This is a genomic window from Blastomonas aquatica (assembly GCF_014639875.1).
GTDB classification, from domain to species: Bacteria; Pseudomonadota; Alphaproteobacteria; order Sphingomonadales; family Sphingomonadaceae; genus Blastomonas; species Blastomonas aquatica.
In genome coordinates, this window is sequence record NZ_BMGD01000006.1 from 226,032 (window position 1) to 271,865 (window position 45,834).

The window sequence follows — 45,834 nt, forward strand, 5'->3', positions numbered from 1 at the left end:
ACGCAAATCGGGCGATCACTCGCAGCGCCCGGGCCGGCTGGGCGAAGCATCGGGAGGCACGATCTTCCTGCGCGGGGTCGAGACGCTGCCCCCGGCGCTGCAGGCCCGCCTGCTCGACGCACTGCAGACCAGCGCGATCTGCGGAATGGGAACGCACGCCGATGCCAGCACAGCTGCTCGGCTGATCACCAGCGCGAACGACATCACTGCAGCCTTGGTCGAACGGGGGCAGTTCCGCGCCGATCTGCTCGCCAGGCTCAGCCTCGCCAAGATCAACCTGCCGCCCCTGCGCGAGCGCAACGCGGACATCGATGCTCTCTCATGGTGCTTTGCCCAGCGCTTTGCGGCTTTGTACGACTTGCCCGTGCGTCCCTATGACGATGAGGCAGCTGCCATCCTCCACAGCTATCCTTGGCCGGGTAACGTCCGCGAGCTCGAGGAAACCGTGCACCGCGCCACCCTGCTCTCACGCACGCCGCGCATCGGCGCCGACGCGCTGGTGCATGCCAACGGCGCACGGCTCGATCGGGCGCATTGCAAGCCAAGCGACGAGATCTTGGTCGACAGGCTCGTCGGCCACACTGTGGCGGAAGTGGAACGCGAACTCATCCTCCAGACACTCGAAAGCTGCGGCGGCAACCGCACCTCGGCCTCGTCTGTTCTCGGCATCTCGGTGCGCACGCTGCGCAACAAGCTCAAAACCTTCGTGCAGGCGGGGATTTCCGTATCCCCGTCGCATTGATGCGCTGATCGGATATTCCGCATGCAGCCAATGATCGCCTCGTTCCTCCAGCGCATCGGTGCCAATCGCGATCTAGCGCTTGGTATCGGCGTGCTCGCGATCATCGCGATGCTCATCCTGCCGCTGCCCGGCTGGTTGCTGGATCTGGGCCTGGCGCTATCGATCACCTTGTCGGTGATGATCCTGATGACCGCGCTTTTCATCGAAAAGCCGCTGGAACTCTCGGCTTTTCCCACGATCCTGTTGATCGCCACGATGCTGCGATTGGGCCTGAACATGGCCTCTACCCGCCTGATCCTGGGACATGGCCATGAAGGCCCGCATGCCGCAGGCGGCGTGATCGAAGCCTTCGGAGAATTCCTGATCGGCGGTCAGACACTGATCGGCCTGACGATTTTTATCATTCTGGTGCTCATCAACTTCGTCGTGATCACCAAGGGCGCGGGCCGCATTGCCGAGGTCGCCGCGCGATTCAGCCTCGACGCGATGCCGGGCAAGCAGATGGCGATCGACGCCGATCTGGGCGCGGGCATGATCACCGAGGAACAGGCCCGTTCGCGGCGCAAGGAACTCGAAGCCGAAAGCAGCTTCTTCGGTGCAATGGACGGTGCGTCCAAGTTCGTGAAAGGCGATGCGATCGCCGGGCTCCTGATCACCGCAGTCAACGTGGTGGTTGGCCTGATCTTGGGCATTGCAATTCACGGGGTGCCCTTCGGCGAGGCGGTCACCACCTATACGCTTCTGACGGTCGGCGACGGGTTGGTCAGCCAAATTCCGGCGTTGATCGTCTCGACCGCCGCCGGATTGCTGGTGTCCAAGGGCGGCATGGCCGGGAAGACCGGCGCCGCCTTGAGCGAACAGCTCGGGCGCTATCCCAAAGCGTTTGGCATGGCTTCCGTGCTGATGGGTGCGTTCGCGCTGCTGCCCGGCTTTCCCTTCATCCCGTTTGCCCTGGTCTCTGCCGCTTGCGGCTACGGCGCATGGTCGATGAGCCGCAAGCTGGCTGCCGAGGAAGCACGCGGCAAGGCGGAGCAGCAATCGGCCGATGCGGTCACTGCATCTGCGGAGGAACCGATCGCGCACGTTCTTGCGATCGATGCTGTGCGGGTCGAACTCGGGTATGGCCTGCTGCCAATCATCAACGGCTCGATGACCGAACCCCGGCTCGACGATCAGGTCCGCGCGCTGCGGCGACAAATGGCGACCGACTTCGGCTTCGTATTGCCCGCGGTTCGCATCATCGACAACATGGCGCTGGGCGCGAACGATTACCGCGTCTTCATCCGCGAGACCGAGGCAGCCGCGGGCGAGATACGCCTCGACAGGCTGATGGTGATAAATCCGGGAGGCGGCGATGTCGGACTGCCCGGTGATCCGGCGCGCGAGCCGGTGTTTGGCCTTGATGCTTTGTGGATCGACCGGTCGCTGCGCGACGAGGCCGGCCTGCGCAACCTGACGGTGGTTGATTGCGGCACGATCATCACCACCCACCTGGCCGAGCTGGTGAAGGACAACATCGCCGATCTGCTCTCGTATACCGAAACCCAGAAGCTGCTCACCGAGGTGCACAAGGACGCCGAGAAACTCGTCACCGATCTCGTGCCGGCGAAGATCACCGTTTCGAGCATCCAGCGCATTTTGCAGAACCTGTTGTCCGAAGGCGTTTCGATCCGCGACATGGCGACGATCCTGGAAGGGATCGCCGAGACGGTATCGCTGACCCAGAACCTCACCCAGATCACCGAGCATGTCCGTGCGCGGCTGGCTCGGCAGATATCCGCCCAGCAAACCCGCAACGGTGCCATCCCCATCCTGACCTTGTCCCCCGACTGGGACCGGATGTTCGCCGAAAGTATCATCGGCGATGGCGACGAGCGCCATCTCGCGATGGCACCTTCACACCTGCAGAGCTTCATCGGCCAGGTGCGCGAACTGTACGACCGGCTTGCTGCAGACAATGAAATCCCGTGCATTCTGGTCAGCCCGATGATCCGCCCCTTTGTCCGCTCGATCATCGAACGCATCCGCCCGGCGACCGTCGTTCTCTCGCAGAACGAGGTACATCCGCGCACCCGGATCCGTTCGCTGGGCAGCATCGGCAAACAAATCGCGCTCGACGCACCTTGACCGGCACGCGCCGTCTATAACGTATACAACCGCCTTCCAGGCGAAAGGACCGCATGACCAACATCCTGTCGCTGGCGATGGATCGCAGCTTTTCCCAAAGTCCGTCCGGTGGCATCAGCCAGCCGGCCTCGACGACCACTGCGTTTGCCACCCTCTTGGCCGCATCGACCGCCAGCACCGCTGCGCCTGCCGGGCGAACCGCCAGCAGCGCGGCGCCTGTGGCGTCAACCGCCAGCTATACAGCCGCTTCCGCATCGGCGGGGCCGACTCTTGCCAGCAACTCCGGTTCGCCGGCATGGCCGCCGATGATGGGCCGCGCGCACGACGCCGCACCGCGAACAGACACTGCACTGGCAACCGTCTGGCAAGCGTCCGGCCCGGTTTTCGTAGATGCGGTCGTCCCACCTGAGGCGCCGACACCCCCGGGCCAGGCGCAGAACCTGTCCCTGGCACCGGTTGCACCCGGCCTGAACCCAGACGCCGCAGGCGATATCGCCTTATCCGAGCGTACCGTTACGATGGCCGATGTCCAAACCATGTCGGCCCGGGCCGATGTGCCCATCAATGGTCCTGCCGTCTCAGCGCCATCTCGCGCCTTGACGCCTGCCGACGACGAGCCTCTGACCGGCAATGACACCGACGCGCGCGCAGCGGTCCAGGCGACCGATCGGAACGATTCCGCCGAAAGGCTCCGTTCGCCGGAGCTCCACGGCAATTTGACCGCCACACCTGCAATTGCGGTCATGCTTGCCCCCGCCCCTTCCCCTGCTCCCTCGCCCATGAGCGCGCCAGTGGCCGGAGTTGCCGACAGCACAGGCGTGCAATCACAACAGATGCCGCTTTCCTCAGGTGACACGGGCACCGGGCAACGACACTCGCCCAAGGTGCACGATACCCCTGCTGCCGAACCCGCGTCTCCGGCCGAGCCGGCTACCGCCCCGGCAACAGGTCCCACCGCTGCGGAACGGTCCGCACAGCGTCCGCTGCGAACGCCAGTTGATGCCACCACGGTCGCTCCGGCGACCTCGGTCCAACCCGACGCTGCTGTCGCGCCAGCCCCCGAACTGGCCGCTACCGACGAGACGCCAGCGCCTCCGACTTTGGGCATGACATCCAGCGCCGAACCAGCCTCTCCCGCGTTGCCGGCCGCCGCCTCCGCACCAGCACCAGCACCAGCACCTCAGGCTTTCGATGGAACCACGCCGCAAATGTCGCCGACATTGCGCGAAACGACCGCCGGTAGGCCCGCCGCTTCCTACAACACCCTCCCGGTCGCAGGTTCGGAGACCCGTGTCGAGGCAACGGGGGCTGCTGATACCTTTCGTTCAGGGCCAGTGACGATGAAGGCGGCAGATCCAGCGAAACCAGCTCAGGCAATGACAGAGGCGACACCGTCTGCCCCGGCGCAGGTTCCGCTTTTGGCGAGCGAGCTGTTGTCGCTACCAATAGAAGCCGCGAGCGGCCCGTCGGTACCTTCGCCGCTGCCCGCCGCATCAGCGACGCCGGCTGCATCACTGTCTTCGCCTGCGGCACCGGCAACACCGGTATCAGCGGAGACCGTGTCAGCCCGTCCAGGCGAGATCGGCCACCAGCTGGGCATCGAAATCGCCCGGCGCAGCCAGGATGGGCGCGACAATCTGACCGTCCGGCTTGACCCTGTGGAGCTCGGCAAGATCCAGATCCGCATCCAGTTCGATGATCAGGGCAGCCTGCGCGCGCAGGTCTCGGCTGAAAGCGCGGTCGCGCTCGAAATGCTGCGGCGCGACAGCGGTGACCTCGTTCGCGCGCTGAACGACGCAGGGATTCGCACCGATGCGCAATCCTTTCAGTTCGACGCGCGCGGGCAGAACCGTGAACAGAACGGGCAGCGCCCTCAGCCCCAGGAATTTCGCCGCCAGGATACCTTGTTTGACGAAGACCAGGCACGCGACAACCCCCAGCAGCGCAGATCGACCACTGCGAGCAGCCTAGACCTTTTTGCGTGAGGACCTTAATATGACCCCGATTTCAAGCAGCATCACTCCCGCTACGGGAGCCCAGAACGCGAACGGAGCCAACGCCGCGCTCAACGCCAATTTCGATATGTTTCTGAAGTTGCTGACCACGCAGATGCAGAACCAGGACCCGCTCGATCCGATGGAAACATCCGAGTACACGCAGCAGCTCGTGCAGTACTCTGCGGTCGAACAATCGATCCAGCAGACCTCGACGCTCAAGGATATTCTCGCGAGCCTGTCTACGCAGGATCTGGCACAGTCCGCCAACTTCCTGGGCACCTACGCGATGTTCGACAGCGCGACGGCCGGTATGTCCGCAACGACCCCGGCAGACTGGAGCTGGGAGGCGAGCCGTGCGGTCGAAACGCTTTCGGCCACGATTACCAATGCAAGCGGCCAGGTGGTCGAAACCCGGGTGCTCGACGCGGCCCGGGCTGGCAATTTCCGCTGGGACGGATCGCTCAGCAATGGCCGGACCGCGCCGGATGGCAGCTACACTCTGGCGCTGACGGCACGCGCGGCCGATGGTGCGAACGTTCCCGTAGCTATCCGGAGTAAGGGGTTGATCGACCAGGTCGAAACAGTCGGGGGCGTTGTCCGCCTGGGGATCAACGGTGCCGATTTCGGCGTACCTGACCTCATCCGCGTAAGATCACGCGCCGACGATTAATTCTGGAGGGATGACACCTTCAACAGCCGAATGTTGCTATAATAAAATCAAGCCTGGCAGCTAAATGTCCCCCGTTTCTGCCAGGCTCTGACTTCCGGGGTACTTGCTGCTAGTCCGTTGCGCGGCGATCGGTTCCTGTTCGAGCTTCGCCTCAAGGACCCCGGAAGTCCCCCTTTTGCAGATAACTGCCATCTGGCACGCCCCCATGTCGATAGTGCCACTGGTTCGATGGCGCTTCCGGTTGAGGTCACATCCTCCCGCACGCCTCCTCCCCCAAAAACAACCGTTACACCCGTGCCAAAGCGGCGCAGCTGGGCTTCCTGTTCCAGCCTTGCCGCAAGCCGGCAAGGTGGTGGCGGGTCGCCGACAGCCTCGGCGACCCCGGCATCGGTCAGTGAATATAGGCGTGTTTGCGCCGCTCGATCTCGCGGGCATGGGCACAGACCAGACACAGCTCGGCATACACCCGGTCCCACAAGGGCGCAGCCAGGCGAAACGGCTTTTCGTCGTTGATCTGGTCGATGATCACGGCCGCCGCCGGAATGATATCGAGCTGAAACCGCGTGGGAAAAGTCCCGCCGATCTCTTCTTCCGGCATCTCACCTGGCACCGCCAGGCGGGCGGACATAATGAAGCCGACCAGAATATCCGCGCCATAGCCATCCAGCATGACCTTGCCAGCGCCGGGCACCTCGGGATGTTCCAGCGTGACGAGAGCGCCAGCGGGGTGCGGCTCGACGGTAATGCGCACGACATCGCCGAATGGATCGACGATTTCCCGAACTCTCGGAAACATATTCACCACCTTGTGCGCGCTTGTTTAATTGCAGGCCCTGCCAAGGACCACGAATGCCTGGACGAGCGCCCATGTTACATCGCTGAGGCCCAAAATAAATGGGGCCGGGCTTGCGCCCGGCCCCAAGTAGCTCGTTCGGTCGAACCGACCAAGCCTCGTTGCCGATTAACGGAACAGCGAAGTGATGGTCTGAGGCGCCTGGTTTGCAATCGAGAGCGCCTGAACGCCCAGCTGCTGCTTGACCTGCAGCGCCTGCAGCTTGGCCGATTCCTTGGCCAGATCGGCATCGACGAGATTGCCGATACCGCTTTCGATCACGTCCGACAGCTTGCCGTTGAACGCCAGCTGACCTTCGATCTTGCGCGACGCCGAGCCCAAAGTGCTCAGTGTCGTGGTCACCGCAGTAGCCACGGTTTCGATCTCGGTCAGCGCCGTATCGGCATTGGCCTTGGTATCAAGACCAGCAGCCAAAGCGGCAGTGACGTCAGTGTCGAAGGTCTGGTTTTCCACCTCGAGCACGCTCGTGGTGTCGAGCGACTGCAGCGCGGAAACCGCACCCGTTGCAGTAGCGTCGTCCTTCAGCAGGTTGGTGCCATTGAACTCGGAAGAAGCGATGATCGTGGTGATCTGCTCCTTCAGAGCCGTATAGTCGGCATCGATTGCGGTGCGGCTATCGTCATCGATGCCTTCATCCGATGCCTGGATGGCCTTGGCCTTCATCTGGTTGAGGATGTCGGAGATCTGCTCCGAACCTGCAACCGCCACATCGACAGCGCTCTTCGCCCGGCTGAGCGAGGAGTTAACTGCCGAAAGACCGCCGACGTCACCGCGGAGCTTCTGCGCGATCGTAAACGATGCAGAATCGTCCTTGGTGCTTGCGACGTTCAAGCCGGTGTTGATGCGGCTCTGAACCTGCGCCAGGCCCTTGTTGGTCTGGTTCAGGCTCTGCAGAGCCGCCATGGCACCGATGTTGGTGTTGACTGAAAACGACATGGGTATTTTCCTTCTGGGATGAACGGGTAGCATTCTGCTGCCCGGGCCAGAAACGCTGGCCCTCGACGAACCGCAAAAAACGCGGCCCGCTCTTCATTTTGGGAAGGAATGACAAGCTAGCCCAAATGGGTTGGCGAATTTAAATTCTATCGCTGGAAAGAGAATTGCGCGGACTGCGTCACGCCCCGGGGAGCATGCCCCCCGCGCACCCGAACCAGCAGATCAGAACGGGAACAACGCCTCATAGATCTGCTGGCCCCAACGGGCCTGCTGCAGATCGCTGAGCTGCCCGCGGCCACCATAGCTGATCCGCGCTTCAGCGATCTGGCTGTGCGCGATGGTGTTGGTGCGCCCGACATCCTGCGGTCGTACGATGCCCGTCACAATCAGCTCGCGCAGATCATAATTGACCCGCATCTCCTGCCGCCCCCGGATGACCAGATTGCCGTTGGGGAGCACCTCGGTGACGATCGCTGCCATCGTCATGTCGATGGTCTCGCTTCGTGTCGTCGAGCCCTGTCCACCCGACCGCGAAGTCGAGGTTGCATCGATCGCGCCACCGGGTGCACCGGGAATACGCGTTTCAAGTCCAAGCAGCGCGCCGATTCCGACGCTCTCCGATCCATTGCGCGAGCGCGCAGTCGTGTTGCTGAAATCGGCCTTGTCGGCGATGTTGATCATGATCGTCAGAATATCGCCCACCCGCGAGGCGCGTTGATCGTGGAACAGCGTACCTGCTCCGGCGCGAAACAGCGAGGCGCTGGGCGGCGCGGCCGCCAGCGGCGCTGCCGTCGATCCCGTCCGACGATCGCTCGGCCCTTCCGAAGCGATCGAGCGCTCGAAAGCTGGCACCACGAATTCATCCATCGGCGTCAACGCGGGCGCGCGGCCCACGTTCTTGAGGCGGTCAACGGTTCCGCAAGCGGACAGAATTGTTGTTGCCGCAGCCAACAGCAAAATATTGTTCTTCATGTCTATCTCCGAAAATTGAAAGGCTCAGCGTGCTGTCACGCGGACGACGCCTGGCTCTTCGGCGATGGCGTCAAGCGTCTGGTTGGTCGCTTCGTTGAACACCCGCAGTGGCTTGCCACGCGCAGCATCGGCCAATGCGCGGCCATTGGCGCTGATCGTCAGCGCGCCGCTGCGCAGCCTGATCGTGACCGGATCACCGCGCAGGATGACGCGAGGGTCGCCAAGGTCGCCGGCGCGCACCGGCAAACCGCCGCGCAAGGTGCGCCGCGCCTCGCGACCCGCAGCCTGTTGCGCCGACATCGCGTCGCGCGCCTGTGCAACGGGGATCTCGGTGCTCGTAAAGTCGCCGGCAGCCAGCACCTCGCCGCGCTGGACAGTGCGGGCGAGGACGTCGGTCGACGCCATCGGCGCGGCTGCCTGCGCCAGCAAGGGTGCGACGGGTAACAGCGCCGACGCCAGCGCTGCGAGGACGATCGGGCGCACCATCATCAGCGCAACTGACTGGTGGTGCCGAGCATTTCGTCGGCGGTCTTCACGACACGGCTGTTCATCTCATAGGCGCGCTGCGCGGTAATCAGCGCGGTGATCTCGGCAACGGGGTTGACGTTGGATGCTTCGACGAACCCCTGGGCCAGATTGCCAAAGCCCGGTTCGCCAGGCGCGGCGATCGTCGGTTCGCCCGACGCTGCGGTGGCAAGGAACAGATTGTCGCCCTTGGCTTCGAGACCGGCTTCGTTGACGAACGTCGCCAGCTCAATCTGGCCAACCACCTGCAGTTCCGCCTCGCCATCCAGCTTGACCTGAACCTCGCCGGTCCGCGAGATCACTACATCGACCGCCCCTTGCGGGATGGTGATGCCAGGCTCGACCGGAAGTCCCTGCGAGGTGACCAGTTCGCCCTGATCGGAAATCTGGAAGGCGCCATCACGGGTATAGGCGATTTCTCCCGTAGGTAGCTGGACCTGGAAGTGGCCCAAACCCTGGATCGCCAGATCGAACCGGTTGTCGGTCTGCACCAGGGCACCTTGCTCGGCGATGCGATAGACGCCGCCGGTCCGCACACCTGTGCCGATCTGAATTCCCGATGGCACACGAGCCTCGGCCCCATTGGACGCCGCGCCCGGACGCGAGACCTGCTGGTAGAGCAGATCCTGAAAATGGGCCCGCTGTCGCTTGAAGGCGGTCGTGTTCATGTTGGCGATGTTATTTGCGATGACATCGACATTGGTTTGCTGGGCCAGCATGCCGGTTCCGGCGATGGAGAGGGTACGCATGGGTTAATTCCTTTCTGCAAGGTGGATCAAAAAGCGGGTCAGCCTACGCGTCCGAGCTTGTCGAGAGCGCGCTTGCGCATGTCATTGAGGCTCTCGTTCATGCGCACGCTGTTCTGGTACAGTCGCAATATCTCGATCATCGCGGTGGTTTCGAGGATCGGCTGGACGTTGGACCCCTCGACACCGCCTGCGTGCAGTTTGGTGTCTGCGGCGGCCAGGACACGGCCTTCCGCGCCCGAAAACAATCCGTCGCCGCGGGGCGCCAAGGCGGTTTCGTCGTCAAACACCGTGATTGCGACCCGGCCCAGCGGACCGTCTGGTCCCAAGACGGTGCCATCGCTGGCGATCGAGATCCGGTTTGCCTGCTCGGGCGGCACATTGATCGCCTGGCCGCCCTCGTCCAGCAGGCGCTGCCCACCCGCGACGGCGAGGTCGCCATTTTCGAGCACGGCTAGAAAGCCCGCGCGCGTGTAGGCCCTGCCGCCGGCATCGGGCAATTCGACCGTCAGATAGCCCGGGCCCTCGATCATGACATCGAGTGGATTGTTCGTCGGCTGGAAGGCACCGGCGGTCATGTCGTGCACCGCGTGAAAATCGAGAACGAAGGATGTCTTCTTGGCATCCTGGGTGATCGCGTCGTCGGCCTTCTCGACAAATTCCTGAAACAGCGGCTGTTCTCGCTTGAACCCGACTGTCGAGGTGTTGGCCATATTGTTGGCCACGATGTCTAGCCGCCGCTTGAGGGCCTGTTCGTGGCTCAACAGAACGTATGAGGGAATGTCCATCGGTGGGCCGCTCCAAAAAATCGGCGATGAAAAAGCGCACTAGGCAAAACTTGCCGGGTGACAGCCCTATAATAGAAGCAAAACACCCGATGGCGGCGCGACCGCTGGATTTTGCAACGAAGGCGAGCGCGCACATGGCCACGGATACCGACGACCAGGCATTGATAGAGGCAGAGGCTGACGGGGAGACAAAGCAGCCACGCTTCTCCAAAAAGAAGAAGGTCATTGCTGCGGCGGTCGCGGGCGTTCTCGTCCTGGCGGGCACCGGCAGCGCACTGATGCTCTCCGGGGGGGACGATGCCGCCGACGAAGCCAACGCGGACGATGATGCAGACAAAGGCGAGAGCGGCGACGGCAAGACCAACTTCGTCGAGGTCGCCCCGATGGTGATCAACCTGCGATCAAGCGACGGACAGGCCCGGTTCCTCAAACTGCGGTTCCTGCTGGCGGCTTCATCGCCGGGCGACATGGCGGTGATCGAGGCCAAGCTTCCGCAGATCCTCGACAGATACCAACCGTTCCTGCGCGAGCTGCGGCCCGATGACCTTGCAGGCTCGGCCGCCGTCTACCGGCTCAAAGAGGAGCTGCTTCTGCGCGCGCGCGACGTGCTAGGTGCAGGCGTGGTCAGCGATGTGCTTATTCAGGATATGATCCAGCAATGAGCGGCATGGATTTCGAGGAGATCGAGCTCCCCGCACCGCCGATGGCGGACTTGCCCGAGGGCGTGACCTTCGATCAGGCCAGCATCGATGCGCTTTTCGGCGATGCCAGCGATCTCATGCCGCAGAAAAGCGGTCTGCGCGCTGTCATCGAATCGCGCGTGGTCAACCATGCACGGCTGCCGATGCTCGAGGTCGTGTGCGAGCGCATGGTGCGCTCTTTCGCCACCAGCATGCGCAATCTCACTTCGGACGCGATCGAGGTCTCGCTCGATGAGATCGCCTCGGTCCGCTTCGGTGATTTCATGAACCACGTGCCGCTGCCGTCGATGCTCGCGGTGTTCAGGGTCCCCGCCTGGCAGGATTATGGCCTGGTGACGGTGGAGGCCAGCCTGATCTATGCGGTCGTCGATGCGCTGCTCGGCGGCCGGCGCGGGGCAGCGCCGCGCAAGATCGAGGGCCGCGGTTTCACCACGATCGAAACGACCCTGGTATCCAAGATGATCGAGCTCATCCTGCGCGAGTTCAGCACCGCGTTCGAACCGATTTCGCCGGTGACGATGGAGCTGGAGCGCATCGAGACAAGCCCGCGCTTCGCCGCGATCGCCGGCCCGTCGAACGTGGCCTCGGCAGCGACCTTCGGCGTCGATATGGACGGCCGCGGCGGCAAGTTCACCATCTTGCTTCCCTTTGCCACGCTCGAGCCCGTGCGCGGCAAGCTGACGCAGCGCTTTATGGGTGAAAAGCTGGGCGGCAACAGCACCTGGCTCAACCATATGCGTTCGGAAATCCTGCAGACCGAAATCGAAATCTCCACTGTTCTTGGCGAGCGCCAGATGCGGCTCGCCGACATCCAGTCGCTGGCCCCGGGCCAGACCATCGCCTTCGACGTCGCACCCGACGATCCGCTCGAAGTGCGCTGCGGCGGAGTCACGCTGGCCCGAGCCCAGATCGGGCGACAGCGCAATCAGATCGCAATCGGCATCGTCTCGACTATCGGAAAGGAAATGCCCCGATGAGTTTTACCGCTATGACCAACGTCATCACCATCCTCTTCTGCCTGGCCGTATTGGTCCAAAGTGTCAGGCTGATGCGCAGCCTGAAGCAGGTGCGCGATGTCAGCCTGAACGATACCGTCGGTGCGCTCGACACCGCCACCGCGCAGGCGCGAACCGTTCTCGATGGCCTGCGCCAAACACTTTCCACCGATGGGACCGCAAACCTGCGTGTGCTGGGCGAGGCGCGTGAAATTCGCGATGAACTCGATCTCATGATCGGCATCGCCAACGCCGCAGCCGAGCGGTTGCTGGAAACCGCATCGACCGTCCAGCCGTCCTTTGAGAAGTCAGCGGCATGAAATTCAAACACCCGTCGCTGCTGATGCTAATGACTGGCGCTGCTGCGGTGTCCATGCTGTCGCATGGCGTGAACGCATCGTTCGCCGCCGAAGGCGAGCGCGCGACACCGACCACGCGGCTTGGTACCGCGATCCAGTCGGAGATGACCGAGCGTGATCGCGCCGCCAAGCAACGGGCGCGCGCGCTTGAACTGCGCGAACAGGCCATCAGGGCATCGGAAAAGCGTCTTGAGGCGAATGCGCAGGCACAGCAGCAGCAAAAAGGGACCAAGACCGGCCCCGCCGCGCAATCCGGTGCAGAAGCTGAATCCGCGACGCTGGACCAGCTGGCCCGGATATACCAATCGATGAAGCCCAAGCAGGCGGCCCGGGTTTTTGAACGGCTCGCAATCGATGTTCAGGTGGGAGTGGCCCGCAAGATGCGCGAACGGGCAACGGCACAGGTCCTGGCGGCGATGACCCCGGATGGGGCAGCGCGTCTGAGCATGGCACTGGCCGAGGAGACCAGTCGCCCCCGGATGCAGTCCCAGTATCAGCCCCAGCCGCTTCCCCGGTCAAAGCCCGAGCAGCAGCAGCGTCGCCCGGCCAATCCTCCCGGCTGACAGCCGAGCACCGCGCAGGATAGCCGAAGCGGTCCTGCGCGCCTGCCCGTCTTCAGGCCGATCTGGCGGTCACTTCCACCAGCAGCACCCTCGCGATACCTGCCTGGCGGGATTGCAGCGCCTGCGCCAGTTCCGCGGCCAGACGCCGCGCGTCGATCGCCACGAATGGCGATGCGGACAGCCGCGCGAACTCGGCACCGACCGCGAGCGCTTCGGACCGCAGGACGGGCATGTTGGCGGAGAGTGTCTCGGACGCACCTGCCTGATCGGCCTCCAGCACCAGCTTGAAATGCAGCGTCCCCTGGACGCGCGCACCGTCGATGATCGGCAGGTCAATCTGCTCCATAGGGATAAGCTCCCCGGGCGTCGACAATTCGCCACTGGTCTGGGCGCCGGTCTTGCCGGCGACTTGGCCGTCGTCTGCCCCCGCCGCCTTGCTCAAAGGGAGGGTTGCGAGCAGTGCGCTTGCCAAAAGAATAGTCTTGGTGGTCATGGTTTGCTCTGCCGTCCATTGAAAAGGAACGCGCGCCTGCGGAGCAGCCGGCCCTCCCTCTATAATAGAAGATAAACCGTCCGGAGCGCGCATGAGCAACGATCAAAAACCAGCACGCATCAAGATTGTAAACGGCGGCACGCCCGCAAACGTCCGCGGCAATGCCGCAAAGACCCCGGCCCCGACGCCGGAACCGGCCGTTTCGTCCACCCCTCCTGCGTCGCAAACCAATCGTCTGGTGTTACTGGGCGCGGTTGTATTCCTGCTCGGTTGCGCGATCGGTGGAGTCACGCTGGCCGCTTGGCCGCATGTCGGCATGGGTTGAGGATCGCCATGCGCCCGCTTGTCGTTATCACCGCCTCGCTTTCGCTCACGGCCAGCGGTCTGGCCCAGACTGTCCCGCCCAAGACGCAGGAACCCGCGCCTGCAGACGCTGCAAAACCTGCAGAACCGCCGGTCGAGCCTGAGAATTCAGACGGACAGCCGCTGGACAAGCTCCCCCGCCTACCCGGCTTTGCCGCGTCACTGGCCAATGAACCTCCCATCACCGACGTCTCGGGCTGGAAAACCCTTCCCGATCAAGATGCGTGGAAGGCCATTGTCGGCAGCACCGAACGCTCGCGCCAGTCGGCACGATGGCAATTGGCGCGCAGCCTGCTCGGCAAGGGGCGTGCACCCGAAGCCTATGGCGTGCTGGTCGCCATGGGGGAAGATGATCCGGATCTCGCGCTGGTCGCAACCTATCGGCTGGCGCTGGGTGCCGCGCTGGTCGGGCTCGGTCGGTTCCCGGATGCGCTCGCTGCGCTTTCGGCGGAACTGCTTGCGACGAATCCCGAGGCCTGCGCCTGGCGCATGCGCGCGCTGGCCGGTGCCGCGATGCCAGCCGATGCCTTGCAGCAATGGGCCTGCGCGCGCCCGGCGATCGCCGCACGTCGCGGGAAAACGCGCGCGACCTTCATGCTTGCCGCCGCCGATGCTGCGCTGCAGGCCAACCAACCTGCCCTCGCGTTGGCCTTGGTGCAAAAGATGCCCGAGGCCGACCCCGCAGCGAACCTTATCCGCGGACGCTCGCTGTTCCGGCTCGACAAGGTGCAAGACGCCAAGATGCGACTCAATCAGGCAAAGGGCAATGGCTCGCCTGAGCAGCGTGTCGATGCGCGGATTGCGCTGCTCGAAGGGCTGGCGGAGCGGGATCTGGTCAAGCCGAAACAGGCCTATGACGACCTGGAACGACTTAGCTATATCTGGCGCGGTGGACAGATCGAGCGGCGCGGGCTGATGCTGCGGCTGAAGCTGGCGACGGAGATGGACAATCACCCGGCGATGCTGAGAACCGGAGCAGCGCTTTTCCGCTACCACCCGGCGGCGATGGACAGCTCCATCTTGCTGGCCGGGCTGCACGACCGACTTCGCATGATCCTGGCACCCGAAAGCAAGATATCGCTGCCCGATGCAGCGGGGCTTTTTTGGGAGTATCGCGATTTGAGCCCGGCCGGTGCCGGCGGAGATTTTCTGGTGAGCCAGCTGGCCGACCGGCTGCAAGGCGCGCGGCTTTATGACCGTGCCGCAGAACTGCTCAATTACCAGATGACGGCCCGCGCAAAGGATGTCGCCCAAGGACCGCTGTCGGTCCGCGTGGCGAAGCTCTATATCCTCGAAGGGCGACCCGAACAGGCGCTGCGCGCGCTGCGCGGCAGCGACGGAAACATCTATCCCGAGGAAATCGTCTGGGACCGGCTGCGGATGGAAGCCATTGCGCTTCACCTGCTCGGCCGTACGGACGAAGCACTGGCCGTGCTCGATGGCGTTCCCGATGGGGCTGCGATCCGCAACGAAATCGAATGGAGCCGCCGCAACTGGCGCGCATTTGTCGATTCGGATCGTCAGCTGCCGACGCGACCGGGTCAGTTGACCGAAGTGGAACAGACCGTGGTGCTGCGCCGGGCGGTGGCATTGGCGATGCTGGGGCGCGAGGCTGCACTGGCGCAGCTGCGAGCGCGCTACGCGGCAATCTTTGCAGAGCTTCCAACGGCAACCGCCTTCGATCTGCTCACAGGGCCGGTCGATCAGCTGGATACAGAAAAGATCGCCCGCGCGATGGCGGCAATGCCGACCGCGAGTCCTGCAGGCGATGTCGCGGACCTGCTCACCGGCGCTGCACCGGCTGCGCCCAAGCTTTCACCGCGCAAGACCACATAGCCGGCACCGACTAGCCAGATGCGCCAGTCGGATGCCGTGGTCGTTCAGAGGAATTTGGTCAGGTTCAACCCGGCGATCTGCGCGAACACCGAATAGCTCGCCTCCAGCGTGGCCCGCTGCTGCGCAAGGTCCACCGCCACCTGGCCAAGATCGGCGTCCTCGTTGGACGCGATAATATCTCGCAGCAGCAAAGATCGCTGTTCAGCACGCACGCCGAGCGTTTCGACCTGGTTCTGCCGCCGGCCGTTCGCCGCATTGACCGAACGCAAGGCCCCCATGCCCTCGTCGATCTGCGCGACAGCATCGCGCAAGCTCTCCTTCTGCGCGGGTGTCAGCCTCACGCCGATCGCACCTGCGCCAGCCAGCGTGCGGAATGCCTCGTACAGACCCTTGCCCACATCACTGGCGGTGATGCCATAGCTGACCTCCCTGCCCTCGGTGAGATAGGCGGCAGTACGCACGTCGTCGTTGCGAAAGGCATCATCCGCTGTGGTCAGAAGTGTATCTTCGAGCGTTTCAGGCGCAAATGGCAGGACTTCGCTGCGCGAGCCGGCGAACAGCGCAGAGCCGCCCTCGACGGCGTTGAGGTTGCTGCGAAACTCTTCGAAAGCGCCACGGATCGTTTCCTGCAGACCATCGGCATCATCGGTTCCGATCGCGGTGACCAGTTGGGTACGCAGATCGCTCATCACGGTATCGACGCGGCTGATATGCGCATCATAAATCGAAAGCGTGACCGAAACATGCTTTGAAACGACCGACTGGGCCTCTTGCCGCGACAGCAGCGAATGCGCCGAAATCGTGCGTACCGCCTCGGTTCCCAGGCTGGCATAGTCCTGCGCCTTCTTTCCGGTCGACAAAGCTGTCTGGGTGACCGCAAGATTACGCTGGGCACGCTGGATGGCGTCGGCCATGGTGCGTTGCAGGGGAATGGTGGCAACTCGGTTCATCGCACGGCCTTTCAGCGGATCATGTCAAGCAGGGTGTCGTACATCTTGGTCGCGGTTGTGATCACGCGCGCGGCGGCGGAATAGCTGTTTTGAAGCACCACCATCTGCGACAGCTCTTCATCAAGGTTGACCCCAGCAAAGCTGTCACGACGGTTTACGGCATCGTCGCGCCGGGCGGCAGCGTCGGCCATCAGGTCTTTCATCTGCGCAGCTTGCGTCCCAGTGCGGCCCATCAGCAGGCTGGAGAATCGCTCCAGTGAGGCCGAAGCGCCGGTGCCGAAATCGATGACCGCGCCCAGTGCCGATACAAAGGCATTGGCACCGCGGGTATCGCCGCTGCCGATGGCGGATTCGCCTATCGCAGCATCGATCCGCAGCCGGCCCAGCGGAAGCTTGGTCGGATCAGCCAGCATTGCATCGCGCACGCCTGCCGAGCCGAGCCCGTTGGCACTCCCGGTCAGTTTCGCCAGCGCCGTGAAGGACACCCCGGTGCCGTTGCGGCTGGTCGAATCCGCTGCGATCGAAAGCACGGCACCGGTCGCCGCCGGGCTGGCGGCAAATGCGATGCGTCCGCGATCATCGAGGGCAAAGCTGCCGAAAGCGCCCAGCGGGCTCTGGTTGAGCTCGGTGACAAGATCTCCAAAAGTGCTCCCCAAAGCCCCGCTCAGCGTCGTTTTCCCAAGCGTCCGACCGGTCGCATCGCGCAGCTCGAGCTGGGTCGTCTCTCCTGCCCCGAAGCCGTGCGGATCGCTCGCCAAGAAGCCTGACGGGACCAGCGTTGCGCCATCGCTTCGCACGATGTCGTTGAGACCGAAATAATGGGCAAATCCATTGCCTGCGCGATCGCTCGGCGGCATCCCCTGCGCCACCGCGACGCCATTGGTGTTGCTTGCCGCGACGAGCGTCAGGCGGCCGTCCTGCAGGCTTGCCGTAGCCGCCCCGGCCAACCCGGTGTTGATCGCCGCCAGCGCGTCGTCGAGTGTGGCTGTGCCGCCCAGCGCATCAAAATCGATACGTGTGCTGGCGATCATCGCACCCTTTCGATCGGTCACGGCGAACACCGCTTCGCCGGTAAAGCCCAGCCGATCACCGCCGACAAGCCCGGTGGGTTTGCCATCAAGGCGGGTGGGTGGCGGAAACGTGGTGCCCGCATTGCTGACCGCGTTCAGGGTCTCGGCAAGGCCGCCAAAAAGCGTGCCGAGCTGGTCTGAAAAGTTCGGCAGCGTGCGATCGCGCAGGTCGAGCAAACCACCCAGCTTGCCTCCCACGACGGCAGAATCGATTTTTTCGCCCGTGGCGCTTGCAGGTTCGCCCGCCTCGTTGGCAAACCGGATGTCGATTACCGGATAGGCAGGCTGGGCCACCCCATCGCCAGCCACCACATACGAAAGCTGGCGCATCCGGCGGTCGAGCAGCACGGCACCATTGGCGGCGTCGATGTTGTATCGCCCGTCGGGCTGTAGCCGGACGGAGATTTTCATCATCGTGCTCAGCTCTTCGATCGCCGACATGCGTTGCCCCTCGGCACCAACGGCGCTGCGCCCCTGGCCCTGGAGCTGCGCAACCGTGGCGTTGAGGCCGTGAATGCGCTCGAGCAGGGTGTTGATACCCTCAACCGAATAGCTGACCTCTGACTCGACATCGCCGAGCAGGTTGCGCACATCGTCGTCGAGCTGGCGCAGCGATACGATGGCGTCCTGCACGTCGGTGACGAAGCCCGATGCATTTTGCGGCGAGCTTTGTGCGCTCGTCATGGCGATGGCGGAGGCTGTGATTGCGTCGAGCCGGGCCGGCAGACCCGCTTCGGAGCCTGGCTCGCCCAGCAGCGATTGCAGCCGGTCGAGATAGCTGGAGGTTACCTCGAACTTGCCGATATCCCCAGAGCGCAGGTACACCGTCTGTTCGAGGAACCGGTCGGCTATCCGCTTGGGCTCGCCAATGACGACCCCGCTGACGCGCCCCTGTGTGACGCCGGTGGTCAGCGAGATTCGTTCGCGCGCATAGCCGGGCGTGCCGACATTGGCGATGTTGTTGGAGACGGAGCGGATCCCGGCCTGCGCCGCCGACAGCCCGGATACTGCAGACCCAAGGATTTCATTCAGCGACATTTAGCCCACTCCGCCTCCCGATTGGCTTAGCGCTTGAGCGCGCTGATTTCCTGCAACATGTCATCCACCGTCGTGATGATCTTCGATGACGCGCTATAGGCACGCTGGAACCGGATCATGTTGGTGAACTCCTGGGCAAGGTCGACCGTGGACGCCTCGAGCGAGTTGGCAGAGATGGTGCCTCCACCCAGACTACCGGGGCGGTCGATCACGACATCGCCCGATTGCGGGGAGACGCCATAAGCGTTGCCCGACAGGCGGAAAAGCCCGTCGGGGTTGGCGAAGGTGGCCATCGGCAGCTGATAGATCGCCCGTGTCGTGCCATCATCGAAAATGGCACTAACGATGCCCTTGTTGCTCACCTCGACCGAGACGAGGTTGTTGAGCATTCCGCCATCGGTGCTCGCAGCTATCAGCGCGGAATCGCTGGCAAACTGGGTCAACCCGTCGAGCCCATCCTGGCTACCCAGCGCGAGCTGGATCGGCGAGGACCCGGCCTGGTTGGTCCAGGCCACGTTGAGTGATCCAAACAGCGCGGGATCCGAATTGGCAAGGTCGAGGCTGCCGTCGGGGTTGAACGCAACCGCACCGCTGGCCAGCAAGCCATTGGCGGCGGTGACCTCGGCGGGATCGGCATAAATCTCCGCGACCCACTGATTGGCGGCCGTTTTGGCAAAGCTCATCGTCACCTGATGGCTGGTGCCCTGCGCATCGAAGACCTCGAAGCTCCGCGAAAAATGCGGTTCGACCGTTCCTGTAGCCATGTCACCGGCTACAAACGGGTTGGCCAGCGGCGTCTGCGTTGACTGGAGGTTCACGCGAACCTGCAGTCGCGTGGTGGCACTGGCGGTCCCGCTCAAGCCGCTGAGACGCACCGGCTCCATTTCATTGAAGCCACCCGTGCTGATGTACCCACCCAGCGAATCAAGGCTCCAGCCCTGAAGAAAATAGCCGCTGGTATTGCGAAGAAAGCCTTGCTCGTCGGGGCGGAATGCGCCGGCGCGAGTAAAGGCAACGTCGCTTGTGGCGTCGTTGCCCAGGCGGGTGACGAAGAAACCGGCCCCATCGATCGCCAGATCGGTCTGACTGCCCGAGGCCTGCAAAAGCCCCTGCTTCGAGATCATCGAACGCGGGGAAACGGAAACGCCGCCAGCTGAATAGCTGGCCTTGGCGTTGCTGTCGGTTACCAGCGAGCGGAAGTTGGCTTCCACGCCCTTGTACCCGACAGTGTTGATGTTGGTGATGTTGTCCGCAACCGTCGCCATCGCGCTCGATTGGGCACCAAGTCCGGACACGCCGGCATAGAGGGCGGAATAAAGGCTCACGAAATGGGTTCTCCTGGGTTTGCAGGCGGCGCACGGCTGCCCCGGATACCATTCTAGGAGATCGCATCGGCCGATCCCAAGCGACACCAGATTTTCCTGACCGACAGCCGCGAGCCAGGCGGAGCCCGCTATAATGGAACCACCAGACAACAAGGGGACATTCCAATGCTTCGCATCAATCTTCGGGACGGCGAGAAGGTCGTCATCAATGGCGCCGTGCTCCGCTCGGTCGGCCGAACAGATGTCGTGATAGAGAACGAGGCGGCTATCCTGCGGGGGCGCGACGTGATCACGCCCGAAGACGCCGACACTCCCGCCAAGCGGCTCTATTTTGCCTGCATGATGGCCTATATCGATCCCGATCGCCTGATCCAGCATCAAAGCCGGGTCCTGTCGCTTTTCGAGGAACTGTTGCATGCGATCGAGGCACCCGAGGCAAAGGCCAGCTGCATCGCATTCGCCAACAAGATTGCACGCTGCAGCTTCTACCATGCTCTGGCCGACTGCCGCGACCTGATCGCTTATGAGGCACAGGCGCTCGCCCGTTTCTCGCCCGCCTACGCGGCCTGACGAGCCTCTGGCGGTGCAGACACTCGCATCCGCAACCCGCGCCCTGCGCGCGCAGGAGCTCGATCGGCACTTCGGCAAGGTTGCTGCGGTGCGCGGTGCCCTGATAGAGGTCGAAGGCCTGCTGGGATCAGCGCGTATCGGCTCGCGCTTGGTGATCGATTGTGCCGGCAAGCCGGTCGATGCCGAGGTAACGGGTCTGGATCGCGATATCGCGCATTGCCTGCCGTTCAGCGAACCGCAGGGCATCGCCACCGGAGCGCGCGCGGACCTGATGACGCGCGAGTCGATGCTGCGCCCTTCAGACGCATGGCTGGGCCGGGTCGTTGACGGCATCGGTCGGCCGATCGATGGCAGGGGGCCGCTTCTGCTGGGTCCAGCGGGCCATCCATTCAAGGCGGATCCGCCGTCTGCGGCGACACGCAACCGGGTGGGCAACAAGCTCGAGACCGGCATCCGCGCGCTCGATATCTTTGCGCCGCTGTGCCAGGGGCAGCGGCTCGGCCTGTTTGCCGGATCAGGCGTGGGCAAGTCCACTTTGATGTCGATGCTGGCCCGCTGGGTCGAGACCGATATCGCCGTGATCGGGCTGGTCGGCGAGCGCGGGCGCGAGGTTCAGGAATTCATCGAGGACGATCTGGGACCAGAGGGTCTTGCGCGCAGCGTGGTCGTGGTAGCGACATCGGATTCACCCGCACTAATGCGACGTCAGGCCGCCTGGACGACCTTGGCGATCGCCGAGCATTTTCGCGATTCCGGTCGTCACGTCATGTGCCTGATGGATTCGGTCACGCGCTTTGCCATGGCGCAGCGCGAGATTGGGCTGGCCAATGGCGAGCCTCCCGCCACCAAGGGCTATACCCCCACGGTTTTCGCCGAACTGCCTCGTCTGCTGGAACGCGCAGGACCAGGCGGGCCGGGCCAGGGTTCGATCACCGCGCTGTTCAGCGTGCTGGTCGATGGCGACGATCATGACGAACCGATCGCCGATGCCGTGCGCGGCATCCTCGACGGACATATCGTCATGTCGCGCAAGATCGCCGAGCGCGGACGTTATCCCGCGATCGACATCCTCAAGTCGGTGTCGCGCATGCTGCCGCGATGCCACGACGAGGCTGAAAACGATCTGCGCCTCGCTGCTATTCGCCACCTGGCGATCTATGGCGACATGGAAGAACTGGTGCGGCTGGGTGCTTACAAGCCGGGTGCCGATGCGACCGTTGACGAAGCGATCCGCCTGGCACCGGCTATCGAATATCTGCTGCGGCAAACCAAGGACGATCGTGAACTCGCGCCCCAGGCCTTTGCCCGGCTGGCCGCATTGATGGAGCCCAAGCCATGAGAACACCCTTTGACACCGTCATTCGCACCCGGCGGCGCGAAATCGACCATATGCGGCTCACCATCCACGCCGAAAGCACGCGGATCGTCGAAATCGATGAAGCCAGCCAGGCGCTGCGCGATGAGCTTCTTGTCGAATATGAGGTCGCATCGCAGGCATGGGCCATGTCGACCGAGGCGTATGTCCGTCGCACCCTGTCAAAGCGCGCCCAACTCCATGCGCAACGCCTCGCCGCCTCGCAGGAAATCGACAGGTTGAGAAGCCAAGCCAGCGAAGCCTATGGCTCGATGGTGGTGCTCGAGAACGCTGCTGATGGATTCCGCTCTGAAAGCCGCCGCCGCCAGCAACGCGCCGACCAGCGGACGGTGGACGACCTGACTGCCTCGAGGAGCGCGCGCCGAGCCGGGTCCGAACCACTTCGCCTGACCTGCGACGAAGCATGATGCCCGTCACCGGTCTTGAAGCGCTGCCTCCTGCCGAGCGCGCGCGGGTGATCTACAGCCACGCCCGCGCAGAGCTGAGCGACCGGCTCTGGCAGGCGGCGATCGGCCGTGTGGAAAGCAACGGCTTCAACCAGCCTTCCCCCTGTCGGCATGGCGGTGAGATGGACCTGATGGCCCTGGTCGCTCCGTCGGTCCCCAGCCCGCCCGGCGCAGGTCCTGCGATGTCTGCGGTGTCTGCTCCGTCCCCGGCACCGCTGCCGACCGTCTTTGCCCCCGACCGGATCGCCCTGCCCGCAACGGTTGACTTGGACGGGCCGGGCAGAGGAATCGCGGGACCGGCAGCACTGGGGGCCAATGCAGCGCATGCGGCAACACTGCAGCGAGCAGCCGAGCGCAGCGGCCTGCCCCCCGCCGCGCTGGCCGCGATCGTCGATGCCGAAGCCGCCAAGCGGCCCGATGGCAGCTGGAACCTGATGTCGCGCAATCCCCGATCAAGCGCTGCCGGTCTTGGCCAATTCCTTTCGGGCACCTGGATCGGCATGGCGGAACAGCCGGGCAACTGGTTGCATGACCTGGCACAGCAGAAGCGCTGGCTGGGCAGCGACAATCGCGTCCTTCCGGCGGCGCGCGGCCCGCTGCTCGCGCTGCGCTACAATGCCGAAGCATCTATCCACTCGATCGCGGATTATGCACAATCGAACATCCGCCAGATCCGCAACGCGGGCATCCGCACCGCTGAAAGTCCACAGTCCATGGCACAGTTGGCCTATCTCGGGCACCATCTGGGTCCGGGCGACGCGATCCGCTACCTCAAGGGTGGACTGAGCGAAAACCGCGCCGCGCACCTGCTCAGGGCGCAGATCGGTCATGACCAGGCCAGCCACCGGATCAACCGCGCGGGCGACGCCACCACCGCACACCGAAACTGGCTCAACGGCTTCGTGACGCGGAACGTGCGGCCCGACCGCTTCAGTGGAATCGGGCAGATGGACGGCGCATAGCGCGCACCGCGCTGTCGCCGATTCCTTTCGGACTATTAACACTTTCACCATGCAAACCCTCGCGGACGCCCCCGTCCAGCCAGCTCGGTGCAATCGCGCATCGCTGGATGCAGGGAAATACGGACTTTTTCTGCGGTTTCCGCCAGACGGTCCAAGTCAGCCTCCGGAAAACCCCTAATAGGACAATACCGGAGACACGCAGGAAGAATACATTAGACAGAATATTGTAATTCTCAGCTCGCAACGAGATATCGCAGCGAATTTGGGGGTTACATACCATGTCGAAAAATACTGATGCACTTGAATTAGCCGTTTCCGAAGTACTCCAACATTTAACAACGGATGAATCGCCTAAGACGGCTCGTCAAAGGGCAGCCATTGATCGGGCATTTGTTAAAGTTATGAAACTCGCAGCACCTCGAATTCGTCATTTCATCCGTCAGTATGGCTTGAGCCGGTACCATGAAGATGCAGAACAGGTCTGCGCAATTGCCATCCATCGCGCTATCGGCGCCTATGACCCCGCCAAGGCAAAATTCACCACTTTCCTGAACTGGCAGATTCGCGGCGAGCTCCAGAGCCTGCGCTTCCGGCTGATGACCGATCATCGCCCCTCAGCGCGCAAAGTCGATGCCGTGACCATCCCCATCCATGCAGGAACGATCAACGGCGACGGTGAAGAAACCACGCTCGAGAGCCTGATCCAGGATCATGGCGCGCTTGAGCGGACAGAATGTGGGGCATCCGATTTCCTCGCCAGCGATACCTTCCGGGCCGTTGTCGATGCCTATATCGAAATGGAGCGCAAGGCCGGTCTCGAGCAGCTGCGCAAGCGGGCACGCACCCGGCGCCCATCGCCCGAACGGCGTGAGGCGCGTCCGGATCTGCCAGTCGGCTATCGTGGCCACCAGGGGGTGGAACCCGAAGAACTTGCAAGCCTTGGCCAGCGTCTCGAGCGCGACCGTGCCATCATCGAACGCAGCCTCTTTTCGGATGATACCCGGGCTGCACTCAGCATCGACACCAGCCTGACGCACGAGCGGATCAGGCAGATCATGCGCCGCGCCAGCAAGCAGATGGCTTCGCTCGTTCTGACCGACCCGCGCTTTGCGATGTTTGCCGAGCAGGTGACGACAAAAGCCACCGCTGCTACCGATGTTCAGGCACCGCCGCGCATACCTGCGACGATCCTGCCGGCCATGCATCAGCAGCACAACGAGATGGTCCAGGTGTCCGCGCCAAAGACCTCGGCTGCCGTGCCCCCCGCTGCCGGTCCTCGCTCGGTCAATCCACCGCGAGCCACCTCGGGCGCTGCGCTTTCTGCCTAATCGCATCTGCAGCCCGGCTGGCGATGCCAGTCCGGGCTGCAGCGTACCACAACGGGAATAAGTTCAGGGTCAATGGGCCGCCCACTACGCTTCAGCGTCTATAATGAACTACCGTGCCCAAAGTCATGCATCCCTTGCCCTTGCGGCCCCAGTCGTTGCGACCGAACAGCGGTCGCACGGCGCGCGCGATGACCACACGTCCGGGCCTGCACCTCCCCAGTGCGCACGCTGCCGACTTCCGCTCCGCCTGCGCCAGAATTCTCGACGTAAATGGTGCACTGTACCTCACTGGGACCATTGCCGGCGCGCAAAGTGCTCGGCCCGTTCGGCACCATCATGTCCCGCTTGTCGATGCCCGGCATCCCGATCTTCGGTATCCCGAAGTCCACTATCCCCAAGTCCGGTTTTGCCTGTTCGATGGATTTTGGAAGCGAATTGCAGTGCAGGCAGGAGTTGCTGATGCCGAGTTCGAGCAGGTCGGCGCGATCCTGCGCCCCCTGCTCGCCTCGCTCGCGCAACTATGGCCGTCCGATTGGGTACCCGAAAAGCTGGGTATTATGACCGATGGCAGCGGCATTGCCTTTTGTCCTGAACTACCAAGCCCCGAAGCGGGGCGCTGGTCGGAACGTATCATCTTAAAGGATGTCCGCGCCGTGGAACTGCTGCCCTTCGCCGCAGGATCACCGTGGTCGATCCTCAACACCACCGTCAACGCAACCCAGCATTGATGCTCAGGGGGGAACCACCTCAAACACCCCTGGCTCATGCCAGAATAGGCCTATGGTCCGACTTTTAAGCGAATTTCTTCAATTGCAACTAATCCTGCACAAAACTAAGGGCTTTGACACCGCTCAATGTTCGGACTGAAAAGTACGGCTAACTGATTATAAATGAATAATTCTTTCTGAATGGAGCACTTTTGCCGCCGAGGCAGAGGGGGGGTGTGAGATTTATATTCACAGAGTTATTGGGCAATTACCATGATCCTTGTTGTCGAAGATGAAACCGATGTTCGCGAAGAGCTGGTCGAGATGCTTGAATTGCGCGGGTTTGAGGTGCGTTCAGCATACAGCGTGGCAACAGCCATGGAGGCCGTTCGGAGCATTCCAGGTAACATGACCCTTTTGTCCGATCTTCGTCTGGGAGATGGCAGTGGCATGGACCTCATACGAATGATACGATCAGACCACGAGCTTAGCACAAGGGTCGCACCGATTATCCTGATGACCGGTCATACAGACATCACCGAGCACATCGAGCAGGCCATTGCCGCTGAGGGTCTGCAGATCATGTTCAAGCCGGTGGATCTTACCAAGCTCTTGCCGCTTCTGTGCAAGGAACAATTGCATTGAAATATGGTTCAGCCACGTTCATGCGGCGCTACCGCAAGCCGTCTTCCGAAACGAGACATATTCGTCCCCTGACAGTCAAAGCCTGGCTGTGGGCGATTGCGCTTGCCAGTGTCGCGATCGCTGCAAGTTCTTTCAGGATCGTGTTGGCCCCGGGATTTGAACTCTATCTTGGCCCGCTCTTCTATCTGCTCGCGTACCGGCTCGGCGGACTTCGTCTCGCGCTACCAATGGCGGTTCTGACAACGGGAGCATCGTGGTTCTGGTGGGGGCATGTGTTCACCATCGTGATGGCACTGGGCCATGTTTTGTTTATCCACCGGGCACGCTTCTTCACCCAGTCGCTGGCGATCGCAACATTCGTGTATTTCAGTACGATCGGCGCGGTTGCCGCCATACTTTTTCTTCATTTTCACTATGAAGCTTCGCCAACAATCATGATGCTGGCGATCATTCGCAAGATTATCAACGATGTGCTGTTGGCAGCGATCATCGATCTCGTCGTATCAGTGCTGTATTGCAATCTAGTTTTTGGAGGAGTGAAGCTAAGACGTAACGTCAGCCTGTCAGAGCTCCTGCCCGCATCGATCAACTTCATCGTGTTCACTTCTGCACTTTTGCTCTTCGTAAACAGCGTTTATCATTTTCCGCGTGAGTTTGGCGAATACCAGCAGCGTGCAGCACTCTCGGTCGAGTTACGGATTCGAGAGGGCCTGATTAACGATCGCCAGTTTCTGGGATTCATGGAAGTCGACAGCCACACCGTCGCGCCAAACAAGCTGTTTATAACGGATAGAGAACGTCTTGCTAAAACGCCTGCAATAATGCAGCAATTTAATTGTTCAATTATTGATGACGGCACCGTCGTTACCGGTCCGAATGACCGCAATACATTTGCATATTGGATGGATGCCTGCCACCTTGCGCGGGTAGTGGTTAATGATACGACTTATTTCTATTTATACTCAACCCGACCGATCGCCGAATCCGGCTATCGCGAAGTATTGCTTGCCATGATCGCGCCCTCCATTATCCTCGCTCTTGCACTGATGCTGGATATCTTCATCGTTCGTGCGCTGCGGCAGTCGATCCTGGCGTGGAAAGTTGTCGCCGAAGGGTTTGGACAGCTTAATCTGTCTCCACCACCGAAGCTTTTTTTCGCAGAGTTCGATCACCCTGTCAGAGCCATCGTCGCCGCCAACCACAATTTCGCCGTCGTCAACGATGAGCGCAAACGGATCGCGCAGGCTGTCTCCGAACTCAAACAGCAAATGGACCTCAGTCTCGCGGCGGATATTCGGTTCGATGAGACGACTGGTCACCTGGTCTTCAACGACATTAGCCTCAACCGCATCGCGCAGGAGCGCGCCCACCTCGTTCATCCTAATGATTGCCTGGCCTTTTCCGACGCTCGCAACAATCCAGAAGCGTTCATCGAGTTTCGCCTGGCCGACGATGAAGCGAACGAGTGGTATCTGCTTGTCGCCCGTGACCTGTTGGCACCAGGCAGATGGCGGTCGGGTTGGATAGTGCGGCTGCGCCAGTCGAAGCTCGCACAGAACCGGATGCTCCAGCAGGCACGTCTCGTCGAACTTGGCGGAATGGCTTCAGCCTTGAGCCATGAACTGAAACAGCCGCTGTTCACCATCTCGCTGTGCTCAGAAAACGGCAGGCTGCTGATCGACAACGGCAGCGACGAGAGCATTGCCCGCGCCTATGACAAGTTCGATAAAATCAGCGAGCAGATCAACCGGGCCAGGAGCATCATCGCGCGGATTTCTCGCTACGCCAGGATCGACAACAGCGACCCCGAACCACTCGACATCGCCGAGGTCATCAGCACGACCATGAACTTCATGCGTCCGTTGCTTGTCCAGCACGATGTCAAAGCCACGGTCGTCTGCCCCGATGACCTTTCGGTGCAACTTCTGGCGACGCGGGTCGGGCTCGAGCAGGTCCTCGTGAACATCATCCAAAATGCGGTGGACGGGATCGACACGCGCAGGGAGGCTGGCGCGCACACGATGGTGGGTGCGATCGAAGTGAACGTGGCCATGATCGATGGGCATCTGATCATCGCGCTGACCGACAATGGCACGGGGCTCACGATGAGCCGCCCGGAATCAGCATTTGACGCCTTTATGACAACCAAGATGCTGGATCACGGCACCGGGCTGGGGCTCTACATCTCACGCCAGATCCTGATGGAAATGGGCGCCAAGATTTCGATCGCATCGCGCGAGCCGCCTGAAACCGGTGCCGTCGTGACTATCGATTTCCCGGCCTTTGCTCTGGTTGAAAAGGAGCGAAACCAAGAGCAAACGCATGAGGAAGCCGACCGTGTCTAGGCCCAGCATCCTCATCATCGATGATGATGAGGATATCTGTAAGGAACTGATCTCGGCGCTGGGCAGCCTGGGATTCGCGTGTTCCTGCAGGGCAGGTCTCGACCCGCAGCTGCCGATCAACCAAATTAACGCAGATATTGTTTTGCTCGACCTGAGCATGCCCAACAAGGATGGCTTTCAGGTCATCGAAGCGCTGGCACGCGCAGAGCAGCCACCACAACTCATCGTGGCGAGCGGCCGCGAAGATCGGATCATCCGGGCCGCAGTGCGCAGCGCGCAGGTTGCAGGGCTCGATGTGCTCGGCTCGCTGAGCAAGCCATATTCGATCGCATCTCTGGTCGCGCTCGTGGAGCGCCACCATGTCAAGCTGGCCAGGGTCATCGACCGCCATGAAGACCTGTTGCACGCCCTTGCAGAGGACGATGGCCTTGAGCGCAACCTGCGAACGGCTTTCCAATCCAAGCGCCGGCTTTCGAGCGGCGTGATCACGGGGTACGAGGCTCTGCTTCGGCTGAGCGTTCAGGGTCAAGCCATCAACCCGGAGCTTATTTTCACTCCGTCGGCGGACCTTTCCCTGCAAATGAGGATCACGCATGCGGTGGTCAACCACGCCGCCCGTTTCGCCTCGATGCTCACCGAGCAGGGCACTCCGGTTCCGGTGGCAGTGAATTGCACGCCCGCAATTCTATGCTCACCCGATTTTCTGGGCATGATCACAGATGCGCTGGAACGGTGGCAGCTGCCGCCTTCGATGCTGATGGTTGAAATCACCGAGCACGAGACGGTCCATTCGTTCGAAGCGATGACAGCGGCTGCGAGCCGGCTGGCTCTGCGCCATATCGGGATTGCCATCGATGATTACGGGCGTGGAACAACCAGCCTTGAGCGCCTGTTCGACCTGCCGGTTTCCGAAGTGAAGATAGACAAGGAAATCTTCTGGAGATGCATCGATGGATCCGCTCCCTTGTCGCTGCTCAAGGAGGTGACCAGCTATTGTCGCGATCGCGGCATCGTATCGACGATCGAGGGGGTCGAAACGCGGTCTCACCTGAAGCATGCGCTGGCGGTCGGTGCCGACTATGGCCAGGGCTTCTTGTGGGATTGCCCCACCGTCTTCGACTGATCCTTGGGCGGCCAGTGGGAACATGGCACGGCTGGGCACGACATCGACGAACGACAGGGTTGATGGACGACAGGGTTGATGGACGACAGGGTTGATGGACGACAGGGTTGAGGGACGACAGGGCAGATAGGATGTTTGGCAGCGAAAAACGATGAAGGGCCGCCGCTGCGAAGCGACGGCCCTTCATCATGTGAGCATTGATCAGAAGTCCTGCCAATCGTCCGAACCGCCAGCCATAGCGGCAGTGGCCGGAAGGGCAGCGACCGGCGAGACATAACCAGACTCGCGCTTACGCTCGGGCATCGCTGTCGGCTTCGACTGCGACTTGACCGCTCGCGCGGTGACTTTCGAGTGACTTGAGCTGGACCGGGCGACCGCATGGTTTCCGGTGTTGAACTGGCCAGCCTGTTCGGTGAGCGAGGACACCTCGTTCAGCAGATTGCGCGCGGCGGCGCTGGTTTCCTCGACCATCGCGGCGTTCTGCTGGGTGGCCTGGTCCATCGATCCGATCGCCGCGCTGATCTGCGTGATCGCGACCGCCTGCGCCTGGTTGTCGGTCGCCATGGCACCAAGCGAACTGTGCACCTCGCCCACGCCTTCGGTGATCGCGGCCAGTGAACCGTCGACCTTCCTCACCGCGTCGACCGCAGTCACGATATCGGTCTGGGTGACGGTCAGCTGGTCACGCGCGCGCTTGCTTTCTTCCTCGGCCCGCATCGCCAGAGCCGACACCAGATCGGCGACCACCGCAAAGCCACGGCCTGCCTCACCCGCACGTCCGGCTTCGACCGCAGCGTTCATCGCGAGCACGCGGGTCTGGAAGGCGATCTTGTCGAGGCCTTCGATCACGCTGTCGATGCCCTTGGCGCTTTCGCTGACCCGGCCCATCGCCTGCACCGCTTCATCCACCGTCGAGCGACCACCCGACACCGTCCGGATCGCCTGATCGGCCTGCGCCACGGTGCGTTCGGAAGCATTTGCCGTCGCCTTGATGCGCTGGTCGATCTGCGTGATCGCCGCAGACGTCTCCTCCAGATTGGCCGCATTGCTCTCGGTGCGCCGCGCCAGATCCTCCGACGCCTGCGCAATCTCGCCAGAGCCGGTGCGCAGTTGGCTCGCGCTCTCGGCGACACCGCTTATCAGTTCACGCAACTTCAGTAGTGCAGTGTTGAAGTTGCTTTTCAGGTCCGCAAATTCCTGCGGGAACTCGCAGTCGATTGTTGAGGTCAGATCGCCCTCGGACAGGGTTGCCAGGCTCGCCGAGACGGTATCGACCACGCGTTTTTGCTGCGCCTCGGTTTCGACCTTCGCAGCGGTCGCCGCTTCTAGAGCGACCGCAGCATCGCGAAACACCAGCACGGTTTTGGCCATGGTGCCAACTTCGTCGCCGCGCGCTGCGCAGGGAACCTCGACACGCGACTCGCCTGCGGCAAGCCGGTCCATGGTGCCGCGCAAGTCATTCAGCGGTCCGGTGATGCCGACCCTCGAAACGAACAGGCTGACACCGATGCTGATCGCGACGCCCGCGAGGCTTACCACCAGCAGCATGAACGACGAGCTGCCTGCATCGACGCTGATTGCCGTCGAGGCTGTTGCATTTGCGGCGATGGCAGTGTCATTGACCGCGCGAAGGTCTTCCGTGAATTCGCCAGCTTTCACGTCGGCCTCGCTCAACAGAGCCATCGCTGCAGCGTTTTCGTTCATGAGCCCAAGCTTGACCGCCCGCCGCGTCAGGTCGTGGATGGCATCGAGTTGAGTTTTGAATCCGGCCATATCTCCTTCCAGGCTGCGCTTCGCCGCAGCGGCCTCCTCCAGCGATGCCCGTCCTGATTCATAAGCCTCTCCTTCTGCAGCAGAGGCCGCGCGTGCCGCACCACTGTTCCCGTCATAGGCCATGGTGCGATAAGCGTTGTAGACCATGTCGATCGCCGCCCGATTGGCGCGGGCGAGGTGGAGTGGTGCCCTGGCTTCACTGACCATTATCGAATAGGCTTCGTCGGTTGCCGTTATGCTGCGCGATCCCCAAACGGAGACGGTCACAGTCACGGTACCGAGCATGAGCAGCAACAGCAGGATTTTTGTCGGAATTTTCAGATTGGCAAGCAATGTCATACAGGCGTCCTAATGAAATAAATGGAATGCGTTTTCAGTGACATCAGAAGTCCTGCCAATCGTCTGGGCTGCTTGCCATTGCGGCGCTGGCCGGAAGAGCTGCTACCGGCGAGACATACGCAGTCTCACGCTTGCGCTCGGGCAGCGCTGTTGGCGTTGACTGCGACTTGACCGCTCGCGCGGTGACTTTCGAGTGACTTGAGCTGGACCGGGCGACTGCATGGTTTCCGGTGTTAAACTGACCCGCCTGTTCGCTGAGCGAGGATACCTCGTTCAGCAGATTGCGCGCAGCAGCGCTGGTTTCCTCGACCATGGCGGCGTTCTGCTGCGTGGCGAGGTCCATTGATCCGATCGCCGCGCTGATCTGCGTGATCGCGACCGCCTGCGCCTGGTTGTTGGTCGCCATGGCGCCCAGCGAGCTGTGCACTTCGCCCACGCCTTCAGTGATCGCGGCCAGCGAACCGTCGACCTTTCGCACCGCGTCAACCGCGGTGACGATATCGGTCTGGGTGACGGTCAGCTGGTCACGCGCGCGCTTGCTTTCTTCCTCGGCACGCATCGCCAGAGCCGACACCAGATCGGCGACCACCGCAAAGCCGCGGCCTGCCTCGCCTGCGCGGCCGGCCTCGACCGCCGCGTTCATCGCGAGCACGCGCGTCTGGAAGGCAATCTTGTCGAGACCCTCGATCACGCTGTCGATGCCCTTGGCGCTTTCGCTGACCCGGCTCATCGCCTGCACTGCCTCGTCCACCGTCGCGCGGCCACCCGAAACCGTCTGGATCGCCTGATCGGCCTGCGCCACCGTGCGGTCCGCGGCATTGGCGGTCGCCTTGATACGCTGGTCGATCTGCGTGATCGCAGCCGAGGTCTGCTCCAGATTGGCCGCGTTACTCTCCGTGCGCCGCGCCAGATCCTCCGACGCCTGCGCAATCTCGCTCGATCCCGTTCGAAGCTGCGTCGCGCTCGACATGACGCTGCTCATGATGCCGCGCAGGTTCTCAATGGCCGCGTTGAAATTGCTCTTTACCGTGGCGTATTCGGGTGCGAACGCCACATCGATCTGTGCGGTGAGATCGCCGCGCGACAGGCGACCAAGTTCGCGTTCGAGCGCTTCGACCACTTCAAATTGCGTGGCCTTGGTGCGTTCAAAATAGATCGAGACCGACAGTTCCATATCGACCAGCGCCGCTTTCATGACAGCGATCATCAGCTCGACGTCGTCCTTTCGGCCGGGCAGCAGCCGCTTGAGTCTTGAACCACTCGCCAGTCCGCGGAAGAGTTCTTCGAGCTGCACCGCATAGGCACCGATGTACCAGCGCGGCTCGAGACCGATGAGCGCATGGCGTTCACCGATGCGGCGCACGCTTTCATGATAGGCGTCGTCAAACTGGGCGGAGGCGATCTGGCTCCAGTGCCGCGACTGCGCGCCCTTGGCGCTGTCGATATGCTTTTCGCCTTTGAAGAAGCGCATCGTATGCGGCGTGTTGCGTACGTGCGTGTAAAATCTGTCGAGCGCGCGCGGCAAAATTGCCTCGATCCGCGATCGCGCCGCAGCCAGCAATGATCTCTGCTTGCTATCAAAACCCGTGAATTCAAGCCGCGACGTCATTTCGGTATTCGGCATGGAGACTTATCCTTTGAAATAGCCGAACTCACGCAAAGGCACGGGCGGTTTGCGCCTGGACGTGCGAATATACGGGCTGCTGTCGGCGACCTGCCATTGCGGGCGCGTAGGAATCGGCCGGCCGAACACCAGTCGCAAAGCCCGCGGTCTGGTCGTTGAGCCTGTCGACCTCGCTGATGAGGCTGACGGCTGCGGCAGATGTTTGCTCGACCATGGCAGCGTTCTGCTGGGTCGTATGGTCCATGCTGGAAATGGCGGAACTGATCTCGGTGACCGCCTGGGATTGCGTCTGGTTGTCCGCCGCCATGCCACCGACGAGCTGATGCACCTCATTCACGCCTTCGGTGATCTCCAGCAGCGCCCCATCAACCCGCTCCACCGCATGGACCGCAGTGCCGATCTCCGCCTGCGTCACCGTCAACTGGTCGCGTGCGAGCTTGGCTTCCTCTTCGGCACGCATGGCGAGTGCGCTGACGAGGTCGGCCACCACCGCAAAGCCGCGTCCCGCATCACCCGCACGCCCCGCCTCGACCGCCGCGTTCATCGCCAGCACGCGGGTCTGGAAGGCGATCTTGTCAAGACCCTCGATCACGGCATCGATCCCCTTGGCACTGTCGCTGACCCGGCCCATGGCCTGCACCGCCTCGATGGTGATCGTTCGCCCGCCGCTCACCACATGAATAGCGGCGTCGGCACGCTCCACCGTCTTGTGTGCTGCTTTGGCGCTCAGCTTGAGCCGCTCATCAACCTGCGCCAGCGAGGCAGACGTCTGCTCGAGGCTTGCGGCGTTGCTTTCGGTGCGACGCGCCAGATCCTCCGACGCGCGAGAAATCTCGCGCGAACCGGTCCCGATTGCTGCTGCACTATCGGTCACCGCCGCAATCATCTGCCGCAAACTGGCGACCGCTTCGTTGAAATTGGACTTCAGTGCGGCATACTCATTCGGAAAAGCTGCGGTTACTTCAGTTGTAAGGTCGCCGCGCGATAGGGATGCCAGGTGCCCGGCAAGAATCTGGACGATCTCGGCTTGCTCTTGCGCCTGCTTTATCTGAGTGACCGACGCATCGCGAAAGCCGGACATCGCGCGGCAGATACGGCCGACACAATCCTGTTGCTCCATATACTGGATGGGGGAGCTCAGATCACCGGCGGCGAGTCCCTCCATCCGAACGGTGGTTGTCACATAGGGATCGGCAATGGCGCGCCGGTAAAAGGAACTCACGCTAGCCGAAATCGCCGCGGCTACAGCGCCGCCGACCGCCATCGCGACGTTCCCCATGACCAGCCCGACAAGGCCGATCAGGGCATTGAGTAAAACAAGCGACCCGAACGCCACGAGCAACTTCATTCGAATAGGCGCAACGACCTTAAACCATTCCATGCCAAACCTCACGCAATCACCGCTGGTCGCAAGAGACCACCATGTTACTATTGCGTCATATTATAGGTGGCGCGGGGCAATGCCGGGGTGGGCGGCGCAGACTTTTGCGAATGATGGTCCGGCTTGGCACTCTCGATGAATCCAAGCCCAACCGACCTGCCCAAAAGCCAGTCGACCTGCCTAAAAGAAGGTCAGCGCCCACCTTGCGCGCGACGAACGCGGTATCATGGGCAAAGCGGAGCTTGGTCTTTGCTAGAAAAAAATGATTATCAAACGCCGCGCAGAAGCGCGTGCATACCATTAATAGCGCTGGGCTCCTTTGCCGAATCAGGTCCGGCAATGCTCCGTGCGGGCATGAAATGGTGAGGAGTGGAGCGGGTAGAGGGAATCGAATTACATCAGTAACTACTTGAATTAAGTGTGGAAAATACCACCCCCACCTAAAAGGTCCATCAATCGTGCCCCCAAAATTTTTTAGTAAATGGGTTCGATTCCTTAGCGCGGAATCCAACTAATCAAATGAGCGATTCGGCAGGCACATTTGGACAATCATTTTAGCGATTTTTGTGTCTGATCGGCGAGCCTTGATGACGGCTCGCCCTTGGTGACATTCTGAAAATGGGGGCCTACCGATGGCGGGTTTCGGGCGCGCCATTGTGAATAGTTGCCGCTGGCTTGCTCCCCCGCTTGCTTGGCAGCTAGCGCCCCAAGGCCGGTCGCTCACATTATTTCGGGCGAACGTCCATTGCTGACGCAAGCCGCCGATCGGGTCGGTCGATCCGGGCGATCCGAAATACACCCGATCCCGTCATCCCGTCACGCAGCGCAAACCCTGAAGCGGACATGAAACCGCAGCAAGTTGTACTTGCCAATGAATATGGAACCAGCATGCTGCCGTCATGGTGACGCTTGGGCTTGGGCTTGGGCTTGGGCTTGGGCTTGGGCTTGGGCTTGGGCTTGGCATCGGCCCACACACACGGCCGATATACGGCAAAAGTCCTCACTCTATCGGTGCGGGTGGCGGAGACCAACGGCATCAGGTGCTCCGCCCGCACATACTTTACTTGATGGTCACGAATACCGGGTTGCCATAGAACCACAGATCATCCCATGGGTTTTCGCCCTTGGGATCGGTTTCGGGCTCGGCCTGGGTCGTGTTCGTGCCCCGCACCCGCAAGTAGAACGGCCCGCGAACGTTGTGCAGCGTGTGACGCATGGTGATCACTTCGCCCGAACGCGTCCAGTCCACCGAACCGAAGCGCTTTTCGACCCGTGTGCTTGGGTTGCTGTCGGTCGTCCGATCGGCGACGGGGCCGGTTACATCACCCGTGATCAAATCGACCCGCCCAACTTCGGGCGAATAGCCACCATGATTTTTGCCCGCAGGATCGCGCAACCGTATCACGACCTCGACATCGTCACCCGGCTGGGCTGCGATCATGCCGCCCATCGCGGCCGATTGCTTGGCCCCGCGCACCTGCACGGTCACACCCAGTTCGCTGATCAGGTCGCCGGTGGTGACGAACACCCGGCCATTGCGCAGACCGTCCAGCACATCATCATGGTCGCGGCGAGCATGAACATAGGTCTTGGAATACTCACCGGGCCAGAAATCGCTACCGCCGTCGCGCCAGTTGGAATGCGAATCCGACGTGGCGGTGATCCACCAGCGGCGCCCCTCCCCCAGCATCGAATCCCAGAACCCGCCGAGGCGCGCGGTCATCTGGTCAAACCCGCCCAACGTCGGCGAATTGCGATAGCCGCCGCGGGCACCGGTAGGGTCATTGCTGCCATCGGGATTGATTGCGCCAGCCTGATGGCCGGGAGCGCCTTCCATCCCTACCGAAACCGTCGGCGCGGTATCATTCCAGTTGCGGAATTCGGCAGGGGTATATTGGCCGTACACCCCGACATCCTTGGCCGACCGCGAAGGGTGGTTGGCGATCAGCACGGGCTGGTGCGGTTGCGCGCGCATATAGCGCAGTGCCTCGATCATCTTGGGTTCGGTATCGCGCGCTGGATCGCTGGGGAACGCCTCGCGCTTGGAAAACCGCGATTCAATATCACGCAACTGCGCACGCTCCCCCCTGGTGAACGGGATGATCAGGCTGCTGTGGTCCCCCGCCGGAGTATCGAACTCCATCCCGTAAAAAATCAGGATTTGCGGGACCGTATTGCGGGCAATCAGAAGCTGCGGATAGGCTTGCTCGAAGTTGAGCCGCGAGTGCAACGGCCCGCCGTGATCGGTCGAGACCATCCAGTTCAGTCCAAAGCTCGATCCCATCTGCGCGTTGCGCGCGATCGTGTAGCGCCCGTCCTTTCCCAGCAGCGGCTTGGGTGCTGCTTCAGGCGCAGCAGGATCAGCCTGATAGCTGGCGCTGAACTCGCTGTGGATATGGTGATCGCCCGACAGCCAGGTGCGGCCCTTGGCCGATCTGGCAGCTTTGGCGGACGATGGGCCGCCATCCGCCTTCGCTTCGGCCAGCCCGCCATGGCCATCATGCGCCATCAGCGCGGTTGCCGGAAGCAGGCCTGCCAGAGCCAGACACAGGGTAAATGACTTCATGATCGTTTCCTTAAAACTGGCAGGCACTGCGCCCGGATTGCGTCCAAGATGACCTGCTTAGCGGCTGCCGCTGCCGCCCAGGTTTATGCGCACCCCGGCCATGAACCGGGCACCGAACTTTTCAAATTCGATGGTGCGCGAAGGATCGCCGACATAACGGATGCCGGGCTCGTCAAGCAGGTTGTTGGCATCGACGAACATCTCGACCCGCGAGTTGATGGCGTAGCGAGCAGACAGATCCAGCCGACCCACGCTGCTCCAGAAGTTGTCGCCGACCACCGGATCGCCGCCCAGGCTGTCCAGCCACGCATCGCGCTTCTGCCAGCTGGCGCGCAGCGACAGGCCATATTGTTCGTAATAGAGCGATGCGTTGTAGATCAGATCGGACGCGCCCGGCAGGGCAACATCGCGGCCATCGGGCGTCACGGCCTTGGAGTCGTTGAGCGTCACGTTGCCCTGAAAGCCGAAGCCCTGCAGCCATTCTGGAGCGCCGACGCTGCGCAGCAGGCCTTCAAACGGCTGAGAATAGGCGATTTCCAGCCCCTTGATTTCACCGCTGCCGCCGTTGATCGTGGTGTTGAAGAAGTAGACCGAACGATCGATCCCGTCGCTGTTGAGCACGTCGCTGCCAAACTGCGGCAGCTGCGAGTTGAACAGAACGTCGCGGACTTTCTTGTAATAGACGCCGATCGACAGGAAGCCACGATTGGCCATGTACCATTCGAAATAGGCATCCACGCCGACGGCCTTTTCCGGTGTGGCGAAGGGGTTGCCGCCCGAAACCGTTTCGGTCTGGTCGGAGAATGTGAAATTGGGACGCAGCAGCGTATAGTCGGGCCGTGCAGCGCCGGTGTTGACCGAAAGCCGCAGCTTGATCTCGTCGGTTGCATCATAATTGAAGTGGACGCTGGGGAATACCAATGTGTTCCCGGATTCGGCGGTGACGGGACGGAAGGTTCCGCCAAAATTGACCAAGGCGCTGCCGGTATTGTCGACCCGTTCGACACGCGCTCCGGCCACGACATTGCCGCGGTCAAAGAACATCGTTCCCATCAGGTAGCCGGCAAAGATCTTTTCGGTAACGACGTAATCGTTGTTTTCCGATGCGCTGGGCTGAATGCGCGAGGCGCCCGCAGCGATATAGCTGTCGAGCAGGGCTTCGCCGGCAGCGCTATCGAAATAGCGGAAGCTGTAACCGAGCGGGATGCCCACCTTGAGCGGGTCGTTGGATGCGAACGCTGCCTGGCTTGGGAGGGCAATACCGGCTGCGGCAAGATCCGCTGCACGCGCTTCGATCACCGTCCGGTTCGATTCCTTGGTGCGCTTATTGAACTGACCGCCGAACTGGATTTTGGTGTCGAGGCCGAACAGGCTGATTTCCCGGTCGAAGTCGAGCCGGGCGGTATAGGCATCGGTCTGGTCGCGCTGGTTGTTCCGCGTGAAGGTGACGAACTCAAGCTCGGTCGGCGTGATCGCATCGCGCAGCCGGCCCAGCGAAAAGTTTCCGTTGGCATCGACCAGTGTATCGTACAGCTGCACCTTGTGCAGAGCGGGGTCGCTCAGGTCATAGACGATGCTGGGACGCTGGGTACGGCTTGAAGGGCTGCGCCAGGTTGACTGGAACGGTGGTCGGCTATCGGCCTGCGCGCGGGTAAAGTTCAACCGCCAGCTGGCACCCCATTCGCCCAGGATGTGGTTGCCACCCAGCGTGTTGGTAAAGATGCGCTGGCGCGAAGAGTTGCTGTTCAAGGTGCTGTCGATTTCGGCGCCGAACAATGTGCCATTGAACGGAGTGTTGCCGGTGCGGATATCGGCATAGCCGGTGCGGCGGGCGGTCAGCTGGGGTGCGGTGCTGTCGGTCCGGACCGCGCCATCGTCAAAGTCGAAGACATAGGCGCTGCGCAATTCGTCATCGCGAAATTCGGTGTGAACCGAGCTGAGGAAGAACTGGTGATCGTTCGAGGGGCGCCAGTCGAGGCGGCCGCTGAATGCGGTGTTCGAACGGGTCAAACGGTAGAGCTTGTTCTGGGTGTTGTTGGCCCAGATCCGCGCTTCGGACCCCGGCAGGCGATCTTCCGGTGCGATCTCCCAACCCGCTTCAAAGTTGTCGGTGATCATGTCGACTTCGAAGCGCGACGCCGACAGCAGGATGCCGATGGTGTCGTTGAAGAACCGGTCCGAGACATGCGTCGTGACGTTGTACTGACGGCCACCGCCCAGCTCCGAAAAGCCCAGCCCGAGATCGGCTGCGACCTTCAGACCGGGATAGTCGAATGCGCTCCGCGTCAGGATGTCAACTTGCCCGGCGACCGCCTCGCCGGTCAGATCGGCGGTGACGGCCTTGCGCACCGCCACCTTGCTGGCGATGGCCGACGGGATCGTATCAAAGCGGGTGGTGCGGCCAGCCGGGCTGATCACGTTGATCCCGTCGAAGGAAATCGTCGTCCAGTTGGTGCGCGCACCGCGCAGGCTGATGAAACGATCCTGCCCCTGGTCGCGCTGCACCGCGACGCCGGGCAACCGGCCGAGCGATGCGGCGATGTTCTGATCAGGAAAGCGGCCGATGCTGTCTGCGGCGATAACGCTGACCAGAGCATTGGAAGAGCGCTGCAACTGCAGGGCGGCGGCCTCCGATTCTGCGATCGGACGCGAGGCGGTGACGACGATCTGCCCGTCTTCCCTCACTGTCTGGCTTCCCCCCACAGTCACGCGCATTTCGGCGGCGGTTTGCGCGGTGACGGACACGGTCTGCTCGACAGGATCGCTGCCGAAGTAGCGGACTCGCACGCGAACCTCACCGACCGGTGCGCTGCGGATGACAAAGCGGCCATCGGTCCCGGTCGTGGCGACCAGGTTCGATCCTTCCACCTGGACGGTGGCGCCGGCAACAAGGTTGCCATTGCTGTCGACCACCACGCCGCCGATCTGGCCGGTTTCGGTGGCAGCCATGCTGGTGTCCGAACTCTGGGCAAAGGCGGGCATCGAGGCCATCAGGCAGAGCGCAGCACCAGCGAGCAGGCCTGCACGGTAAGAAGTATTCATGTCGATCTCCATTGGCAACAGAAAGTCAATTCCACGCGGAGACTCCGCGCAGACGAAAATAAATCGAAATAATGAGTGAAGTTATTGCTCGTGACGTACTGTCACGATCAGAAGTTTGGCCCCTTATAAGGCAGGCTATTGTCAAACCGTCGGGTAGGCGGTGCATCCTTGTCGTTCTCGATCAGACGCTTCGTACTTCCGCGCTTTTCAAGCTCGACATGGTCATAGGCTTCACCGTCTGTCGTGTAGGCGGTGTAGCTCAGCCGATCGCCATCGATGCCGATCACCTGAAAGAATTGGCCGTTCTCGCCCTGCCGCTCAAGCTTGACACCGGTCGGTGCGTAATCGTCCCAGCCCTGCTTGCGGAACTGGTATTGCTTGGGACCTGACACCGAATTGACGAACATGGTCGTCAAGCTGTCGCCCACCACAAATCCGCGCCGGCGAGGCTCTTGTATGCCGGCATCCAGCAAACCACGGGCGTAGGTATGATCATGGCCCTGCAGCACCAGATCTACGTTGTGGCGGAGCAGTATCGGCAAGACCAGATCGCGCAATTTCGGACTGTCCCGGTCGCCGCCCGAGCTGAACACTGGGTGATGCATCGTCACGATCCGCCAGCGCGCCTTTGATGCCTTCAGGTTCGCATCGAGCCATTGGGCCTGCGGCGCCATGTCGCGCTGGTTGGTGTCGAGCACGAAGACATCCAGATCGGCGCTGTACTTTACAACATAGGCCGTCTCATGGACCTCGCCTGGCAGGCTGGGGTCGACCGGCAAACGGAATTGCGGACGCCAAAGATGGCTGAGCAACTTCATCCGATCGCCTTCGCCTGGCGCGGTCTGATCGTATTCGTGATTTCCGGCCACCGGGATTGCGGGAACCATCGCATGGATGAAGCTGCCCGCCTTGAACCACTCGGCCCATTCCGCATCACGGCTGGCGCGGTTTACCAGATCGCCTGCGTGCAGCATGAAGCGCGCATCGGGCGCGGCCTGGAACGCGGCGCGAATGGTCCGCGACCACAAGGACAGCACGCCGTTCTGGGCATCGCCCATGTAGACGAAGCGGAACGGCCTTGATTTCGGCGCGGTGCGGGTCTGGAACCACTCGCTCCAGTGGCCATCTGCTCCCATCACGCGATACGCATAAAGCGTATCGGGTTGCAGATCATCGAAGCGGACCGAATGATAGGCGACCGCTGGCAGCGTGCCATTGGCCTCGATCGCGATGGCCGTATCGCCGAACATCGCCTTGTCGAGCTCCACCCGCTCGGTTTGCGCCTGCACGCTTCGCGCGGCCAGATCGATCCGGGCGTCCGGCGTGGCCAGCGTGATCTCGGCGCGGGCCGCCGTCACCGATGCTACGGTGCGCCAGCTTACCGCCAACGACGTCGCAGGATCCGCTTCGAACGTGGCGATAACCCGGTCGGGCCACACACTGGCGTCCTGCCATGGCGGAGTCTTGTGATCCCCGTCATGGGCGAACAGCGGCCCTGCACTCATAGCCAAGGCGACAGCCATGAGCCCGGCCAATGCGGTATTGCGAACCATAGAATGTTACCCCCCAAACCCTCGATCGCCGCGCTAGGCCAGTTAAAAGACAGCAGAACGCATATCCGGTGACATTCGTGTGAATTTTCAGGAATAATCGATCTAGGGCGGCGAGGGATTAAGCCGGTATCCGTTACCCATGTCGATGCATCTGTGGCCGGCAAACATTGGGCCAAAACGCTCTAGCATCCATTGCCCACACCAGCCGATCGAAACCGGGACCTAGGACGCAGCCTCCTGCATCCGAGATGCTACAACCCGGCCAGTACCGATTGTCGTCGGAGCAACGTTCGCCGCTTCAGGAATGGCACGATTTAGTTAAATAGGTCATTCCCAGCGGCGGTGGAAAACGTCCGTTAAGTCCCACACCCCGCTATCCGGGGCGATTGGCAGCGATGTCCGCTTTCAGGTAATCGGCAGGCAAGCCGTAATGACTAAAATGGGGGGCGCTACCCCGTCATTGTCATTCCCCCGCCGCCCCGACCCTTAGAACTCTCCGGCGGACTGAACTCGACCCGCACATTTAAACCATCACGGCCACGAAACTCGTATATGCGGCTCTCTAGGATCTCCTGATCGTCGAACGATAAAGGCGCGCTTAGTGATCGCCACTCATCCTTGACGACGCCAAGCAGCCAGTTCTTGGCCTCGAGCGTGAGCTGCCCGTTTCGCCGGAGGGTCAGCCCTGGGTCAGGGCTGTGACAGGATGCAGTAATCTCTCCGCCCTTGATACGGATGACGGCGGACTGACCATCCTCACAAACGAGCTTTCCGCCGGGTGGCCTCGGGAAATCCTTTTCTACGGTCACGGTGCCCTCCTGATCTCGATCGACGTCTCATCCTCGATCACCTGATAGTCCGGAAACGGAGCCCGCCCGACAACGAGCCCCCCAAGCGCGCGGGCAGCAGTTTGGCTGTCGCGTGCCTCAAGTTCTTGCTTGCGCACCAACCGCGCTAACTCTTCAGGCGTAAATCCCGAGAAGGATACCACTTTCTTTTCGTGCGCCAACACGGTGCACATGGCCATCTCAAACGTCTGTCCGTCGGCAAGTCGAGTCCCGAAATGATCCTCCAAGATCGGCGGGTCGGCTTGCTTCATGAATAGCCAAATGCCGAGCCCGATCAGAACTACGCCAAACAATGGGATGGCGATGGCGAGCCCAGTGGCTGTTGCTTCTGGCGGCCGAGGAAATGCCACATCCGTAAACAGCGTCGCCAAGGCCAGCACTAGCGGTGGGCCCGCTGTGAGAGCCGTGCCACTGCGAACTAGCAGTGATGCGAAACGAAGCTTGGGGTTCCCGCGGAGAAGCTTCCAAAACGCTTCGAACAATCGATAGCCGGATGGCAAAGGCGGGTCGGTCATTGGATTGCATCAATTCAACAAAGCTTGCTTGACCATAGGCTAGTGTGCCCGTTGTCGTAAGCACAAACACTAAGTCGATTGGAATAAAACGATCGGCAGGTTTCGAAATCAGATTGTCTGGAGCTGAATGACTGAGCTTGGGGCGCTTTGCTGACTGTATGCTCAGGGACGCCTCGACCAAGTGGACGAAGGCAGAATCCCCTTTCCTACATGGGAACATTAGTGAAACATGGAAGTCTGGAAAGGAGATGGAGATGATCCCCATCGACGGATCATTCTTGCTCGGAATCGCTGCCATTCTGTCCAGCCTGAGCAGCCTCTGGCGCATCACCAGGACTGCTGGTGCTTGCCGCACCTGCACCTGCATCGCCTGCTCAAGACAATCGCAACCTTTCGCGCGGTATATTGATAGCGATCGGAGGGGAAGGCGGCATGTCTGAATACGCTCGGTGGGTATCGACGGCTTTGGCAGTGGTGCTGCTTGCAGCATCTTCACACGCAATTGCCCAGGTGCTGACAGGCGATGCGACCGCAGCCGATGGGGATACCCTGGTCGTTGGCAGTCAGCGTGTACGCCTGTTCGGGATCGATGCCCCGGAACTCGACCAGAAGTGCCAAACCGATGGAAACGCCTGGCAGTGCGGCGAAGACGCGAAGCAGCGATTGAATGAGCTGGTCACAGGGCAGCGGGTCGATTGTCAGATCACCGGCACGGACCAATATGGCAGAAGCCTCGGCAAATGCTCAACCGAGTTTCTGGAGCTGAACGAAGCGATCGTCGAACTGGGGTGGGCTGTGGCCTATCGCGAGTACAGTCAGGATTACGTCGAAGCCGAAGAGCACGCCAAACTGCGCAAAGCCGGCATCTGGAACTCCACCTTTACTATGCCGTCGGTGCACAGACTGGCGACTGCGCCAAAGCAGTCAGATCCGGTGCCCAGGGTCATCGCCTCGAGGCCGCAGCTATCCAACCAGTCGTTCGCGGGCTGTACCATCAAGGGCAACCGCAATCGAAAGGGGCAATGGATCTACCACCTGCCCGGAATGCCGTATTACGACAGGACCAGGGCTGAAGAGTTTTTCTGCACGGAGGCGCAAGCCAGGGCAGCGGGCTACCGCCGCGCGATTGTGCGGTGAGCCCTCACCAAACCGAGCGGCCCGCCCCAGGGTGATCTTTGAACCGGAAGTGAAAGCGGTCGCTGGATTGCGGCCCGTGCTTTATGTCACGTGCACCATTGCTTTAGCTCAGCCCCGCCCAATTCAACGATAGCTTGCGCCGACGTTAATGGGGGCCGTGCCGCAGGGATGGAGCTGGTCCGCTAGCCGACCGGACAGGCTGCGTCATTGATCTCTCGCTTGAACCTCAACTGTGCAGCCGACGCTTCTGAGTTTCCTGTCTGCGGCGCGCATGGAGCATTTCCGGATGGCATCGCTGTTTGCCTCCGACAATTTGGCCGCAGCCTGGACGGCATTCCAGCGCTCAGGATCGGTGACCAAAAGCAGCCGCTCCCCTGCCTCCCAGCCGTTACGGCGCAATGCCGACATTGCCCGCTTTTCAGGCCAGAGCCAGTCTTCGGGCACAATCCAGTCGATCGCAGGCAACATGATCGCCCCGCCGATCGTACCCATTACAAGAGCTAAACCAGCAGCTCCGGCAAGCCACTGGTTCTGCTACCGCACCGTTCGCACCGAACCCGTCATCCTGGCGAGCGCGCTGGTAGCGTTCTGCAGATTGTTCTGGACGGCAGCCAGAGCGAGATCGGCATCCTTGTGCTTCTGCCGCGCAATAGCTTCGATCTGGCGACCGATAATCTCTGGCGTCAACGCCAGCGCGGGCTTCTGCGCCAACGCATCGATCGTCTCACGCAGGTCTTCGCAGCTCTGATGGATCAAGGCGAGGTCTTCGCTGTAATCGCGCCCAAGCAGATCCTGCTGCCGCTCAGCAAACCCATCGACCGCAGCCGTGACGCCCGCCAGCCGCCGCGCGACAGCCTCCAGCGCCTGCTCAAGCGGGATTTTTTCGGCGTCGGGATCAAGAAGAGAATCGTCCATCCCGCCTAGCTACATCCCCATCCCCGACCCGCGCGAGAGACCGAGCGATTTCTGGAGGTCCTGAGACAGCGTTTTCGTGCTCATAGCGTCCAGGCCAAGCTGTGGGCGTCGCGCGGCAAGTACCGACTCCAGCTGAGTATCACGCTCCAGCCCCTTTGCCATGTCGACCAGAGAGGCCCGCACCTTGTCCGAAGCAGCCGCGCTGCCGTTCTTGCGTAGCGCCCGATACTGTTCGGACTGCCGCTGCCACTGATCGACAAAGGCGTCCGCCCGCCGCTCATTGGCGGCGGCAACCCGCTGCGCATCGATGCGCAACCGTGCCTGCTGCTCCATCGCCTGGATCGCACGATCGGTGCGGCCCTTCACCGCCTCAGGGATCAGGCTGAGGTCCCTGTTCACCGCCTTGCGCAGATCACCAAAGCTCTCCGGCCGCAGCGTATTGAGATCAGCCCCGGCTTTGTTCAATGCCGTTCTCTGCGAAGCAAGTGGCTGAAGCCCCTTGTCGCGCATGGCGACGATGTCCTGAGCCACCCGCGCAAACCGCTGCACGGCCTTGTCGAAAGCTTGTTTGTCGCTCGCCTGTTCGGGCAA

General features: G+C 61.9%; 41 protein-coding genes and 1 pseudogene (1 of these 42 cut by a window edge). 20 read left to right on the forward strand and 22 right to left on the reverse strand.

The window, feature by feature from the left end:
- The 4 genes in view from IEW00_RS16100 to IEW00_RS16115 are tightly spaced (at most 53 nt apart) and all read left to right on the forward strand, a layout consistent with a single transcriptional unit that may run on beyond the window.
- Positions 1–742, forward strand: the 3' portion of a protein-coding gene (locus IEW00_RS16100; RefSeq protein ID WP_188515438.1) for a sigma-54-dependent transcriptional regulator. The gene continues 584 nt to the left of window position 1, outside the view; the window shows 742 of its 1,326 coding nt (coding positions 585–1,326); its start codon lies off the left edge, out of view; its stop codon occupies positions 740–742.
- Between the two features lie 21 nt (positions 743–763).
- On the forward strand, positions 764–2,869 hold the full coding sequence (flhA, locus tag IEW00_RS16105; RefSeq protein WP_188515439.1) for a flagellar biosynthesis protein FlhA: 2,106 nt from the start codon (positions 764–766) through the stop codon (positions 2,867–2,869).
- Between the two features lie 53 nt (positions 2,870–2,922).
- Positions 2,923–4,854, forward strand: a complete 1,932-nt coding sequence (locus IEW00_RS16110; RefSeq protein WP_188515440.1) for a flagellar hook-length control protein FliK — start codon at positions 2,923–2,925, stop codon at positions 4,852–4,854.
- Between the two features lie 10 nt (positions 4,855–4,864).
- On the forward strand, positions 4,865–5,536 hold the full coding sequence (locus IEW00_RS16115; RefSeq protein ID WP_188515441.1) for a flagellar hook assembly protein FlgD: 672 nt from the start codon (positions 4,865–4,867) through the stop codon (positions 5,534–5,536).
- A gap of 391 nt (positions 5,537–5,927) precedes the next feature.
- On the opposite strand, the gene IEW00_RS16120 is transcribed toward IEW00_RS16115, so the two are convergent.
- From IEW00_RS16120 to IEW00_RS16145, 6 genes are all read right to left on the reverse strand, one after another.
- Entirely contained in the window at positions 5,928–6,332 is a 405-nt protein-coding gene (locus tag IEW00_RS16120) for a hypothetical protein (RefSeq protein WP_229737093.1), read from the reverse strand.
- 165 nt (positions 6,333–6,497) lie between these two features.
- A complete protein-coding gene (locus IEW00_RS16125; RefSeq protein ID WP_188515442.1) occupies positions 6,498–7,325 on the reverse strand; it encodes a flagellin in 828 nt (275 codons plus the stop codon).
- A gap of 222 nt (positions 7,326–7,547) precedes the next feature.
- On the reverse strand, positions 7,548–8,297 hold the full coding sequence (gene flgH / locus IEW00_RS16130) for a flagellar basal body L-ring protein FlgH (RefSeq protein WP_188515443.1): 750 nt from the start codon (positions 8,295–8,297) through the stop codon (positions 7,548–7,550).
- Positions 8,298–8,321: 24 nt separating this feature from the next.
- Positions 8,322–8,786: a flagellar basal body P-ring formation chaperone FlgA gene (gene flgA, locus IEW00_RS16135; RefSeq protein WP_229737094.1), complete on the reverse strand. Its 465-nt coding sequence runs from the start codon at positions 8,784–8,786 to the stop codon at positions 8,322–8,324.
- Positions 8,786–9,571: a flagellar basal-body rod protein FlgG gene (flgG, locus tag IEW00_RS16140; protein WP_188515444.1), complete on the reverse strand. Its 786-nt coding sequence runs from the start codon at positions 9,569–9,571 to the stop codon at positions 8,786–8,788. The genes flgA and flgG overlap by 1 nt, the downstream gene beginning before the upstream one ends.
- Before the next feature lie 38 nt (positions 9,572–9,609).
- Positions 9,610–10,356: a flagellar hook-basal body complex protein gene (locus tag IEW00_RS16145; protein WP_188515445.1), complete on the reverse strand. Its 747-nt coding sequence runs from the start codon at positions 10,354–10,356 to the stop codon at positions 9,610–9,612.
- Positions 10,357–10,490: 134 nt separating this feature from the next.
- Between IEW00_RS16145 and IEW00_RS16150 the strand changes: the two genes are divergently transcribed.
- The 4 genes from IEW00_RS16150 to IEW00_RS16165 are packed head-to-tail and all read left to right on the forward strand — an operon-like array spanning position 10,491 to position 12,974.
- Positions 10,491–11,018, forward strand: a complete 528-nt coding sequence (locus IEW00_RS16150; RefSeq protein WP_188515491.1) for a flagellar basal body-associated FliL family protein — start codon at positions 10,491–10,493, stop codon at positions 11,016–11,018.
- Complete coding sequence (gene fliM, locus IEW00_RS16155) at positions 11,015–12,034, forward strand: flagellar motor switch protein FliM (RefSeq protein WP_188515446.1); 1,020 nt, start codon at positions 11,015–11,017, stop codon at positions 12,032–12,034. The genes IEW00_RS16150 and fliM overlap by 4 nt, the downstream gene beginning before the upstream one ends.
- Complete coding sequence (locus IEW00_RS16160) at positions 12,031–12,372, forward strand: DUF6468 domain-containing protein (protein WP_188515447.1); 342 nt, start codon at positions 12,031–12,033, stop codon at positions 12,370–12,372. Before fliM ends, IEW00_RS16160 begins: the two co-directional genes overlap by 4 nt.
- Positions 12,369–12,974, forward strand: a complete 606-nt coding sequence (locus IEW00_RS16165; RefSeq protein ID WP_188515448.1) for a MotE family protein — start codon at positions 12,369–12,371, stop codon at positions 12,972–12,974. The genes IEW00_RS16160 and IEW00_RS16165 overlap by 4 nt, the downstream gene beginning before the upstream one ends.
- 52 nt (positions 12,975–13,026) lie before the next feature.
- On the opposite strand, the gene IEW00_RS16170 is transcribed toward IEW00_RS16165, so the two are convergent.
- Positions 13,027–13,467 carry a hypothetical protein gene (locus IEW00_RS16170; RefSeq protein ID WP_188515449.1) on the reverse strand — a complete coding sequence of 147 codons (441 nt, stop codon included), beginning with the start codon at positions 13,465–13,467 and terminating at the stop codon, positions 13,027–13,029.
- Between the two features lie 91 nt (positions 13,468–13,558).
- Between IEW00_RS16170 and IEW00_RS16175 the strand changes: the two genes are divergently transcribed.
- Both IEW00_RS16175 and IEW00_RS16180 read left to right on the forward strand, forming a co-directional pair.
- Positions 13,559–13,792, forward strand: a complete 234-nt coding sequence (locus IEW00_RS16175) for a hypothetical protein (protein WP_188515450.1) — start codon at positions 13,559–13,561, stop codon at positions 13,790–13,792.
- Between the two features lie 8 nt (positions 13,793–13,800).
- A complete protein-coding gene (locus IEW00_RS16180; RefSeq protein ID WP_188515451.1) occupies positions 13,801–15,666 on the forward strand; it encodes a hypothetical protein in 1,866 nt (621 codons plus the stop codon).
- Between the two features lie 44 nt (positions 15,667–15,710).
- Here the strand turns inward: IEW00_RS16180 and IEW00_RS16185 are convergent, their stop codons facing one another.
- The 3 genes from IEW00_RS16185 to IEW00_RS16195 are packed head-to-tail and all read right to left on the reverse strand — an operon-like array spanning position 15,711 to position 20,049.
- On the reverse strand, positions 15,711–16,616 hold the full coding sequence (locus IEW00_RS16185; RefSeq protein ID WP_188515452.1) for a flagellin family protein: 906 nt from the start codon (positions 16,614–16,616) through the stop codon (positions 15,711–15,713).
- Positions 16,617–16,627: 11 nt separating this feature from the next.
- Entirely contained in the window at positions 16,628–18,724 is a 2,097-nt protein-coding gene (locus IEW00_RS16190) for a FlgK family flagellar hook-associated protein (protein WP_188515453.1), read from the reverse strand.
- Between the two features lie 26 nt (positions 18,725–18,750).
- A complete protein-coding gene (locus tag IEW00_RS16195; RefSeq protein ID WP_188515454.1) occupies positions 18,751–20,049 on the reverse strand; it encodes a flagellar hook protein FlgE in 1,299 nt (432 codons plus the stop codon).
- A gap of 165 nt (positions 20,050–20,214) precedes the next feature.
- Here IEW00_RS16195 and IEW00_RS16200 point away from each other — a divergent pair, with 165 nt between their 5' ends.
- The 9 genes from IEW00_RS16200 to IEW00_RS16240 all read left to right on the forward strand — a co-directional run bounded on the left by IEW00_RS16200 (position 20,215) and on the right by IEW00_RS16240 (position 29,550).
- Positions 20,215–20,619: a flagellar biosynthesis repressor FlbT gene (locus tag IEW00_RS16200; RefSeq protein WP_188515455.1), complete on the forward strand. Its 405-nt coding sequence runs from the start codon at positions 20,215–20,217 to the stop codon at positions 20,617–20,619.
- A gap of 13 nt (positions 20,620–20,632) precedes the next feature.
- Positions 20,633–21,958, forward strand: a complete 1,326-nt coding sequence (fliI, locus tag IEW00_RS16205; RefSeq protein ID WP_188515456.1) for a flagellar protein export ATPase FliI — start codon at positions 20,633–20,635, stop codon at positions 21,956–21,958.
- Positions 21,955–22,401: a hypothetical protein gene (locus tag IEW00_RS16210; protein WP_188515457.1), complete on the forward strand. Its 447-nt coding sequence runs from the start codon at positions 21,955–21,957 to the stop codon at positions 22,399–22,401. Before fliI ends, IEW00_RS16210 begins: the two co-directional genes overlap by 4 nt.
- Entirely contained in the window at positions 22,398–23,402 is a 1,005-nt protein-coding gene (locus IEW00_RS16215) for a peptidoglycan-binding protein (protein ID WP_308419343.1), read from the forward strand. Before IEW00_RS16210 ends, IEW00_RS16215 begins: the two co-directional genes overlap by 4 nt.
- A 401-nt stretch (positions 23,403–23,803) precedes the next feature.
- Positions 23,804–24,730 carry a sigma factor gene (locus IEW00_RS16220; protein ID WP_229737095.1) on the forward strand — a complete coding sequence of 309 codons (927 nt, stop codon included), beginning with the start codon at positions 23,804–23,806 and terminating at the stop codon, positions 24,728–24,730.
- Between the two features lie 188 nt (positions 24,731–24,918).
- Positions 24,919–25,458 carry a hypothetical protein gene (locus IEW00_RS16225; RefSeq protein WP_188515459.1) on the forward strand — a complete coding sequence of 180 codons (540 nt, stop codon included), beginning with the start codon at positions 24,919–24,921 and terminating at the stop codon, positions 25,456–25,458.
- Between the two features lie 252 nt (positions 25,459–25,710).
- On the forward strand, positions 25,711–26,082 hold the full coding sequence (locus IEW00_RS16230; protein WP_188515460.1) for a response regulator: 372 nt from the start codon (positions 25,711–25,713) through the stop codon (positions 26,080–26,082).
- A 20-nt stretch (positions 26,083–26,102) separates the two neighbouring features.
- Entirely contained in the window at positions 26,103–28,427 is a 2,325-nt protein-coding gene (locus IEW00_RS16235) for an ATP-binding protein (RefSeq protein WP_188515461.1), read from the forward strand.
- Entirely contained in the window at positions 28,366–29,550 is a 1,185-nt protein-coding gene (locus IEW00_RS16240) for an EAL domain-containing protein (protein WP_188515462.1), read from the forward strand. The genes IEW00_RS16235 and IEW00_RS16240 overlap by 62 nt, the downstream gene beginning before the upstream one ends.
- 201 nt (positions 29,551–29,751) lie before the next feature.
- On the opposite strand, the gene IEW00_RS16245 is transcribed toward IEW00_RS16240, so the two are convergent.
- The 9 genes from IEW00_RS16245 to IEW00_RS16285 form a co-directional block, all read right to left on the reverse strand.
- Positions 29,752–31,662, reverse strand: a complete 1,911-nt coding sequence (locus IEW00_RS16245) for a methyl-accepting chemotaxis protein (RefSeq protein WP_188515463.1) — start codon at positions 31,660–31,662, stop codon at positions 29,752–29,754.
- 43 nt (positions 31,663–31,705) lie between these two features.
- The gene (locus tag IEW00_RS16250) at positions 31,706–33,286 is read right to left on the reverse strand and encodes a protoglobin domain-containing protein (RefSeq protein ID WP_188515464.1); all 1,581 of its coding nucleotides are present in this window, start codon (positions 33,284–33,286) and stop codon (positions 31,706–31,708) included.
- Positions 33,287–33,314: 28 nt separating this feature from the next.
- Positions 33,315–34,667: a methyl-accepting chemotaxis protein gene (locus IEW00_RS16255; protein ID WP_188515493.1), complete on the reverse strand. Its 1,353-nt coding sequence runs from the start codon at positions 34,665–34,667 to the stop codon at positions 33,315–33,317.
- Between the two features lie 725 nt (positions 34,668–35,392).
- Positions 35,393–35,704, reverse strand: coding sequence for a hypothetical protein (locus tag IEW00_RS16260; RefSeq protein ID WP_188515465.1), 312 nt, complete (start codon positions 35,702–35,704; stop codon positions 35,393–35,395).
- Between the two features lie 23 nt (positions 35,705–35,727).
- Entirely contained in the window at positions 35,728–37,233 is a 1,506-nt protein-coding gene (locus IEW00_RS16265) for a CehA/McbA family metallohydrolase domain-containing protein (RefSeq protein ID WP_188515466.1), read from the reverse strand.
- Between the two features lie 57 nt (positions 37,234–37,290).
- A complete protein-coding gene (locus tag IEW00_RS16270; RefSeq protein WP_188515467.1) occupies positions 37,291–40,275 on the reverse strand; it encodes a TonB-dependent receptor in 2,985 nt (994 codons plus the stop codon).
- A 107-nt stretch (positions 40,276–40,382) separates the two neighbouring features.
- Positions 40,383–41,798, reverse strand: coding sequence for a purple acid phosphatase family protein (locus IEW00_RS16275; RefSeq protein ID WP_188515468.1), 1,416 nt, complete (start codon positions 41,796–41,798; stop codon positions 40,383–40,385).
- 479 nt (positions 41,799–42,277) lie between these two features.
- A complete protein-coding gene (locus tag IEW00_RS16280) occupies positions 42,278–42,637 on the reverse strand; it encodes a hypothetical protein (protein WP_188515469.1) in 360 nt (119 codons plus the stop codon).
- On the reverse strand, positions 42,634–43,047 hold the full coding sequence (locus tag IEW00_RS16285) for a hypothetical protein (RefSeq protein ID WP_188515470.1): 414 nt from the start codon (positions 43,045–43,047) through the stop codon (positions 42,634–42,636). The genes IEW00_RS16280 and IEW00_RS16285 overlap by 4 nt, the downstream gene beginning before the upstream one ends.
- Positions 43,048–43,623: 576 nt before the next feature.
- Between IEW00_RS16285 and IEW00_RS16290 the strand changes: the two genes are divergently transcribed.
- Positions 43,624–44,328, forward strand: a complete 705-nt coding sequence (locus IEW00_RS16290) for a thermonuclease family protein (RefSeq protein WP_188515471.1) — start codon at positions 43,624–43,626, stop codon at positions 44,326–44,328.
- Positions 44,329–44,532: 204 nt separating this feature from the next.
- Here the strand turns inward: IEW00_RS16290 and IEW00_RS16295 are convergent, their stop codons facing one another.
- The 3 genes and pseudogenes from IEW00_RS16295 to IEW00_RS16305 form a co-directional block, all read right to left on the reverse strand.
- Positions 44,533–44,820: a DUF6118 family protein gene (locus IEW00_RS16295; protein ID WP_188515472.1), complete on the reverse strand. Its 288-nt coding sequence runs from the start codon at positions 44,818–44,820 to the stop codon at positions 44,533–44,535.
- 42 nt (positions 44,821–44,862) lie between these two features.
- Positions 44,863–45,243: a hypothetical protein gene (locus IEW00_RS16300; protein ID WP_188515473.1), complete on the reverse strand. Its 381-nt coding sequence runs from the start codon at positions 45,241–45,243 to the stop codon at positions 44,863–44,865.
- Between the two features lie 9 nt (positions 45,244–45,252).
- Positions 45,253–45,834 (reverse strand): annotated as a pseudogene (locus tag IEW00_RS16305) (Ti-type conjugative transfer relaxase TraA); the annotation flags it as partial.

Excerpts from the sequence above, each read along its gene's own strand:
- flhA (WP_188515439.1), top strand. The coding sequence starts at position 764 with ATGCAGCCAATGATCGCCTCGTTCCTCCAGCGCATCGGTGCCAATCGC.
- IEW00_RS16110 (WP_188515440.1), top strand. The coding sequence starts at position 2,923 with ATGACCAACATCCTGTCGCTGGCGATGGATCGCAGCTTTTCCCAAAGT.
- IEW00_RS16115 (WP_188515441.1), top strand. The coding sequence starts at position 4,865 with ATGACCCCGATTTCAAGCAGCATCACTCCCGCTACGGGAGCCCAGAAC.
- IEW00_RS16120 (WP_229737093.1), bottom strand. The coding sequence starts at position 6,332 with ATGTTTCCGAGAGTTCGGGAAATCGTCGATCCATTCGGCGATGTCGTG.
- IEW00_RS16125 (WP_188515442.1), bottom strand. The coding sequence starts at position 7,325 with ATGTCGTTTTCAGTCAACACCAACATCGGTGCCATGGCGGCTCTGCAG.
- flgH (WP_188515443.1), bottom strand. The coding sequence starts at position 8,297 with ATGAAGAACAATATTTTGCTGTTGGCTGCGGCAACAACAATTCTGTCC.
- flgA (WP_229737094.1), bottom strand. The coding sequence starts at position 8,786 with ATGATGGTGCGCCCGATCGTCCTCGCAGCGCTGGCGTCGGCGCTGTTA.
- flgG (WP_188515444.1), bottom strand. The coding sequence starts at position 9,571 with ATGCGTACCCTCTCCATCGCCGGAACCGGCATGCTGGCCCAGCAAACC.
- IEW00_RS16145 (WP_188515445.1), bottom strand. The coding sequence starts at position 10,356 with ATGGACATTCCCTCATACGTTCTGTTGAGCCACGAACAGGCCCTCAAG.
- IEW00_RS16150 (WP_188515491.1), top strand. The coding sequence starts at position 10,491 with ATGGCCACGGATACCGACGACCAGGCATTGATAGAGGCAGAGGCTGAC.
- fliM (WP_188515446.1), top strand. The coding sequence starts at position 11,015 with ATGAGCGGCATGGATTTCGAGGAGATCGAGCTCCCCGCACCGCCGATG.
- IEW00_RS16160 (WP_188515447.1), top strand. The coding sequence starts at position 12,031 with ATGAGTTTTACCGCTATGACCAACGTCATCACCATCCTCTTCTGCCTG.
- IEW00_RS16165 (WP_188515448.1), top strand. The coding sequence starts at position 12,369 with ATGAAATTCAAACACCCGTCGCTGCTGATGCTAATGACTGGCGCTGCT.
- IEW00_RS16170 (WP_188515449.1), bottom strand. The coding sequence starts at position 13,467 with ATGACCACCAAGACTATTCTTTTGGCAAGCGCACTGCTCGCAACCCTC.
- IEW00_RS16175 (WP_188515450.1), top strand. The coding sequence starts at position 13,559 with ATGAGCAACGATCAAAAACCAGCACGCATCAAGATTGTAAACGGCGGC.
- IEW00_RS16180 (WP_188515451.1), top strand. The coding sequence starts at position 13,801 with ATGCGCCCGCTTGTCGTTATCACCGCCTCGCTTTCGCTCACGGCCAGC.
- IEW00_RS16185 (WP_188515452.1), bottom strand. The coding sequence starts at position 16,616 with ATGAACCGAGTTGCCACCATTCCCCTGCAACGCACCATGGCCGACGCC.
- IEW00_RS16190 (WP_188515453.1), bottom strand. The coding sequence starts at position 18,724 with ATGTCGCTGAATGAAATCCTTGGGTCTGCAGTATCCGGGCTGTCGGCG.
- IEW00_RS16200 (WP_188515455.1), top strand. The coding sequence starts at position 20,215 with ATGCTTCGCATCAATCTTCGGGACGGCGAGAAGGTCGTCATCAATGGC.
- IEW00_RS16210 (WP_188515457.1), top strand. The coding sequence starts at position 21,955 with ATGAGAACACCCTTTGACACCGTCATTCGCACCCGGCGGCGCGAAATC.
- IEW00_RS16215 (WP_308419343.1), top strand. The coding sequence starts at position 22,398 with ATGATGCCCGTCACCGGTCTTGAAGCGCTGCCTCCTGCCGAGCGCGCG.
- IEW00_RS16220 (WP_229737095.1), top strand. The coding sequence starts at position 23,804 with ATGAAACTCGCAGCACCTCGAATTCGTCATTTCATCCGTCAGTATGGC.
- IEW00_RS16225 (WP_188515459.1), top strand. The coding sequence starts at position 24,919 with ATGACCACACGTCCGGGCCTGCACCTCCCCAGTGCGCACGCTGCCGAC.
- IEW00_RS16230 (WP_188515460.1), top strand. The coding sequence starts at position 25,711 with ATGATCCTTGTTGTCGAAGATGAAACCGATGTTCGCGAAGAGCTGGTC.
- IEW00_RS16235 (WP_188515461.1), top strand. The coding sequence starts at position 26,103 with ATGCGGCGCTACCGCAAGCCGTCTTCCGAAACGAGACATATTCGTCCC.
- IEW00_RS16245 (WP_188515463.1), bottom strand. The coding sequence starts at position 31,662 with ATGACATTGCTTGCCAATCTGAAAATTCCGACAAAAATCCTGCTGTTG.
- IEW00_RS16250 (WP_188515464.1), bottom strand. The coding sequence starts at position 33,286 with ATGCCGAATACCGAAATGACGTCGCGGCTTGAATTCACGGGTTTTGAT.
- IEW00_RS16255 (WP_188515493.1), bottom strand. The coding sequence starts at position 34,667 with ATGGAATGGTTTAAGGTCGTTGCGCCTATTCGAATGAAGTTGCTCGTG.
- IEW00_RS16260 (WP_188515465.1), bottom strand. The coding sequence starts at position 35,704 with ATGCCGTTGGTCTCCGCCACCCGCACCGATAGAGTGAGGACTTTTGCC.
- IEW00_RS16265 (WP_188515466.1), bottom strand. The coding sequence starts at position 37,233 with ATGAAGTCATTTACCCTGTGTCTGGCTCTGGCAGGCCTGCTTCCGGCA.
- IEW00_RS16270 (WP_188515467.1), bottom strand. The coding sequence starts at position 40,275 with ATGAATACTTCTTACCGTGCAGGCCTGCTCGCTGGTGCTGCGCTCTGC.
- IEW00_RS16275 (WP_188515468.1), bottom strand. The coding sequence starts at position 41,798 with ATGGCTGTCGCCTTGGCTATGAGTGCAGGGCCGCTGTTCGCCCATGAC.
- IEW00_RS16290 (WP_188515471.1), top strand. The coding sequence starts at position 43,624 with ATGTCTGAATACGCTCGGTGGGTATCGACGGCTTTGGCAGTGGTGCTG.
- IEW00_RS16295 (WP_188515472.1), bottom strand. The coding sequence starts at position 44,820 with ATGGGTACGATCGGCGGGGCGATCATGTTGCCTGCGATCGACTGGATT.
- IEW00_RS16300 (WP_188515473.1), bottom strand. The coding sequence starts at position 45,243 with ATGGACGATTCTCTTCTTGATCCCGACGCCGAAAAAATCCCGCTTGAG.